Genomic DNA, 50,401 nt, shown 5'->3' with positions numbered 1-50,401 from the left:
ATCGGCGAGCGGATGTTCCTGGCGGAGAAGACGGTCAAGAACTACGTGTCCAACCTGCTGGCCAAGCTCAACATGCAGCGCCGCACCCAGGCGGCGGCCCTGGCGGCACGGTTGCGGGACGGCCGCCGCGAGTGACGCCCAGGCCGGCACCGTGGCGGCGGCGTGCCTACGGCCCCGAGGGGGCGGTCAGGAGATCGTCCTTGTCGAAGGTCACCACGGACCTCACGTCCACGACGCCCTCGACCGCCCGGATCCGCTCCGCCAAGGCGATGGCCTGCGATCTCCACTCCACCGCGCCACTGACCGTCACCACACCCTGGTCGATCTCGACGGCGAACGCCTCCGGATCCGGAAGCACCTGCCTGACCTCCGCCTCCAACTCACCCACCGGACGGGTGAAGACCCGCAGCACATCACGCTGGTGCAGCGTACCGACGATCCGCCCGGTGACCGCGTCGACCACCGGCAACTGCTTGATGCGCCTGACGTGCATCAACCGAGCCGCCTCCCGCACCAACGTGTCCGGCGTGACCGTGACCGCCGGCGAACTCATCAGCTCAGCCGCCGTCACACCCGCCGCCTTCTGATGCTCCTGCCGCTCCCTGCCCGACTCGTACATCGACACACAGTGCCGAACCGTATCGGTCTCCTTGAGCAGAAGATCATCCTCAGACACCACACCCACCGGCCGCCGATCCCCGTCGATCACCGTGACCGCACCCACCGCGAACTGCCCCATCGCCTCCACGATCTCCACGAACGAGGCATCCATCAGCACGGCGATGGCCACATGGCCCATGACATCTTTGACTTCGACCGACATGATCTGCCCTCCTCGGTCAGCTCTGCATCCCGCAGGGCAGGGCCCAGCCGCCGAACCGGTCGGCCAGGTCCCGCTGCATCCGGAAGATCTCGGCACGCTCGGCATCGCGCGCCCTGACGGCGAACGCGGCGACCTCGTGATGCCGGGCCCGCCCGGACGTCAGCAACTGCTGGGACATCACCACCCCCATCATCTGATGGTCGGTCATGTCACACAGAAACGCCTCGTCCAGCGCGTCGCCCGACAGCCTGGACAGATCCCGGATCATCGGGGGGTAGCCGGTCCCCGTGCCCGAACGCCCCGGATACCACGTGTCCAGCCAGGCCCTCATCGTGCCGAGCTCGGCGCTCTGCGTCGTCGCGATGGAAGCCCCGAGCGCACGCATCTTGGGCCGGTCCGAGCGCTGCAGCTGCCGGGCCGCCGCCACTGCTTCGTGATGGTTGGCCACCATACGGGCCAGGTAGTCGGCCTCATCGTTCACGTTCGCGTCGCGCATGGGCCGGTAAGGCGCCGCCATGCCCCGCTCGACCGGCGCGGCGCCCTGCTGCCCGGACGTGATCTGTGTGACCTGCTGCACCACGTCGGTGGCCGCGACGGTGGCGCCGGTCACCGCCACGGTCGCCAGCGCCGAGCCGGCCGCGACCTTCGCCACTGTCGACCGTTTCATGGCCGGCCCCCAACGCTCTTTCCCCGGATTGCACTTTCCACTGCCTTCAAGACTGAAGGGGGCCGCGGGGCGGGGACAGGGCCGCAGGACCCTCATGACCAGGACCAACGTCCTCAGCCGATAGGGCCGAACCGCCTGCCGCTCAGGTCGGATCGGCCCCGCGGCGCTCGCGCCCCAGGAACATCGAGCCGCAGATCCGCTTCAGCAGCCCCGTCCGCGACCGACTTTCCTCCGTGAACGCTCACCCGACCGGTTGATGATCCCTTAAAGTCCCGTTATGTCGAGAACGACCCACGGCTTCCGGATCCTGGGCGGCGTGAAGGTCATGATCGAGACAACGGAGATCCTGCTGCCGCCCCAGCAGCGGACGGTGCTGGCCGTGCTGCTGCTGAACGCCGGCGTCCCGGTGTCGGCCGACTATCTGGCGGACGTCTTGTGGGGCGAGGCCGTACCCGATACGTACCGCTCCAGGATCCGCATGCTGATCGCCAAGCTCCGGGCCGCGTGCGGCAGCGCGCTGATCACCACCAGCGATCGCGGCTACGTCCTCCACGTGGCACCTGGCGAGCTCGACTCCGACGTGTTCGCCGACCTCGTCGGCCAGGCGCGGCGCGCCACCGCGGAGGACGCCCTGCCCCTCTATGAGAGGGCACTCGCCCTGTGGGGCGGTCCACCACTGCCGGAGATCGACCACCCGTTCGCCCAGGCCGCGGTCGCGCGGCTCCGGGAGCTGCACGCCACCGCGGTCGAGGAGCGGGCGGAGCTGATGCTGGCCCAGGGGCGACCGGCCGAGGTCGTCACAGAACTGCGTGCCGTCGTCGTCGCGCACCCCTCCAGAGAGCTTCCGCACGCTCAGCTCATGCGGGCCCTGGCCACGACCGGCAGGACGGCCGAGGCCCTGGACGTCTACCACAGGCTCCGCGACCACCTGCGCGAGGAGCTCGGCACGGAGCCGGCTCCCTCGCTCCGCGAGCTGCACGGCCGGCTGCTGCGCGCTAAGTCGTCGGCGGCGCCGGCGCGGCCCCGCCAGCTGCCGTTCGCTCCCGGCCGGCTGCTCGACCGGCAGGCCGAGCTCGACCGGCTCACCCTGATCAGCGAGGGGTCGGCCAGAACGGTCGCCATCGTCGGTCCCGCGGGCATCGGCAAGACGAGCCTGGCGCTGCACTGGGCGCACGAACACGCGGACCTGTTCCCCGACGGGCAGCTCTTCCTCGACCTGCATGGCTTCGACCAGGGCCCGGCCACCGCCGATCCGCTCGCGCGGCTGCTCATCGCCCTCGGTCACCTGGCTCAGGACGTGCCGGTGGACCCGCAGGCGCAGCTCTCGCTCTACCGATCCTCGCTGGCCGGGCGCCGGATGCTCATCGTGCTGGACAATGCGGCCGGCTCCGCGCAGGTGCGGCCCCTGCTGCCTGGCGAGCCGAGCTGTCTGACACTCGTCACGAGCCGCGATCGGCTCACCGGCCTGGTGGCGCTGGAGGGGGCGCAGCGCGTCGCGCTGGACGGCCTGCCTCCTGAGTCCTCCCTGGAGCTCCTGGCGAGCACCGCAGGCCGCGGCAGGATCGACGCCGAACCGGACGCCGCCGCCGAGCTGGTCCGCCTGTGCGGGCAACTGCCGCTCGCGCTCCGGGTCGCCGGCGCCCGGCTGGCCGATCATCCGCACCTGACGATCGCCGGCTACGTGAAGCAGCTGACGGAGCACGGACGGCTGACGGGGCTGCACATCGAGGGGGACGAGGGCGCGGCCGTGCGCCAGGCGCTGTCCCTGTCGTACCAGGCGCTCGCCCCGGCGGCCCGCAGGATGTTCCGCCTGATGAACCTGGTCCCCGGTGACGGCATCACCACCCGCGCGGCGGCGGCCCTCGCCGACGTGGGCGTCGCCGAGGCGGAAGCCCTGCTGAACGCCCTCACCCGGGTCCACCTGGCCACCGAGACGGGCGCGGGCCGCTACACCTGCCACGACCTGGTGGCGGAGTTCGCCCGCGAGTCGGGCACCGCCGAGGACGACCGCGCCGCCGTCCTCCGTCTGCTGGAGTTCTACCTGCACAGCGTCGCCGCGGTGGCGGACGTGGCCTACTCCCGCCCGGTCGACCTGCTCGACGATCCGCCCGCCGTGTACTTCGACTCCCCCAAGGACGCGGACGCCTGGCTCACGAGCGAGTGGGTGAACGTCACCGCGGCCATCGAGCACGCCGCCGAGCTGCGGATGGACGGGATCGTCTGGCGGCTCGCGCATGCCATGCGTGCCGTGCTCTACCGCAAGCGCTGGCTGCCCGTCTGGCTGCGCCTGACCCGGCTCGGGCTCGCGAGCGCGCAGCGGGACCGCGACGTGCTCGGCGAGGCCGCCATGCGCCTGTCACTCGGCCTGGCGCACGTCTGCACCGGCGACTACCGGCTCTCGGCCGAGGAACTGGGCCGCGCGACAGCCTCTTGCCGCAAGGCCGGATGGCGAAGCGGCGAAGCGGACGCCCTCCGCGCCGAAGGCACGGCGCTCGCCTTGGTCGGCTCGTCCAGGCAGGCCGTCACCAAGACGCGCCACGCGTTGCGGATCTACGAGTCGATCGGCGACAGGGGGCGCCAGGCCTCCAGCGTCAACAACCTCGGCGTGATGCTGCGCCAGCTGGGGAAGCTGGCGGACGCGGAGGAGTCCCTGGAACGGGCGATCGTCATGGCCGAGGAGATCGGCCCCAAGGAGCTGCACGCCCTGACGCTGGTCGGACTCGGGATGGTCCGGCAGGAGCAGGGGCGGCTCGGCGAGGCCCTGCCCATTCTGCGGCGCGCGCTGAGGCTCGGCTCGTCGGCCGGGATGGTGTACGGGCAGGTGACGGCGCTGGACGGGATAGCCGCCGTGCACGCCGACGCCGAGCGGCACCTGCAGGCCCTGCTGGCCAGAAGGGAGATGCTCGCCCTGGCCAGGCAGATCGAGGACCACGGTCATGAGGTCCTCGCCCTCATCGGCGTGGCACGGGCGGAGCTCTGCCTCGGACAGCCGGCCGGTGACCGGCTATGGGCCGCCTGGCGCCAGGCCGAGGACCTCGGTCACCGCCAGGGCGGCGTCGAGGCCGCGCTCGCTCTGTCGGAGCTGGCCTCCCGCGAGGGCCGCTACGGGGAGGCCCGCGCCCACGCCGAGTCGGCGCTGAGCAGGGCGGCTCAGGGATGGGTCCTGAGCGCGGGCAGGGCGCGGATCGCGCTGGCCGTCGCCGATCTCGGCGAGCGCGAGTACGACCAGTGCGTCAGGCAGTGCGAGCGGGCGGTACGCACCTTCACCCGCACCGGTCAGCGGCTCGGCCTGGCCCGTGCGCTGGTCGTCCTGGGGCGGGCACGCGAGCGGACGGGCAACGCGCGCGGCGCCCGTTCCGCCCGGCGGCGGGCGCAGGCGGTGCTGGCCGAGCTCGGCGCGCCCGCGCAGCACGGCATACTCGCCGGACTGTGAGCGTCCCACAGCGACTGGCCGTGTCCGCATATCGGCCTTTCTGTGAGCATGCGCCCTTTATGCGGCTGTGCCGGAAGGTGGCCAACGGTCGCTGTTCGGGTTGATCACCAGCGGGAGCACGATTTGGCTGAGGTGACCTTCGGTATCTTGGGGCCGGTATGCGTCCGCGTGGGCGGAACGCACTCCATCGAGCTGAGCGGCAAGCAGAGCGTGGTCCTGGCCAGTCTGCTGCTCAACGTCAACACCACGGTGTCCAAGGACCGCCTGATCGCCGCGCTGTGGGACAAACCTCCCCATTCGGCGGTCTCCAACCTGCACACGTACGTCGGTCAGCTGCGGAAGTCGTTGCCCACCGGGACCCGCCTCCTCACCAAGGGCTCCGGCTACCTGCTGCAGGCCGGTACGGAGGAGGTCGATCTGCTCACGTTCGACCAGGAGGTACGGCTGGCCCGGCTGGAGGCCGGAAGGGGCGAGACCGAGTCCGCGGTCGAGCGGTTCAAGCGCGCGCTGGCGCTGTGGCGCGGGCGGCCCGCCGAGGGCACCCCGCTGAGGGACGACCTGCTCGCCGGCCTCGCCGAGGTGGAGGAGTGGCGCACGCAGGCGCGCCTCGACTACGCGGAGCTGCAACTCCGCCTGGGTCACTCACCAGAGGTCACCGGTGATCTCCGCCGCCTGCTGACCGAACAGCCGCTGCGGGAGAGAACGTGGTATCTCCTCATGCTGGCGTACGCACGCGCCGGACAGCGGGACAAGGCGCTGGACGCCTACCGGCAGGCCCGCGACGTGCTCGTGGAGGAGCTGGGCGTCGAACCCGGAGAGGACCTCAAACGCCTGCAGGCCATGATCCTCGGCGGCAACCTGCCGTCCGTCACGTCCGGGCCGCAGGGCGGGGGCATCTGCCAGTTGCCGCCGGACATCGCCGACTTCGTCGGCAGGAAAGCGGAGCTGTCGTCCGCGATCGAGGCGCTCTGCCCGAGCCGGCAGCAGGCGACGGCTTCCGAGGGCGCCGTGCGGACGACCCTGACGTTGCCCCTGTGCGTGATCTCCGGCCAGGCGGGAGTGGGCAAGACCGCCCTGGCCGTCCACGTCGCCCACCGCCTCCGGCGGGACTTCCCCGACGGGCAGCTGTACATCAACCTGCGCGGCGAGGACAACCGTCCCACAGACCCGGAAGAGGCGCTGGGCCGGCTCCTGCGCATGCTCGGGATCGACGGCGCCACCCTCCCGGCGGGGGTGGAGGAGCGGGCGGAGCTGTACCGCGGCAAGCTGGCCAACCGGCGCTACCTGGTGGTGCTCGACGACGCGGCGGACGAAGGGCAGCTCACCCCGCTGCTGCCGGGCACGCCGGGGTGCGCGGTCCTGATCACCAGCAGGCGCCGCCTGACCGCCCTGCCCGCCGCGCGGATGCTCGATCTGCCGGTGATGCCGCCCGGTGAGGCGTCCGAACTCCTGCGGCGCCTCATCGGCCCCGAGCGGGCGGCCGGAGCGCCGGGCGAGGCCGGCACGCTCGTACAGTTGTGCGGTGGCCTGCCGCTGGCGGTACGGATCGCCGGCGCCAAGCTCGCCGCCCGGCCGCATTGGAAGCTGGACCAGCTGGTCACCAGGCTGAGCGACGCCCGCGGCCGCCTACGCCGGCTCACCCACGGCTCGCTGTCGGTCCGGGACGGCCTCGCCGTGGGCCTCCAGGACCTGAACCCGCCGGCACGGAGGCTGTTCCGCCTGCTCGGCCTGCTGGAGGCCCCGGACTTCGCCGCCTGGACCGCCGCCGCCCTGCTCGACATGGCGCACACCGAGGCCGAGGACCTGGTCGAGCAGCTGGTGGACGTCCGCCTCCTCGACGTCGCCGGCCGCGACCGGACGGGGCAGGCGCGCTTCCGCTTCCACGACCTGACGCGCGCGTACGCGCGAGAACGCGCCGAGGCCGACGAGCCCGACGACGAACGTCTCGCCGCGGTGCGACGCGTCTTGAGCGCCTGGCTCGCCCTCACCCACCAGGCGCACCTGCGGTGGTGCGGCGGAGACCACCCCGTGCCGCGGGTCCGCAGCGTCCTCTGGTCGCCCGGCCCGGAGACGGCCGAACGCCTCGTACGGGACCCGCTCGCCTGGGTGGACGCCGAACGAGCGGGCATCGTGGCGGCGGTCAGCCAGAGCGCGGCGCTGGGATCGTACGAGCTGTGCTGGGAGCTCGCCTCCGCCGCCACGCACCTGTTCGAGACCCGCGGCCGCTACGACGAATGGCGCACCACGCACGAGATCGCCCTGCACAGCGCGCATGCGTCCGGCGACAGCCTCGGGCAGGCGATGATGCTCAACGGGCTCGCCCGCCTACGGCTCGCCCGCGGCGACGTGTCCCGCCGCGGCGACCACGCGCCGGCACGCTACGAGCCGGCGGCCGGCGGCCTGGCACCGGCCACCGGTCTGGGTACGGAGATCACCGTCAGGTGAGGCATCGGCCGGACGAGGCGCCCGTCAGCCGCCGCCCGCAGCCGCGGGTCAGCCGCCGCCCGCGGCCGACCGCCTGGTGTTCAGCTGGTCGAACCCGACCGCGACGAGGATGAGCACGCCGATGGCGATCTGGAGGTAGAAGGCGTTGATCGCCAGGAGGTTGCCGCCGTTGTTGAGCACGCCCATGATCAGTGCTCCGGTGGCGGCGCCGATCGCGCTGCCTTTCGCGCCGAAGAGGCTGGCGCCGCCGATGACGCAGGCGGCGATCGCGCTGAGCTCGAAGCCGGTGCCGGCGGTGGGGATGCCCGCTCCCAGGCGGGAGGCGAGCAGCACCCCGCCGAGGCCGGCGAGCAGGCCCGAGATCAGGTAGACCGAGATCGTCACCATGCGGACGGGGACGCCGGCGAGGCGGGCCGACTCCGGGTTGGAGCCGACGGCGTAGACGTAGCGGCCGAAGACCGTCCGGGTGAGCACGAACCACACCACGGCGGTGACCACGGCGGCGATGATGAGCAGGTTGGGGATGCCCAGGACCGTGCCGTTGGCGATGGTCTGGAACGCGTCCGGCACACCCTGGATGGTCTGCGCGTCGGTGCTGAGCAGGACCATTCCGCGGGCGATGCCGAGCATGCCCAGGGTCGCGATGAACGGCGGCAGCAGGGCCCGGGTCACCAGCAGGCCGTTGACGATCCCGAGCCCGGCGCCGATCCCCACTCCGAGCAGGATCGACGGCACGATCGGCACGCCGGCGACCAGGAACTGCGCGGTGGAGGCGCCTGACAGGCCGAGGACCGACCCGACCGACAGGTCGATCCCGGCCGTCAGGATGACCAGGAGCTGGCCGACCGCGATGATCGCGAAGATGGCGACCTGGCGGGCGAGGTTGGCCAGGTTGTTGCCGGTGAGGAATTCGTCGCTGGCGAGCGTGAGGGCGCCGATCGCCACGAGCAGCACGACCAGGCCGCCGCTCTCCCGTCCGGCGATGTCCCCGAGCGTGATGACCCGTCGCCTCGCGCCGGCTGCCTGCGCCACCGCGTCGTCCGCCGCGTCGTCCGCCGCGCCGCCGGGCGGCCTGCTGGTGATCGTCGTGGTCTCGATCGGCTCACGCCAGATCAGCTTAGGCATCTCGGCCCGTCCCTCCCTGGTCCTCGGCGGCCGGCCGGTCTCCGCCTCCGCTGCCGCTCGCCAGGCGCAGCACGTCCTCCTCGGTGGCGGACCCGGACAGCTCGCCCGCGACCGCCCCGTCACGCAGCACCAGGATGCGGTCGGCGAGTCCCAGCAGCTCGGGGAGGTACGACGAGACCACGATGATCCCCAGCCCGCTCGCCGCCAGGTCACCGATGACGGTGTAGAGCTCGCCCTTGGCCCCGACGTCGATGCCTTTCGTGGGCTCGTCGAACATCAGCACCTTCGGCTTGGTGAGCAGCCATCGGGCGAGCAGCACCTTCTGCTGGTTGCCGCCGGACAGCGTCGAGACCGGCTGGTCGTACGAACCGGCGCGCAGCCGCAGGCTGTCGAGCAGCCGGTCGGCCTCCTCGGCCTGTTCGCGGCCGGGCAGGAGACCACGGCGGGAGCCGCTGCGCAGGCTCGCGATGGTGACGTTCTCCCGGATCGACAGCTCCGGCAGCAGTCCCAGCACCTTGCGGTCCTCGGTGAGGAGCCCCACCCCGGCGTTCATCATCGCGCGCGGTCCTGACGGTTTCACCGGCCTGCCCGCGACCTCCAGCCGCCCGGCCACGATGGGAGCGGCGCCGAAGACGGACAGCAGCAGCCCGCTCCGTCCCGCCCCCAGCAGTCCCCCGATGCCGAGGATCTCCCCGGCCCCGACGTGCAGGTCGATGCTCGGCGAGCCGTCGAACCGGCGCAGCCCCCGGACCCGCAGCGCGGGCGTTCCCGCGTGCCGGTGGGTCTCCGGATACAGGGCGCTGATCTCCCGTCCGACCATGGCGGTGATCAGCCGGTCCTCGTCGTAGTCGCTGATCGGCCCGGCCTCGGACAGGCCCCCGTCCCGCAGGACGGTCACCCAGTCGCCGATCTCGAACATCTCCTCAAGCCGGTGGGTCACGTAGAGCATCGCCATGCCACGCTCGCGCAGCCGCAGGATGTGCTGGAGCAGCCGCTCCGACTCCGCCTCGGTGAGCGCCGTGGTGGGCTCGTCGAAGACGATCACTTTGAGGGACTCCGCGGTCAGCACCTTGGCGATCTCCACGAGCTGGCGCGTGGCCGCCGGGAGCCGTTCGACGATCGCCTGCGGGCTGAGCTCCGTCAGGCCGACCTCGTCGAGGGCCTTCCTGGCCTGGGACTGCAGCCGGCTCCTGGCGATGATCCCGGTGCGGGACGGAAGGCGGCCCATGAACAGGTTCTCCGCGACCGACAGGTGGGGCAGCAGGCTGAGCTCCTGGTAGACGGCCTGGACGCCGGCCGTACGCAGTGATGCCGGGGTCGGCGCGGTGACCGGCCGGCCGTCGATCTCGTAGCTGCCGCTGTCGCGGCGCAGCGCGCCCGTCAGCACCCGGATCAGGGTCGACTTGCCGGCGCCGTTCTCCCCGGCGAGGCAGTGCACCTGGCCGGGCAGCAGGCGGAGCGAGATGTCGCTGAGCGCCTGGACGGAGCCGAACGCCTTGGAGACGCCGTGCAGCTCGACGACCGGACGCGCCATCATCCCGCCTTCATCGTCGGCGGGTTGAGCAGCTGCTTCACATCGGGCGCCGTCATGTTCTCGGTGTCGGCCACAACCGCCCCTGGATCGATGTCACGCGGCGGGATGCGCTCGACCGTGGCCATCCCGGCCGCCAGCACGCCCTGGTAGCCGAAGAAGTAGGGGTTCTGCACCACGAGCGCGTCGATGGTGCCGGCGGCCAGCGCGGCGTTCTCCTGCGGGTCGGAGTCGAACGCCACGACGGGTACGGTCGCGGTGGCGTGGTTGTCCTGGATCGCTCGGGCCGCGCCGACACCCGAGGTGTTGTTGTCGGCGAACACCCCGGCCAGGCTCGGGTCGGCGGTCAGCGCGTCGTTGACCTGCGACGCCGCGGTGTTGATGTCGTTGTTGTTGTAGCGCTGCAGCGCCGGCTTGACCTGCGGGCAGTTGTTCGCGATGCCCTGCTTGAAGCCGGCGTCCCGATCGACGAGCGACTGGATGCCGGCCACGGACGACTCGATCATGACGCTGCCGCTCGTCTTGTTCTGCGCCTTGAGCAGCTCGCACATGCGCTTGCCCGCCTGCGTCCCGGCCTTGACGTTGTCGGTGCCGATGAACCCCTCCGAGGCGGTGGTCACGCGGCTGTCCACGGTGATGACCTTGAGACCCGCCTTGCGCGCCCGGTCGATCGCCGAGTTCAGGGCGCTGGAGGAGTTGGGCGCGATGACCAGCCCGTCGACGCCTCGGGAGATGGAGTTCTCCACCAGCTGCACCTGCTGGTCGATGTTGGTCTCGGACGTCGGGCCGAAGGTGCTCACGTTGAGACCGAAGTCCCCGCCCGCCTGCTTCGCACCGGCGATCATCGTCTGCCAGAACGAGGAGTCGCTCGCCTTGATGATCACGTCGATCTTCTTGCCGCTCGCCGCCCCTGCCGAGCCGCCACCCTCCGGCCGTCCGGCCGAGCTCGTCGCCCGGCCGCCCACCACGCCGAGCACGAGCGCCACCAGCGCGATGGCCGCGACCAGCGAGAGCGAGAAGACGATACGGGAACGGGCCATGACTCTTCATTCAGCAAGGACTCGAAACGGTTGGTCCCTTCAGCAAAGCCCCGGAAGTCACCGGTTGGAACTAATAACGGGAAAAGAACTCATTACCCGGGCCCGGGTGGCGGCTACAGCAGGATGCGCCGGTGCCTCACGCCCTGGTGCGGAACCTGGACCCTGGCGAGCTCCCGCAGCGCTCGCGACGCGCCGCTCTGCCTGGCCAGGGCGAGGGCCTGACGGGCTGTCTCGGCCCACCGCTCCCTTTCATGGGCGTCGGCGTACGCGTGGGCCATGCGGGCCATGGCGTAGGCGATGGCGTAAGTCGGCTGCGCCTTCGGCGGCTCGTGTTCCAGGATCTCGATCGCGCCGCCCGCCTGACCGAGGTCGATGAGGCATCCGGCGCAGAGCGCGTGGTGCGCTTCGGCGGAGCTGTCGAACCGGTAGGGCGTGTCGTCGCCCGGCTCCTCCAGCGACTGCGCCGACTCCTCCAGGCGGCGATGGCACATGTCCACGTCTCCGGCGAGGGCGTGACCCTGCGCTTCGTGATGCCGCGACAGGGCGTCCACCCGCGGCGGGAGTTCGGCGCGTTCGCGGGCGGCGACGGCGAGGTCGACGAGCCGGCCGGGAGCACCGGCGGTGTCGGACAGACCGCCCCGCTGGGCCAGCGTGTACGCCTCCAGCGACGCGTCCGCCGCCTCACGGGCGTCGCGGATGGCCTCGTCCGACCACGCCAGCGCCCCCTCCGGGTCGCCGGCCTCGTGGCGCATGCGGCTGATCAGCTCCGCGTTCTCCGCGGCGAGCCCCAGGAGTGCCCGCCTGACGGACGGACCGGCGTCGCGGTGGAACTCCTCGATCCCGGCGAAGACCGGCTGCAGCACGTTGACCAGGTCGGCGGGCCGCAGATCGGTACGGCTGTAGGCGTCGAGGACGGTCCTGAAGTAACGCACCGTTCCCTCGTCGGCCCGCTGGGGCGCCTCGATCGCCCGGCCGGTGCGCTCCTCCTCCTCGGCCGGGAACATGCCCGACCGCAGCGGAATGCCCGTGAGGTAGTGCCACAGCGTGGTGCCGGCCGCGTCCCCGACGAACAGGTCCGCCTCCCCCAGGCCGAACGCCCGGCAGAGCAGCTCCGCGTGCGACTCGTCCGGCCGCCGCTCTCCGCTCTCCCAGAGGCGGATCATCGAGCTCAGCGCCTCCGGCGTGGGCAGCTGATCACGCGACGTCTCGTCCGCCACGTCGGCCAGGCGCCTTCCCAGCTCCCGGCGGCTCCACAGGCGCGCGCGGCGCAGGACCCGCAGTCGGGCGGCCCAGATCGGAACATCGATGTCAACCATTGGCGCTCCCCTCACGTCCACGTGGTTTATCCCTATTGTCCGCTTTGTGGGGCCGTCTCGTCAGCCCCGCATCGGTAAATCAGCCGAACACGGGGGCCGGCCGCGTTGTCCGGCGTCCGCTGGGAGTTCACGGCCGGTTCATCGCCCGCGCCTATCCTTCTCAGTGACGCCGAGACAATGGGGACATCCCAATGGATCATGTGACGTTCATGGTCGTCGTGGTGATCATCACGGCACTGGCCTTCGACTTCACCAACGGCTTCCACGACACGGCCAACGCGATGGCCACCTCCATCGCGACCGGCGCGCTGCGGCCCAAGGTGGCGGTGGCGATCTCGGGCGTGCTGAACGTGATGGGCGCGTTCCTGTCGGTCGAGGTGGCCAAGACGATCTCAGGCGGGATCGTGGACGACCGCCTGGTGACGCCGCCCATGGTGTTCGCCGGGCTGATCGGCGCGATCCTGTGGAATCTGCTGACCTGGCTGCTGGGCTTGCCGTCCAGTTCCTCGCACGCCCTGTTCGGAGGGCTGGTCGGCGCGGTCTGGGTGGGCGCGGGCGTCGAGGGCGTGCACTTCGGCACGGTGCTGCAGAAGGTGCTCATCCCAGCGGTGGCCTCGCCGCTGATCGCCGGGTTCGTCGCGATGACCGCCACCTATCTGGCGTACACGATCACCGCCAGGACCCGGCACGAATCGGTGACCACCACGTTCCGGTTCGGGCAGATCGTCTCGGCGTCGCTGGTGTCGCTGGCGCACGGCACGAACGACGCGCAGAAGACCATGGGCGTCATCACGCTCACGCTGATCTCGACCGGCGCGCTGGCCTCGGGGGCCGGCCCGCCGTTCTGGGTGATCGCGGCGGCCGGGCTGGCCATCGGGGCGGGCACGTACCTGGGCGGGTGGCGGATCATTCGCACCATGGGTAAGGGCATCACCGAGATCGAGTCGCCACAGGGCTTCGCTGCGGAGGCGAGCGCGACCACCGTCATCCTGGCCTCCTCCCACCTGGGCTTCGCGCTGTCGACCACGCAGGTGGTCTCCGGCGCGATCCTCGGCACCGGGCTGGGACGGCGGCTGGCCAAGGTGCGCTGGAGCGTGGCGGGCCGGATGGCGCTGGCCTGGCTGCTGACCCTCCCGGCCGCCGGCGCGGTCGGCGCGGTCGTCGCCGCCGTGGCGACCACCGGCACCGCGGGGATCACCGTCACCGCGCTGGTGGCGATCGCCGCCGCAGCCGGACTGTACGCGGCCGGCCGCCGCCAGCCCGTCCACGCCGGCAACGTCAACGACGTCCCCGCCACAGTCTGAGGAGAACGCCGGTGGACATCAAATGGAGCGCCCTCGGCCAGGTCCTCGTCGTCAGCCTGGCCGTCAGCGTGGTCCTCGTACTGGTCTTCTCGCTCGGCGCGCTGGCCCTGGCGGCCCGCAAGTCAGCGCAGGAGAAGGGCGCCGGCGGTGGCACGGGCAGCCTGGCCGCGGCCGTCGCGTGCTTCACGGCCTGCGCGGCGGTGGTGCTGTACGGCATCTACCTGATCGTCCCGCAGTTCCACTGACGATCTGGCGGGTACGGGGTGCCGAAGCGCGAGAGAGGCGAGGCGGTTGACGTGAATCAGGTCTCACTGCTGGACTCGACCCCGGGCCTGCTGGTGGACGACAGCGACGACGACGATCCCGTGCTGCTGCGCCCCGACGGCACCCCGGTCGACACCTGGCGCGAGCACTACCCGTACCGGGAACGCCTGGGGCGGGAGCAGTACCAGAAGTACAAGCGGCTGCTGCAGATCGAGCTGCTCAAGCTGCAGTACTGGGTCAAGGCGAACGGCGAGCGGCTGGTCATCCTCTTCGAGGGCCGCGACGCGGCGGGCAAGGGCGGCACGATCAAGCGTTTCATGGAGCACCTCAACCCCCGCGGCGCCTCCGTGGTCGCGCTGGAGAAGCCGTCAGAGCGCGAACGTACCCAGTGGTACCTGCAGCGCTACATCGCCCATCTCCCCGCGGCCGGGGAGATCGTCCTGTTCGACCGCTCCTGGTACAACCGGGCCGGGGTGGAGCGGGTGATGGGCTTCTGCACCGAGGCCGAATGGCGGGAGTTCATGCTGCAGGCGCCGCAGTTCGAAAGGGCGCTGGTGCGCGACGGCATCCACCTGGTCAAGCTCTGGTTCTCGGTGACCCGCTCCGAACAGCGCACCCGCTTCATCATCCGCCAGGTCGACCCCGTACGGCAGTGGAAGCTGTCCCCGATGGACCTGGCCTCGCTCGACCGATGGGACGACTACACCGCCGCCAAGGAGGACATGTTCCTCAACACCGACATGCCTGAGGCGCCCTGGACCGTCATCAAGAGCAACGACAAGAAGCGCGGACGGCTCGAGGCGATGCGCCACGTGCTCAGCCTCTTCGAGTACGACAACAAGGACCACGAGGTGGTCGGCACGCCCGACCCGCTCATCGTCAGATCGGCCTCGGACATCTACGACGAGGACCACACCGCGCTGCCCGACTGACAGTGACCACAGCGCGAAAAGGCCCTTCGATCGCTGATCATCAGGAAACCCTGAAAACAGCGTGCCGCCGGCCCCGGATCGCCGGCGTTTCCCGCCCTGCCTAGGGGCAGGAATCACCCGGGCTGTCGTAGGCCCGGCGGGCTGCGGTGATCGCAGGGGCGGCGAGGCGGGCCCAGGCCGTGAGCGCTTCCAGGGGCTCGCGTATGTCTTCGATCAATGGTGTGGTGGCGTACTCGACCCGTGGCGGAGAATCCGGGTACACGGTGCGGGTGACGAGTCCGTTGCGCTCGAGATCTCGCAGGCTCACGGTCAGCATCCGGCGGCTGACACCCGTGATCGCGCGTTCCAACTGGGTGAAGCGGCGGGGGCCTTTCCCCAGTTCGACCAGCACTTGAGCGCTCCATTTGCCGCCGATCAGGGCCAGGACCTCAGGCAGTGGGCAATCGTCGAGGTCGGGTCCCGTCGTGTCCGCCATGAGCTGGTCTGTAACCGCGGTGTTCCGTTGTGACAAGAAAGTGCCTTCTTTCGAGCTTTCTAGTCATGCGCCACTATTGCTGCCGTTACCAATCGTAACGGTCCTGCGTACAGGCGCAGGGTCGTCGTGAAGAGAAGGAAACGACACGTGCCCATCGCGCGCAGCAACGGTTTCACCATGTCCTTCGAGGTCTCCGGTGACGGTCCCGCGGTAGTGCTTCATCCGGGCATGTTCCAGGACGGGGCGCACTGGGCTCACAGCGGATACACCTCCGCGCTGACGGCCGCCTACACGGTGATCGCCGTCGACCCGCTCGGGCTGGGTGCCAGCGATGCCCCGCATCACGTCGCGGCCTATTCGCTCGAGCGGCGTGTGGACTCTGTGACGGCGGTGCTGGACGAGGTAGGGGTCGATCGGGCCGCGTTCTGGGGATACTCGCTCGGCGCCATGACGGGTTACGCGGTCGCCGCCCACGCTCCCGACCGCCTGACCTGTCTGGTCGCCGGCGGTTTCGATCCCATCGACGGCTTCCGCTCCGCGGTCGGGCCCACGCTGCGCCAACTCGGCCTGCCCGCCGACACCGACGCCTACCACCTGATGAAGCAGGGCGCCGCCGCCGACCCCTATCAGGCCGCCCTGATCGAGGCGGGCGACCCTGCCGCCTTCCGCGCCAACTACGAGGCGTTCTCGCGCGAGCCAGGACTGCAGCGGGAACTCGCCGATTCGGGCGTGCCGATGCTGCTGTACGCGGGCACGACCGACCCTTGGCACGAGCCGATGCGGGCCTTCGCCGAACGGTCCGGTGCCGACTTCTTCTCCATCCCCGACGCAGACCACAAGGGCTGCTGGGACCGATCGGCCGAAGTGCTGCCCAGAGTGGTGTCATTCCTGGCCGCCGAGGGACGGCCGAGGTCGTCCTCAAGCTGAGGGGACGTTCAACCCCGGATGCGGGCCCCAGAGGAACAGCGTGACATGCGGGCGTCAGTGGTGGTAGGCGTGGACCACGGCGTGCCCCTTCCCCCGTCCGATGATCCACTTGTTGATCGGGGTCGTGACGAGGAACGCCACCAGCAGCGAGAGCGCCAGCGCGCCCCAGAACAGCACGGTCCCGAGACCGGCGTCCATGGCACCGGGGATGATCACCATGACGCCGTTGTCGACGATCTCCATGACGAGGATCGACAGCGTGTCGGCGGCCAGCGCCAACCGCAGCGCCGTACGCCAGTCCACGCCGGCGCGGAAGAGGCCGCGGAGCGTGAGCGCGTAGCCGAAGAAGAACGCCAGGACGATGGCCAGGATGATGCTGGGCCCGTTGCCCCAGCCGAGCGCCGTGGCGATCACCATGCCGAGCACCTCGCCGATGGCGCAACCCGTCAGGCAGTGCAACGTCGCGGACGCCGCCACTCCCCAGGTCGCCTTCATCGCATGCGCTTCATGCCCATGATCACCATGGTCGTCACCGGTACCAGGATCGTGTGGGTCGTGTCCAGCATGGTGCATCGATTCCGACATCGTTACCTTCTCGCTCCATCAGTCGCTCTCGCCCGCAGACCCTATACCCCTATGGCGTATAGGGCAATGGGGTATGGTGCCCTCAGTAACTCGTACATCCATGTACGAAATAATCGGAGGGTTGCATGACTGGCCATATCCCGGTCCACCTGCAGGTGAACGGGCAGGCGCACGAGCTGTCTCTCGATCCCCGCGTCAGCCTGCTCGACTGCCTGCGCGAGCACCTGCAGCTGACCGGCACGAAGAAGGGCTGCGACCAGGGCGCCTGCGGCGCCTGCACGGTTCTCGCCGACGGTGAGCGGATCAACTCCTGTCTGGCGCCCGCCGTCCAGTGCGACGGCATGGAGATCGTCACCATCGAGGCCATGGCGGGCCACGGGCTGGGCGCCAAGGTGCAGGAGGCGTTCCAGGCACACGACGGTTTCCAGTGCGGCTACTGCACGTCCGGACAGATCTGCTCGATCGTCGCCATGCTGGCCGAACACCGCGACGGCCGGCCGAGCGCCGAGACCGGGGACCTGACCGCGCCGGCGGTGCTCACCGATGCCGAGATCAGGGAGCGGATGGCGGGCAACCTGTGCCGGTGCGGCGCCTACAACGGCATCGTGGCCGCCGTCAGAGAGGTGGCCGGGGCATGAGGGAGTTCGCCTACGTCCGCGCGGCGGATGTGTCCGCAGCGGTCCGGCTGGCGGGACCCCAGGTGAGGTACCTGGCCGGCGCGACGAACCTGTTCGACCTCATGCGGGAGGAGGTGGAGACGCCGGAGCTGGTCGTGGACATCTCGCGTCTGCCGCTGTCCGCCGTCGAGGACCTGCCGGACGGCGGGCTCCGCCTGGGGGCGCTGGCCCGCAACTCGCAGGTCGCCGCCGACGACCGGATCCGCCGGCGCTACCCCGTACTCGCGCGGGCGCTGCTGAAGGGGGCCTCGCCGCAGCTGCGCAACCGGGCGACGGTTGGCGGGAACCTGCTGCAGCGGACGCGCTGCCGCTACTTCTACGATCTCGGCGCCGCCTGCAACAAGCGGGTCCCCGGCGCGGGGTGTGCTGCGCTCGACGGGTTCAACCGCGCGCATGCCGTCCTCGGGGCAAGCCAGAGTTGCGTCGCCGTGCATCCGTCCGACATGTGCGTGGCACTGGCAGCGCTCGACGCGACCGTCAACCTCACCGGCCAGGACGGCGAACGGAGCGTGCCGATCACCGACTTCCACCGCCTGCCCGGCGAGACACCGCACAAGGAGACGGTGCTGCGCGAAGGCGAACTCGTCACGAGCGTGGACCTGCCGCCGGAGCAGCCGGGCCCCGGCGACTACGTCAAGGTCAGGGACCGGGCCAGCTACGCGTTCGCGCTGGTGAGCGTCGCCGCGTCGCTGAGGGTCGAGAGCGGCCGGATCGCCGGCGCACGTATCGCGCTCGGCGGGGTGGCGCCCAAGCCGTGGCGCGCGTACGCGGCCGAGGAGCTCCTGGTCGGAGCGGTGACGGGCGAGGCGGCGGCGGGCGGGGCGGTGTTCGGACGGGCCGCCGAGGAGGCGGTCGCCGGAGCGGCCCCGCTGGAGCACAACGCGTTCAAGGTCGAACTGGCCAGGCGGCTGGTCCGGCGTACCCTCATCGAACTGGCAGGTCGCTCATGAACGTCGCCGCACGCGGTTTCAGCCTCGCCACGCGAGCCATGGGCAAGGTGGCCAGGCTCCTGCCCGACGGCCGCCACGACCCCCTGTCCACCCGGACCGGCGAGATCGGCCGTGACGTCGACCGGCTCGACGGTCCGGCGAAGGTGTCGGGCGGCATCCGCTACACCGCCGACCACGCCCTCGCACGGCTCGCCTACGCCGTCCCCGTCCCCAGCGCGATCGCCAGGGGCCGCATCATCGCCGTCGACTCCTCCCGGGCGCTCGCGGCACCCGGGGTGGTGCTGGTGATGACGCATGAGAACGCGCCGCCGATGAGGTCCACCGGCGCGTACGCCACACTCAAAGGCCCGGTCGCCGCTGCCGCCATGAGCCTGCCGATCATGAACACGGACCGGGTCTTCTGGCACGGCCAGCCGGTCGCCGTCGTCGTGGCCGACACGCAGGAGCAGGCGGAGCACGCGGCCAGGCTCGTCAAGGTCGAGTACGCCCACGAGCCCGCACGGCTGTCGATGACGGACGAGGGGGCCTACACGCCGGCCCACTCCGTACTGGAGGAGTCGAAGACCGTGGTCGGCGACGTGCGCGCGGGGCTGGCCGAGGTGGCCGTCACCGTGCGAGGCGTCTACACCACCCCGCTCGAGTACCACAACGCGCTGGAACCCCACGCCACCGTGGCCGCCTGGGACGGCGACGATCTCACCGTCCACGACACCGCGCAGTACCCCTACGGGGTCAAGGAGATGCTGGCCAAGAAGTTCGGCCTGCCACTGCGCCGGGTCCACGTGCTGGCGCCGTACATAGGCGGCGGCTTCGGCGGCAAGACTCCCGCCTGGCCGCACGTGGCGCTTACCGTGGCCGCCGCCAGACTGGCGGGCCGCCCGGTCAAGCTCGTGCTGTCACGTACGAACACGTTCCACATGACCGGCGGCCGGGCGCCCACCCGCAGCAGCATCGCGCTGGGGGCGGACGAGCGAGGGCACCTGACCGCCATCGTGCACGACGCCCTGGCCACCTGCACGACGGACGAGTTCGCCGAGGCCGCGATCGCCTCCTCCCGGCACCTGTACGCGTGCCCCAACATCGCCGCGCACCAGCAGGTCGTACGGGTGGACCGCATCCAGAACGCCTTCTTCCGCGGTCCGGGCGTGACCCCGGGGTCGTTCGCACTGGAGTCGGCCATGGACGAGCTCGCCTGGGGGCTCGGCCTCGACCCGCTCGAACTCCGCCTCCGCAACGAACCCGATCGCGACCCGATTTCCGGCCGCCGCTTCACCAGCCGTCACCTGCGCGAGGCGTACGCGCTCGGCGCGGAGGCGTTCCGCTGGGGCGAGCGCGCCCCCACGCCGGGCGCCACCCGCGACGGGCACTGGCTCGTCGGACAGGGCATGGCCGCCGCCATCAACCCCGACGCCGTACTCATCGCCGCGGTCAGGCTCCGGCTCTCCGCCGACGGCACGGTCACCATCCACAGCAGCACGAACGAGCTCGGCGCCGGCACCTCGACCGCCCAGACCCAGGCCGCGGGCCAGCGACTCGGCCTCCCCATGCACAGGATCCGCTTCCTGCAGGGCGACTCCGACGTCGCCAAGACCCGCATCCCCGGCGCCTCCGCCGCCACGACCACCCTTGCCTCGGCCATCTGGTCGGCCCGCGACGAGCTGGTCCGCGAACTGCTCAAGCTCGCCGAGGACACACCACTGGCCGGGCGAAGAGCCGAGGAGGTGGAGACGCGTGACGAGGGGCTCTTCACCCGGGACGGCCGCGGGGAGACGTACCGGCGGATTCTGGAGCGGGCCGGACGCGACCATGTGGAGGTGACGGGCAAGTCGGCGCTGCCGTACCAGACGATCAAGCGAGCCACCAGCACCTACGGCGCGCACTTCGCGGAGGTGCGGGTCGACGAGGACACCGGCGAGGTACGGGTCTCACGCTGGGTCGGCGCGTTCGACGGCGGTCGCATCGTCTCGCCGAAACAGGCCGTGAGCCAGATGCGCGGCGGCATCATCCAGGGCATCGGCATGGCGCTGATGGAAGAGACGCTGTTCGACGAGCGCTCGGGCCGGATCGTCAACGCCAGCCTGGCCGAGTATCACATCCCCACGCACGCCGACGTGCCGGACATCGAGGTCCGTTTCGTGGACCGGCCCGACCCGCAGACGCCGCTCGGCGCCAAGGGCATCGGCGAGCTCGGCATCGTGGGCGTGGCGGCGGCCATCGCCAACGCGATCTACCACGCCACCGGCAAGAGGGTGCGCGACCTGCCCATCACCCCGGACAAACTGCTCCAGATCTAACCCCCTCCTCGCATGTCGGAACCCTACGCCGGTATGGTTCCATTAACTCGTACATCAATGTTCAAGTTATGGAGGATGCATGAAGGACAAAGGCTGGGCCGTACTGGTCCTGCTCTGCCTGGCGCAGTTCATGTTGATCATCGACATCACCGTGGTCCAGGTCGCGCTGCCCACGATCGGCACCGACCTGGCGCTCACCCGCGAGGCGCTCACCTGGGTCGTGACCGCCTACACGCTCTGTTTCGGCGGGCTCATGGTGCTGGGCGGCAGGCTGGCCGACGCGGTCGGCGCACGGCGGACGATGCTGGCGGGGCTGGCCCTGTTCACCCTCTCATCGCTGCTGTGCGGGCTGGCCACGACCGGATCGCTGCTGGTGGCGGGCAGGGCACTGCAAGGCGTCGGCGCCGCGCTGCTCTCCCCCTCAGCGCTCGCCCTCATCACCACCACGTTCGAAGGCGAGCGTCGCAATCGCGCGCTGGGCGTGTGGGCGGCCATCGGCGGCACGGGGGCGGCACTCGGCGTGCTGCTGGGCGGCGTCCTCACCGCGGGCCCCGGCTGGATGTGGGTGTTCTTCGTGAACGTCCCCGTCGGCGTGATCCTGCTCGTGGCCATTCCGTCGCTCGTCACCGCCGGCAGCCCCCACGGGAAGCGGCAGCGGCTGGACGTGCCGGGCGCGCTCTCCATCACCCTGGCCACCGCCCTGCTCATCTACGGCCTGGTCACCGCGGGAGACGCCGGCTGGAGCGCCTGGGCCACGCTCGTCCCCCTGCTCGGGGCCGCGGTGATCTACGGAGGTTTCGTGCTGATCGAACGCACCGCCCGCAATCCCTTGATGAGCGCGGAGACCCTCGCCCGCCGCCCGGTGATCTCCGGCACCTTCGTCATGCTGCTGGCCACCGGTCTCATGCTGGGACTGTTCTTCCTCAGCTCGCTCTACCTCCAGCACGTCCTCGGCTTCAGCGCCCTGCGGACCGGGCTGACGTTCCTGCCGGTCGCCATCGCCATCACCCTCGGCGCCCACCTCGGCGGCCACTTGATCGGAAAGATCGGCGGCAGGCCGATCGCGGTCGCGGCCTTCGTGCTGACCGCCGTGGGGGCCGCGCTCATGACGCGCATCTCACCGGATACGAGCGCCTACACCACCTTGCTGCCCGGCTTCGTCATCGCGGCGTTCGGCATCGGCCCGGCGTTCGTCACCGCCACCACGACGACCATGGCCAACGTCCCGCACGGCGAGACCGGGGTCGCCTCCGGCGTGATCAACACCTTCCACGAACTGGGCGGCTCCATAGGGGTGGCCGTCGTCTCCACGGTGGCGGCCACCGGCCTGGCCCCCGATGTGGCAGCCGGTGCGGGAGGAATCGGCGGGTTCACCTCGGGGTTGACGCTCTGCGCGGTGGCGGCGGGCGTCGCGGCCGTCATCTCGCTCGTCCTGGTGCCGAAGGGCAGACCGGCGGCCGCCTTCGTGGGCCACGGCCACTGAGCCGTCATCCACCCGCATGGGCCAGGTCCGCCCGGGCGCCGGTCGCGCCCGGGCGGTCATGGCATCAGAGCCGGTCGAGGAGCTTCTGCAACTGCTCCACCTCGGTCCGCTGGGTGGACTCGATCGCCTTGGCCAGCTCCTTGGCCTGCGGGTTCGAGCCGTTGGCCTGCTCGGTCCCGGCCATCTCGATCGCGCCGTTGTGGTGGGCGATCATCTGCTCGGCGAACAGCTTGTCGAACGCCTTGCCCTTGGCGGCATCGAGCTTCTTCATGTCCTCCTCTGACATCAGGCCCGGCATGCCGTGCCCCATGCCCGCCTCAGCGGGCTTGCCCCACTCGGCCAGCCAGCCTTTCATGGTCTGGATCTCCGGGTCCTGAGCCGCCTTGATCTTCGCCGCGAGCTTCTTGATCTCCGGGTCGCTCGCGCGCGTCGGCGCCAGCTCGGCCATCTCGACCGCCTGCTCGTGGTGCGGGATCATCATCTGCGCGAACATGACGTCCGCGTCGTTGAAGGCAGCCGACGGCTGCGTGCTCGCCGTGGTGGCGGTAGGCGCGCTCGCGCTGCTCATCCCCTCATGCCCGGCCATGGAGTCGCCGTTGCCGCCGCAGGCGGTCAACAGGGCGAGCATGCCGGCGGCAACGGTGAAGGACATGGTGCGGTTGATACGCATGGTTGATCGTTCTCTCGATGTGTGGGAACTGTCGGCCTGCTCGCGGACCGTCGTCCGCGTGATCATCGGCCTATATCCGCAGCATCGAGAGACCGGCCAGCCTCAGAGACGTGGGCTTCGGCGGCGGCCTGGCCACCTGCCGCACGGGCGGGGCGCCTCCGACGCCGTCGTACGTCGGCCGCCCCGCTCTGGCCCAGGCCGCCGTCAGCAGCAGGACCAGGAACGACGTCAGTATCGCCAGGCATACGCTGGTCGGGTCGAGCCCCGGCATCTCATGCTCGGGAACGAACGCCCGAAGGCCCGCCGGAACGACAAGAGGGGGTTCCTGGGCGACGCTCATCCCGTGCGCATCGGACGAGGGGCCGCTGTGCCGGCCGTGGACGTGGCCCAGGGTGTGCATGCCGTACACGCCCATGGCGAGGACCACGAGCAGGAACCCGCGCGCGACTCGCAACGCGAGGCGTCGCCGCGCAACTCCCACCGGCCCTCCCTCAGCAATCAGCACGTCGCTACAGCAGTGTACTAACTAGCCTCGTAGCCTCCCGCCGAGGCCCGGCCGGAGTTCTGTGATTGCGGGGATCCCTCCACGCAAAGGCATAGTAGACAGCGCGGTGCCGCAGGAGCCTGCTCAGCCCGCCCCCTCGCACAGCTGGGTGTGCAGGGTTCCGTAAGCCCAGGCTTCCCACTCGACCGGCGACCAGCCGCGGTCGCGGACGAAGACGAGGTACAGGTCGGGGCTGAGCAGGCAGTACAGCAGGTCGGCCGCCATCGCGGCGGACAGCCCGGGGCGGGCGCCGGGCTTGGCGACCAGGGCCTGAGCGGCGGCCGACTGCACCGTGAACCGCGGATCCTCACCGGTCGGCCACATCGTGGCGATCTCGGGATCGTTGGCGGCGGCGGTCTCGAGGAGTTTCGCGATGGAGGCGACCCGGTCGAGGATCAGCCGAGTGCCGTGCACGTGCTGCCGCAGCTGGTCCGCAGCGGTCGCCGCCGCACGGGCCTCGCGGAACCAGGGACGGTCCATGGTGGCGATCGGCTCGTCGTCACCGGCGATGGTGGTGTCGACCAGCTCCTTCAGCAGCGCGCGCTTGTTGCGGAAGACGAAATAGATCGTCTGCACGGCGACGCCGGCCCGGTCTGCGACGTCCTGGAGGTTCGTGGCCCCATATCCGTGCTCGAGGAACAGCTCCCGCGCCGCCGCGACGATCTTCGCGCGGGTCTGTCGAGATCGTTCGGTCCGCTTGTCCAGCCGCTTGACAGTGCTCACGGCTCAAGTCTATATCTAGAGTCGTTATCTAGAGATGAGCTCTAAATAGTTCTGGAGGACAAGATGAAGCTGGCTCAGATGGCATGGCGGCTCAGCAGCCTGGGGAGGCGCTCCGAACGCAGCCGCGAGCTCGCCGTCAAGCGAACGCTGCAGGCGTACTACCTGTCCGGCAAGCCGCCGTGGGACAGCGGCATCCCGGCCCCCGAGCTGGTCGACGCGGTGGAGGGGGCGCACGCGTTGCCTCCCGGGCGCGCGCTCGACCTCGGCTGCGGCACCGGGACCAACGCCGTCTACCTCGCGGGCAACGGCTGGGACGTCGTCGGCGTCGACCTCGTCGGCCGCGCCGTCCGGCAGGCCAAGGAGAAGGCCGACGCCGCGGGCGTACGGCCCCTGCTGCTGCGCGGCGACGTCACCCGGCTGGACGAACTCGCCGTCGGCGACGGCTTCAGCCTCTTCTTCGACCTGAGCTGCTACTGCGGCGTCCCCACGCACCGCCGCGACGCCTACGCCGCCGGCGTCACCGCCCGGGCCGCTCCCGGCGCCCGGCTGCTGATGTTCGGGTACGGCCCGGAAGCGTTCGACGACGGCTTCACCGGCGTCACCGCCGACGAACTCCGCAGCCGCTTCACCGGCTGGGAACTCGCCGACGTCACCCCTGGCACCAATCGCGTACCCACGTACTGGTTCACGCTGCATCGACGGTGACCCACCATGGCGAATGGCTCCGAGCCGATCGGCTCGGAGCCATTCGCATGGAACAGCCGGCAGAAGTCCGCTTGACAGCTGTTCGGCGCCCGCCGGCTGTTCGCGGCCGGATGGCTGATCCTGCTGGCCGGCTCCCTGGTCGCGGGCATCGCCCTGTACGGCGCCGCCGCACCGGCGGGCGGCACCGCGGGCACTCTTAGCCCCGGCTCCTGGACTTCCGGAGAGCCGGGGCACACGGCTGAACGCCCTGGCGTCACCGCGCCGTGCGGATCACGCTTCGGCTGGGGAGAGCAGCGAGAGCATGGTCTTGATCAGCACCGGCTCGACCTCCTCGGGCGCCAGCCGCCCCGACTCGCGCTCCTGCGCGGCACTGTGGATGATCGAGAAGAACGTCGTCACCAGCCAGGCCAGCGGCAGGTCGGTGCGGAAGTCGCCGTCGCGCTGCCCGCGCGCGATGAGCCGCTCCACCCGCCGCAACGGCCGGTCATGGTGCTCCCGAATCCGCTCCGTGGCCAGGACCCGGTCGGCGGCCAGGAACAGGCGGCGGTGCCGGTCGAGCACCTCCCAGGACGACCGCAGCAGTCCCGCCATGGCCTCCGGCGCGGGTGCCGTGTCGATCGACTCGTCCGCCAGCACCGCGTCCGCCACGTCGACCGCGTGATCGAGCACCGCGTCCACCAGCGCCTCCCGCGACGGGAAGTGACCGTACAGCGTCACCCTCCCCACCCCCGCGGCCTTGGCGATGTCGGCCACGCTCGCCGCGGCGTCAGCGCTGAGCAGCCGGGTCGCCGCGTCGAGGATCGCGGCGATGTTGCGCTCGGCGTCCGCACGCCGAGCGGGTACGGGCTGTCGTGCCGCTGTCCTCACCATGCGATCCACCCTACGACGGCGGCCCCTGTGCCACGGGAACCCCCTAAGGGACGCGGCCGGGTCAGTCCTCGCCCACCACGCTCAGGTCGTCGCCCAGCGCGGCGGCGATCTCCGCGGCGCGCGAGTGATCGTCCAGTCGTCGCGTCACATAGGCACAGCCGTGGTGGTGCTTCAGTGACCACCAGGCTGCCGAACCGCCGATCCCGCCCTTGGCGATCTTGCCGCGGTCCCGGACGAAGCCCAGCGTCCAAGTGATCCTGGTGCCGAAGACCTCGTCGAAATCCGTGACCTGGGAGGCGAGGAGTTCGGCGTGCAGCTCCGGTCCGAGCAGGGCGCGCACCGGGCTGTCCGCTCCGGTCAGCTGGGAGAAGAACCGCGCCATGGCGGTCGCCGTCGTGTGCAGGTTGACCGCGCCGAACACCGCCTGCCGCCAGGCCCTGGAGTTCGCACGCTCGACGTCCAAGGTCCCGTCGGGAATCTGCAGCCACGGCGCGGCATGCAGCCGGCGCGGCCATTCCGGGTCGGCGTACTCCAGATCGGCGACGCGCTCGAGCGCGTCGTCCGGCACCCCGAACCAGGCGTCGAGCCCCAGCGCGGGCCGCACCACCCCGTTGAACGACTCCCCCAGTGTGGTGCCGGCGCCCGCGCGCAGGATCCCGTCCACCAGGTGCCCGTAGGTCAGCGCGTGCTCCCCGAGCGACGTTCCTGGAGCGTACTCCGGCGCCGCCTGCGCCAGGCTTTCGCGCAGCCCGGCATCGTCGAGCAGGTCCAGGCCCGCGGCTTCGCCAGGGAAGCGCGGCTGCCCTGCCCGGTGGGTGAGCACCTGGCGCAGCGTGGTGTGCTCCTTGCCCCTGATCCCGTACGCGGGCCAGTATCGGGCTATCGGCTCGTCCAGCGTCAGTGCGCCGTCGCGCACCGCCACCAGGGCGGCGAGCGTCACGAAGGCCTTCGACAGCGAGTACGGCTGGACGAGAGTGTCGGTGCGCCAGGTGCGGTGCCGCGCGGCGTCGGCCCATCCCCCGTTCAGCCGGACGACCTCCCGGCCGTCCCGCCAGACCGACACTCCGGCCCCGGTCTCCCGTCCGTCGTGCACCAGCCTCTGGAACGCTTCGAGCACCTTGTCGTACCCGTCCGCGACGAACCCTTCGACCGGCGCCGCAGCGGATTCTTCCCTCACTTCGCATACCCCCTATATGTATGATCCCATCTGGAATATACCTAGGGTGGGTATACAGGACAATCCTCCGGAAGCCGGGCGTACCGGCTTCCGGAGGATGGTCCGCGTCCGTCAGGAGTTCAGGACATCGCATCCGGCGGCCGCGATCGCGTCCTTGACTCGGCCGTCGTCGACGGGGCCGTCGGTCAGGATGCTGACCTTCGACTCCTCGAGGTTCAGGTCCACGCCGACGACGCCGGGCACCAGGATGAGCTCGGACCGGATGCTCGCCAGGCAGTGCTCACAGCTCTCCGTGGACAGCCCGCTGACGTGGTAGGTGACCAGGCTGTAGGCGACAGTGATCATCCATGCTCCCAGTGTTGAAACGGTTGGAAACGGCGCGCCTGGTGAAGATCCTGCCCGCAGCGGGAGTCCCGTGACAGGCTTCGGGGCCTTCCGAGTCACGCCATGGCGAGAAACAGACAGGCCGGCTTGGAGAAGCGCATGGCGCTATGTCATGGTTTCCGCGTTTGTTCGGCAACGACAGGGACCGCCACATGACCGACGCCTCGCCCACCGAGGAAGACCGTCTCGCCCAGGCCGTGTACGAACGCGTCCACACCAGAGGCGAGACCGTCGCCGACGCGTCCGCCGCTCTGGGCCTCACCGAAGCCCAGCAGAACACCGTGCAGGACCGCCTGATCCACCTCGGCCTGCTCAGCCCCGGATCCCAGCTCAGCGTCGAGGCGTCCGCGGCCCTGACACTGAGCCTGCAACGCAGCCATCGGGCCCTGGACAAGCTGGTCGAACAGCACGTCCTGACCGCCTCGCTGGCCAGGAACTACCTTGGACTCGGCCGGCAGGCCGACGACGGCACCTCGGTGCAGTTCTATCCGCGGCAGGAGCGCGCCACCCGCCTCAACCAGCGGCTCAACGAGCTGGCGGAGATGGCGCAGCACGAGATCGCGGAGCTGCACCCGGCTGCGAACTGGACCCCGCAGAGGCTGGACGGCGGCGTCGAGCGCAACAAGGTCTCGCTGAGCAGAGGCATCCGCATCCGCAGCATCCACGCGCAGATCTCGCTGTCCGATCCGCTCATGCGCGATCATCTGCGCGCACGGGCGTCGGAGGGCATCGAGATCCGGGTCGCGCCCATCGTCCCGACACGCATGCTCGTGTACGACCGGCGCATCGCGATCATCCAGGCCGATCCCGAGGACGTCGAAGCCGGCGCCGTGCTGATCCGCGGCGGCAACGTGGTCAGATCTCTGGCCGCGATCTACGACTACCTCTGGCTGACGGCCTCGGAGCCGCAGGACGTACCGCGCTCGGTGCACGGCATGGCGTTGAGCGAGCAGCAGCACGCGGTCCTGCGCCTGCTGGCGACCGGCGCCAAGGACGACGCGATCGCCCGCAAGCTGGGCGTGTCGAATCGCACCGTGACCCGGGTCGTCGCCGAGTTGACGGCGATCCTGGGGGCGGACAGCCGATTCCAGGCCGGCGTACGCGCCGCCAAGCTCGGCTGGCTGGACTGAACCAGGGGCGTCGCGCGGGGTCAGTCGCCGTGCAGGCCGTCCGGGTCGCAGTAGTCGACCTCGTTCGTCGGCCTGAAGCTGGCGACGATGAGCTCCCGCTTGAACGGGCCGCCCTTCGGCACGTCCTCGGCCGACACCTCCAGCGCGAACTGCTGCATCGCCCGCAGCGCGCGGCCGGCGACGACGACCGGACGGCGCACCAGGTAGATCGCGGAGAAGGGGCAGCAGTAGTAGCTGCCGAGCGGCTTCCCCTGGGCGTCGGTGGCAAAGGTGATCGCGCCGTTGTGCCGGGCGGCGTCGATCTCGGCCTGGATGCGCAAGGTGAGGGCGGGGGCCGGGTCGAAGTCCCACATCTCCTTGATCGCCTGGTGCGCCCGCGGGTCGGCCTGCCAGTAGCTCCGCTTCTGCGGATCGGTCAGGCACCACGGGTCGAAGTTGCGGGCGTCGGCGATCCTCAGGTTGGCGGGCGGGACGGCCTGCCGTACATCCGGTCCCTTGTAGCCGGCGATCAGACCGGGCATCGCGATGAGCTGGCCGAGGTGGTAGTAGATCTCCAGAGCTCGCTGCAGGCGCTGCTCGATGGCCTCGTGCATGCGCGGTGCCGGGTCGGCGTCGAGCAGACCTTCGGCGTAGTCGGCGGTCGTCGCCGCCTCGGCGGCGAGCTGGCGTAGCCGTTCCAATGCGGGGCGGTGCCTGTCAGCGTCGGCGACGGTCTGTTCGAAGACACCGAGCGCGACCTCGGCGTGCTGACGGATCGCGCGTGCGGCGGCGAGCATGCCCTTCAGGTGCGGCAGCGGACACGGGCTGGCCTCGGCCCATTCGGGCAGGTCAGCGGGGAGCAGCAGCTCGTTCTCCACCAGGTAACGGGAGTTCCCCGCGGCCTGGCGGGCCCGTGACACCCAGTTCTCCACCTGGGCGAAGCAGGCGTCGACCTGCAGAGCGGTGACCTGCGGCACGTAGCCGACGGTGCTCGGGTCGGCGGCGTAGTCCGCGTCGAGCAGGTGCTCCCCGATGGCCTGCAGAACGAACGCGTTCCACGTGCACAGCAGCTGCCCGGCGGCGGCCTGCGGGCCGTGCCACAGGTTCACCCCCTCGGCGGCTAACCGAGCGCGCAGCGCCTCGGCCCGCTCCAGCTCGGTGTAGACGAGCCCGCCCGCCCGGCGATAGGCCTCGAGCTCGTCGGCTCGGACCTCTCCCTTGAACGCCGCCGTCATCCGCGTCATGAACGACATGCATGCCTCCCCGTTGTTCCCCTTTCGTCGTAGCGTACGGGCGGGCATGATCCCCCAGGCGGAACATTTGGATCACGACTTGTGAACGCCGCCGTGGCCGCGTTCACGTACTCGGTTCACGTGACCGGGCCAGCCGTACGGCAAGCAGCGCGAGCGGCAGCAGCGCGACCAGCAGGTAGGCGAGCGCGGCCAGCCGCTGATCGCTGAGCGGGTCCGGCGCGCCGGGCGGGGCCGCCAGCAGGAACCAGTCGGGCGCGACCGGCGGCCCGAACAGCAGTAAGGCGCCCACGGCCAGCTGCACCACCCCGACGGCGGCCAGCAGCCCGGCGCGGACGGTCCAGGAGATCCGGGGCGGCAGCGGGTCCACGCCCGCCAGCATCCAGAACACCACTGACCCGGCGCCGAAGAACCCCAGCTCGGTGGCCAGGTGCGCGGCGTGCTCCGGCAGGGCCCACGCCAGCCAGCCGGTGCGGTACAGGAGCGGGAAGGCCAGCATGTAGGCGATCGGCAGGCAGGCGAGGACGGTCAGCCGGCCGGGGCGGCGCGTCCCGATGCGGAGATCTGCGCCGGCCTGGGCGGCCAGGGTGAGCGGGGCGCCGAGGCAGAGCAGCAGCGGGGCGAGGACCGCGAGGACGGTCTGCTGCAGGGCGTGGACCGACAGCATCATCCGCGCGTACCCGTCGACGCCGCCGAGCAGCACCAGCCCCATCAGCGCCAGGCCGGTGTACCAGGCGAGCGTGCGGCCGAGCGGCCAGGAGGCGACCCGCCGCACGCCGGCCAGGTAGCCGATCGCGGGCAGCGCCAGCAGCAGAACGACCATCGGATCCAGGCGGATCTCGGTGAGCAACGCGGTGGGCGTGAAGGGGGCCAGGTCGTACTCGAGCACGCGGAAGAGGTGCCCGCCGTCGATCTGCGGGGTCGGCGGCGGAGTCCGGGACAGGCCGACGGCCAGCGCCATGGCCGCCACCATCACGATCATCTCGCCCGCGGCCAGCCGGATGAAGACCTGGCGCACGCTCCGGTCGGCGACGTACGCGACCGTACGGCGACGATGGATCCAGCCGAACACGGCGAGGATCGCCAGCGCGGTGGTCTTGGCCAGCAGGAACCCGCCATAGGCGCTCTCCCACAGGTCCGAGACCGCGTTCAGCCGGACCCATGCGGCGGCCAGGCCGGAGACGGCCACGCCCGCGAAACACCACAGGGCGATCGTGCTGAACCGGGACAGCACGCCGGGTAGATCGCCGGAGTGACGCAAATGCAGAAGCACCGCGCCCAGGCCGCCGACCCAGAGCGACACCGCGAGCAGGTGCGTCATCAGGGCCGACACCGCGATGTCGTGGCCGGCGGCGGAGGCCGCGTGGCCGACGTAGGTGGGCGGCAGGATCGCGAACGCCGTGATCGCCAGCGGGATCCACGCGGGCAGGCGCCGCAGCCGCGTGGCCGCGCCCGCCACGACGACCACGGCCGCCACCAGGAGCAGCACGCGGGCCTGCGGGATGGACAGGCTGAGACCCAGCAGCTCCGGGGAGGCGAGCAGGTCCGGGACGGGCAGCGCGGTGATCTCCGACAGGGTCAGCAGGTAGCTCAGCAGGCCGGTGGCCACCCAGCCGAGCGCCCACCGGCCGGCCGCGCGCAAGCAGGCCGCTTTCTGGGTCGAGGCGGGCGGGGCGAGAACGGCGGCGGCAAGGAGCGTTCCCACGGTGGCGACCGAGCACAGGTGGTAGCAGAAGCGGACCAGCGGCAGTCCCCATGCGGTGAGCGGCCCCGCGGTGGGCAGCCCGGCGATGGCCGGCTCCCCTGCGCCGTGGCCCAGGCCCAGAGCCAGCACCACGAGGCCCGCGGCGATCGCCGCGGCACCGGCGTAGATCCGCTGACGCCGCCCGCCGAGGCGGGACGGCGTCCAGGCGCGTTCACGCGTCGGACCGACCCTTGAGTCCGCTGTCAGGCTCCAGCGCATATATGGGGATACGCGGCATCCGGCGGGTCGGTTCGCGCGGCTGGGTTCACCAGTCGCGGGCCTGGTCCGGCACGGGCGTCAGGTGCTCCCGTCGCGTTCGGGGTGAATGGCGTCGGTGTGCTCGGTGTGGGCGAGCGCCAGGTCGAGCAGCATCCGTACGTGCGGGTCCTCCAGGCGGTAGTAGGCCATCCGCCCGGAGCGGCGCGCGGCGACGATGCGGTGCGCGCGCAGCAGCCGCAGGGCGTGGGAGACGGCCGACTCGCTCTGGCCGGTGACCGCGGCCAGATCGCATACGCACAGCTCGCCGTCGAGCAGGGCGACCAGCAGCCGCAGCCGGTTCGGGTCCGACAGCAGGCCGAAGATGTCCGCGGTGTCGGTCAGGTCCTCGGCGGCCGGCATCCGTTCGCACACGGCGGCCACCCGGTCGGCATCCACCACTTTGACGGCGCAGCCGTCCACCGCCAAAACGCGCCCGTCTGAAGAACCATTCATATGGGCAAGATAGGGCGATGCCCGGATGCCGTGTCAAGAGCGCCCGACCTGGCGGCAGACATCGCGGAGGGCGGCCGCGAACCGATCGATGTCCTCCGCAGAGGTGAACAGGGCGGGCGTGACGCGGACGGCGCCGCCGCCGGCCATGCCCGTCCGGGCGACGGTGAAGATCCGGTGTTCGTTCATCAGGCGGTCGGCGATGGCGGTGTTGTCGGCCTCGGTGGTACGGCCGCGGAGCCGGAACGCGGTGATGGCGCCGTACATGCCGGGTTCGTCCGGGGTGAGGATCTCCAGATTCTCGACCTCGCGGAGCGGCTGAACCCAGCGGTCGCGCAGGAACCGCAGGCGGGCTTGTTTGACCGCGGCGCCGAGGCTGTCGTGGAAGTCCAGGGCGGCGTCCACGGTGAGGACGGGGGCGACGTTCATGGTGCCGGAGTGCACGCGGGAGCGGATGTCGGTGGCGGGGTAGGTCTCGTCGGCGTACAGGAGGTCGATGTCGGCCAGGCGGTCGGCGCGGATGTAGAGGAATCCGGCGCCCAGCGGCACGCCCATCCACTTGTGCAGGGAGAAGACGGCGAAGTCGGCGTCGAGGTCGGCGAGGGTGAAGTCGAGCTGTCCCCAGGAGTGGGCGGCGTCCACGATCACGTCGACTCCCCGCCCGCGGGCCATGGACACGATCTGGCCGACCGGCGTGACCAGCCCGGTGCGGTTGTTCATGTGGCTGAGCAGGAGCAGCCTGACCTTCGGGTGCTCGCGCAGCGCGCGCTCGTAGGTGTCCAGCACTGCCTGGCGCGTGGCCGGTTCGGGGATGACGACGCGCACGACCTCGACGCCGCGCCGGTCCCGTAGCCAGTTCATGGCGTACTGGCCGCTGTGGTAATCCAGGTCGGCGTACATGACGGCGTCGCCGGGGCGCAGGCGGCGGTAGCCGGAGACGAGGTTCTGCAGGGCTTCGGTGCCGCCCCGGGTGAGCGCGATCTCGTTCCGCGACACGCCGAGCAGCCCGGCGATGCGGTCGCGGATCTTGTCGGCGCCGGCCTTGTACGTGGTGCGCAGCAGGTGAGAGCTCTGCTCGTTGAGCAGGTCGACATTGCGGTGGTACGCCCGGCGGACGGGCTCGGACATGATGCCGTAGTAGCCGTTCTCCAGGTTGACGAAGTCGGGGCTCACCCGGAACTGACGGGCGACGCCGGCCCAGAAGCGCTCATCGCGGGCCACCTGCTCCGGGGTGGTGCCGCGCGGCGCGACGAGCACGTCCGCGGTCGCCGGGCCCGCGGCGATCGCGCCGAGCCCGGCGAAGACCCGGCGTCTCGACAGGGTCACGGAAAACACCACCTGTAAGTCAGCGGATACGCGAATGTCCAGTGTCACCTGAATCGCAGCACGGTACGGCCTTCATTTACTCGTGTACACGATGAATGGCGGCGGGAGCTTTACCGGAATCTTTGATTTCGCCGGGCGCGTCCGGTGGGCTCCCGGGCATCATCACCAGTGATGCTCTCGATGCGAACGACCCGTTCTCGCCGCCCGGCCGGTCGGCTGACGGCGCGTGCGGCGGTCATGCTCGTGCTGCTCGTCGGCGTGGTGTTCGCCCATGGCGGCGCGTGCGCGGCCATGGAGTTGTCGGAGCCGGCCATCCATGCCGTGGACCCTGCCGTGGACACCGCCGTCGACACCGCCATGGACCCTGCCGTCGACGCTGCCGTGGACGGCGCGCGGTGCCTGCATCGCGAGTTGCCGGCGCGTCACCGGCACGGCACCGAACCGGACTGTTCGGCGATCAGCCTGGACGACACGCCCCTCTCCGTGGCCACGCCGGCGACCCGGTCGGTCGCCACGGCGGACGGCGTCGCCGAGCTCCCGATCGCCCCGGCGCGTGCGGTCCGCCTTGCCGCGCCCTATCTGGAGAATCTCTGTGTGATGCGCATATAGGAGCTACGACATCCTTAAGTCGTCCTATATCCACTCAGATTCGCGGCCGTTTCGTCATGCCCGCGAATTGCGTCATTCATTTCCGGGAATTCACCCATGCCATCACAAGCTGCTTTCGCGCGCCCGCAAGAGGCGCCCGCCACCGGTTCTTCGTCGCTTTCGCTGACCGTCGGCAACACCCCGCTGGCGTTCATCTCGGAGCCCTTCGTACCGGGAGGAGGATTCTGGGCCAAACTGGAAGGCTTCAACCCGGGCGGCATCAAGGACCGTCCCGCCCTGCACATGGTGCGCCGGGCGCGGGCCCGGGGAGATCTCCGGCCGGGCGCGACGATCGTCGAGTCCACCAGCGGGACTCTGGGACTGGGCCTGGCCCTGGCCGGGATCGTCTTCGGCCATCCGGTCGTGCTGGTGGGCGACCCCGGGATGGAGCCGCTGATGTGCCGGCTGCTCGCCTCCTACGGCGTACGGCTGGAGATCGTCACCGAACCGCACCCGGTCGGCGGCTGGCAGCAGGCCCGCCGCGAGCGGGTCCAGCGCCTGCTCGCCGAGACTCCCGGCGCCTACTGCCCCGACCAGTACAACAACCCGGACAACGTGGACGCCTACGCCGGGCTGGCCCACGAACTGCTGGCCCGCCTTCCGCACATCGACACGCTGGTGTGCTCGGTCGGCACCGGCGGGCACAGCGCCGGCATCCACAACGTCCTGCGCCACCACTTCCCCGGTCTGAAGCTGATCGGGGTCGACACCATCGGCTCGACCATCTTCGGCCAGCCCGCCAGGGCCCGGCTGATGCGCGGACTCGGCTCCAGCATCCATCCCCGCAACGTGGCCTACGACGCCTTCAGCGAGGTGCACTGGGTCGGCCCGGCCGAAGCGGTCTGGGCCTGCCGCGCACTGGCCGCCCGGCACTACGTCTCGGGCGGCTGGAGCACCGGCGCGGTCACCCTGGTGGCCCGCTGGCTGGCGCGCACCACCCCCGGACAGACCATCGTCGCGATCTTCCCGGACGGGCCGTGGCGGTACTGGAACACCGTCTTCGACGACGACTACTGCCGCGCCCACGGGCTGCTCGGCACGGTACCGGCCGAGGAGCCGGATCTGCTGGACGTACCGACCGGGCGGGAGGTGCGCCGCTGGACGCGCTGCACCACCGTGACAGACCCACTGGCAGGCACGAGATGAGCGGCGTGCTGCGGGAGTTCCGCTCCTTCGACCGGCCGATCCAGCTTCTGCAGGTCAACCAGGCGGGCATCAACCTCGGCTTCTACATGCTCATGCCCTACCTCGCCCAGCACCTGTCGAGCGGCGCGGGCCTGGCGGCCTGGACGATCGGGCTGGTCCTCGGCCTGCGGAACCTGAGCCAGCAGGGCATGTTCCTGATCGGCGGCACCCTGGCCGACCGGCTCGGCTACAAACCGCTGATCATGCTCGGCTGTGCGCTGCGGACCGTCGGGTTCGCGCTGTTCGGGCTGACCACGTCGCTGCCGCTGCTGGTCGTGGCCGCCGTCGTGACGGGTTTCGCGGGTGCGCTGTTCAATCCGGCGGCCCGCGCTTACCTGGCGGTCGCGGCCGGGGAGCGCAAGGTCGCGGCCTTCGCCGTGTTCAACGTCTTCTACCAGGGCGGCATCCTGCTGGGCCCGCTGGTCGGCATCGTCCTGCTGAGGACCGGCTTCACCGCCGTGTGCCTCTCCGCCGCGGCGATCTTCGCGGTGCTGACCGTCCTGCAGGGCTGGTGCCTGCCGGCCCGGCGCGGCTCGGCGCGGAAGGAGCAGCCGGTGCTGCGCGACTGGCGGCTGGCGTTCAGGGACCGGGCGTTCGTCTCCTTCGCCGCGGCGATGATCGCTTCGTACGCGCTGTCGTACCAGATGTATCTGGCCCTGCCGCTCGAAGTGCAGCGCCTCGGCGGAGGTGAGAGCGGCGTGACGGCCCTCTACGCCCTCTCGGCGCTGCTCGGCATCGCCGGTCAGGTGCGCCTGACCGGCTGGTGCTCGGCCCGGTGGACCCGCGGGCAGGCGATCAGCCGCGGCCTGGCGCTCATGGGGATCGCCTTCCTGCCACCCGCCGCGGCCGCCCACCTGCCCCTCCCGCCGGGGTGGGCGTTGGCGCCCGTCGTGCTCTGCACCCTCCTGCTCACCCTCGGCACGCTGGTCGCCTTCCCGTTCGAGATGGCCACCATCGCCGACATGGCGGGAGACCGGCTGATCGGCACCTACTACGGGCTGTACAACCTGCTGTCCGGCGTCGGCATCCTGGCCGGGAACCTGCTGTCCGGCGCCCTGCTCGACTCGGCCCGCGCCACCGGCCTGGCCGGTCTGCCGTGGCTGCTGCTGGCCGTCACGGGAGCGGTCTCGGCGGCGGCCGTCAGGCGATTGGACCGGCGTCACCGGCTCTCCCCCACCGGCCGGGTGACTCTCGCCGGACTTGACTCTGGATAGTCAGCTTTTCGTCCGCTTTATGTGGCGTCTACTAGCGTGTGATCATCCGGCGGCGCCGGTAAGGGGACGAGACATCGGGGGAACGCAAGGGTGACGAGGCTGGCCCAGAGCGCGCTGGCGGCGCTGGCCATGGCCATGCTCGCCGTCCTGCTCCTCTCACACGGAGCGCCCTCGGCGGGTGAGCCGTACGCCTCCGCGGCGCCGGTGGCCGTGGGCGAGACGCGCCACTGCGAGCACTTTCCGCAGCTGGAGGAGCCGTTCAGCCACGTCTGGTCCCGTGACCGCCAGCAGACAGGCCGGGCCCTTGGAGCCAAGAGCTCATCGGGCGCCGTGACGACGCTGCCCGTGGTGCCGGCGATCACCGTCACCACGGAGGCCGAAGACCCGCCGTACGGACTGCGCCGCCAACGTAGCGGCGCGCTGCCCGCCGTGTTCCAGGTGTTCCGCTGCTGACAGGGTCAACCGAGCGAATCGGCCGGCCCGCTGAGGCCGACCCCGTCTGAGACGGGTCGCTTCATGCTGCCTTCGCCCGGTCCAGGACCGTACGAATGACGGCTTCGACGCGCCGACACCGGCGCACAGGAGACACCTGACATGCAGTCTTTGATCGATCATGCGCGTACCTTCCACGCCCTGGCCGCCGAGCGCGGGGTGGAGCTCGACCGGCTGGCCGCCGGTCAGTCGCCGCAGGCCCTCTTCATCACCTGCTCCGATTCCCGCGTGATCCCCTCGCTGTTCACCGGGGCCCGGCCGGGCGAGCTGTTCGAGCTGCGCACGGCCGGCAACATCATTCCTCGTCACCTTCCTGATCGCTCGTCCGGTGAGGCCGCCACCATCGAGTACGCGGTGGAGGTGCTCCGCGTCTCCGACATCGTGGTGTGCGGGCACTCGCATTGCGGTGCCGTGGGCGCGCTGGTACGGGGAGAGGACCTGGGCGCCGTTCCGGCCGTCCGCGAATGGCTGCGGAACGCCGACGCGCCGCCCGCGGCCGACCACGGGCCGGACGTCGCCCGAGCCGTGCAGGCCCACGTGCTCGCGCAACTGGAGCGGCTACGCGAGTATCCGGCCGTCGCCGCGCGCCTCGCGGAGGGACGGGTCTCGCTGCGGGGCTGGTTCTATGAGGTCCACACCGGCTCCGTGCTGGCCCATCGGCCGGGCACCGACGACTTCCTGCCGCTGTGAGCGCCATGAAACCCGTATGGCGCAAGGACTTCGCCGCCTCCCTCGTGGTCTTCCTCGTCGCGCTGCCGCTGTGTGTGGGCGTCGCCGTCGCCTCGGGGGTGCCCGCCGAGCTCGGACTGATCACCGGCATCGTCGGCGGTATCGTGACGGGCCTGCTGCCCGGCAGCAGTCTGCAGGTGAGCGGCCCGGCAGCCGGGCTGACCGTGCTCGTCTACGAGGCCGTGCAGGCGTACGGGCTCGCCACCCTCGGTGTGATCGTCCTGGTCGCGGGCGTGCTCCAGGTGACGCTGGGCGCGCTGCGGCTGGGACGGTGGTTCCGCGCGATCTCCGTGGCGGTGGTGGAGGGCATGCTGGCCGGCATCGGCCTGGTCATCATCGCCGGTCAGCTGTACGCGATGGCCGACCTGCCGGCGCCCGCCGGCGGACTCGGCAAGCTCGCGGGCCTGCCGGGGCTGATCGGGGACGCGACCGGCTCCGCACAGGCGCTGTCGGCGCTCGGCGTCGGGATCGGCACGATCGTGGTCATGGTGCTGTGGCAGCGCCTGCCCGCCAGAGCGCGGGTGGTGCCGGGCGCGCTGGCCGCGGTGCTGCTGGCCACCGCCGCGTCCGCCCTGCTGGGCCTGCCGGTCAACAAGATCGAGGTCACCGGCCTGTTCGGGGCGGTCCAGTTGCCTTCACTCGATGCGTTCGGGCAGCTGGCCGAGGTGGGCGTGCTCGGCACCGTGCTGGCGTTCGCGCTCATCGCCTCCGCTGAGAGCCTGTTCAGCGCGGCGGCGGTGGACCGCCTGCACGACGGGCCGCGTACCGACTATGACAGGGAGCTGATGGCCCAGGGCGTGGGCAACACCGTCTCGGGACTGCTCGGCGCGCTGCCGATGACCGCGGTCATCGTGCGCAGCTCGGCCAACGTGCAGGCGGGCGCCCGGACCAAGGCCTCGCGGGTGCTGCACGGCGTGTGGCTGCTGCTGTTCTCGGCGTTGCTGCCGTTCGCGCTGGCCGCCATCCCGGTCGCCGCGCTCGCCGGAGTGCTCGTCCACGCGGGCTGGAAGCTCCTTCCCGCCAAGCACCTCGCCGTACTGTGGCGAGAGCACCGCGGGGAGGCGGTGATCCTGGTCGTCACGGCGGTGGCGATCGTGGCGGTCAACATGTTCGAGGGCGTGCTCATCGGCCTGGCCTTGTCGATCGTCAAGTCCGCGTGGGAGACCTCGCACACGCAGATCAAGGTCGCCGACGGCGGCGGCGGGCCGATCCGGGTGGCGGTCAGCGGCAACGCGACCTTCCTGCGCCTGCCGAAGATGCTGGAGGCACTGGAGGCGCTGCCCAAGGATCGGCCCATCGAGCTCGACCTCGCCGGGCTGCGCCACCTCGATCACGCCTGCCGTACCGCACTCACCACCTGGGCGGAGCGGCACAACGAGCAGGGCATCGAACCGGTGCGGATCCTCACGCCCGCGTGACACCCGGCTGTCGCCGCCGCACGCTCGTGTGCGGCGGCGACAGCTCACGACTGAGGCGTGTCAGTGGCCGCGTGGCAGTCCCCGATCTCCGTCTCGTCGGGCCGGATGCCGTGGTGGGTGGGGCCGTGGGGGTCGGCGCAGTGCTGCAGGATGTCGTTCACGATGTGGCCGTCGGGCGCGGCGTGGTCGACCTGCAAGGTGGTGTGGGTGATGCCGTACCCCTCGTGCAGCAGCTCCTCGACGGCCAGGCGCGCGGCGTGGCAGTCGGCGCCGGGCGCGACCAGCACGTGTGCCGACAGAGCGGCGTATCCGGAGGTGACCTCCCAGATGTGCAGGTCGTGCACCTCGACCACGGTGTCCAGGGCGGCGATCCGGCCACCGACCTCGGCGGGGTTCACCCCCGCCGGGGCGGCCTCCATGAACACCCGGCCGGCGTCGCGGACCAGCGCCCAGCCGGCTTTGAGCATCAGCGCCGCGACGACGAGCGCGGCGACGGCGTCGGCGCGGGTCCAGCCGGTCAGCCAGACCACCAGGCCGGCCAGCGTGGTGGCGATGAAGGCGTACAGGTCGTTGAGTATGTGCTGGAAGGCGCCCTCGACGTTGAGGCTTGAGCGGTTGGCCTTGGACAGCAGCCAGGTGGCGGCCACGTTGACGGCGATGCCGGCCAGCCCGGTGACCACCACGTACAGGCCCTCGACCTCGGGTGGCTCGATCAGGCGGCGGATGCCCTCATAGCTGAAGTAGACCGCGAGCAGCAGCAGGGTGATGCCGTTGGCCTGGGCGGAGATGATCTCCGCGCGCTTGAGCCCGTAGGTGAAGCCACCGCGCGGCGGGCGGGCCGCGATGCGCATCGCGACCAGCGCCAGCACGATCGCTATCGCGTCGGTGAGCATATGGCCGGCATCGGAGATCAGCGCCAGCGACCCCGCGATCAGGCCGACCACTACCTCGATGGCCATGAAACCGACGATCAGGGCGAGCGCGCCGCTGAGGTAGCGCCGGTCCGCCTGCGCGCTGACGCCGTGCCCGTGTCCGTGACCATGCCCATGGTCGTCACCGCGCGTGTGGCTCTGGTCGTGCCCGTGTTGATCAGACATGCACTGAGCTCCTTCAACGGCTGGAGGTACGCAAGCAGTGCCCCCTTGCGGGCCTTCGCTCCCTCATCACGATATCTGTGTGAGTGTTCATATGTGCATATGATCGCGATCGAGGCGCGCTTGGTCAAGGCCCTTGCCGGCAACCGTGCGACGTGCCGGCTCCTGCCTCTTCAGGCGGCCCGCAGCAGCGCGGCCAGATCCTCGGGGATGGGCATGGGCTGGGTCAGGCCGACGGTGGCGCGCCCGGTGTTGCCCTCGGGGTAGCGGCCCAGGGCGGAGCCCGGTGCGGCCACAATGATCCGGACGACCTGGCCGATCGCCTCGCGCCGGTCGCGCTGGGCGACGGCCAGGGCGAACATGGCGATGTGGTTGCGGGTGTGCGGCCAGGGCCAGGGCTGGGAGATGATGTGGGCCCGCTCCAGATGTCGCCAGCGGGCATCGGCGTCGACGGTGGCACGGGCGGCGCGCATCTCGCCGCGGTAGGCGGCCCGTACGCGGGCGGGCATCGGGCGGCCGATCATCGGGAGTCCTCCTGATCGGGAGAGCAGCATCCGTCCGCGCAACCGTCACGCTCGGCGGATGGGGAGACCGATGCGGCGGGGACGGCGCAGCAGGCATCGCCGCGCCAGGCTTCGCGACCTTCCTTGACTGCGACGGCGGCGATGACCAGCGCGGCGATCGGGTCGGCCCAGGACCAGCCGAACAGGCTGTTGAGCGCCAGCCCGACCAGCAGCACCGCCGACAGGTACGTGCACAGCAACGTCTGCTTGGAGTCGGCGACAGCCGAGGCCGAGCCGAGCTCACGGCCTGCGCGGCGCTGGGCGGACGACAGGAACGGCATGACCACCAGCGAGAGCGCGGCCAGGACCAGACCGGGGGTGGAGTGCTCGGCCTCCCCCGCTCCGAGCAGGGCGCGTACGGCGTCGAAGGTGACGTACGCGGCCAGCGCGAAGAAGGACAGGGCGATGACGCGCAGCGCGGCCTTCTCGCGGCGTTCGTGGTCGGTGGTGGAGAACTGCCAGGCCACCGCGGCGGCGGAGGCGACCTCGACGATCGAGTCGAGGCCGAAGCCGATCAGCGCCGAGGAGGAGGCGAGGGTGCCGGCGGTGAGGGCGACGACGGCTTCGATCACGTTGTAGGTGATGGTCGCGGCGACCAGCAGGCGGATGCGGCGCTGCAGCGCGGTGCGGCGGGCCGGTGCCGGGCCCAGGTTCAGCGCGGTCATGACACCGCCTCTCCCACGAGCCCTGTCCGGCCGGAGCCGGGGCAGAGAGTGACCGCGTGGCCGGTGGCGGCCAGCAACTGCTCGGCGGAGGCGAGCAGGTCCATCAGCTCCGGGCGGGTCAAGGAGTAGAACGACTGACGCCCTTGGGCCCGGTAGTCGACCAGGTGGCAGTCGCGCAGGCAGGCCAGATGCTTGGACACGGTGGACTGGGCCAGCCCGAGCTCGGCGGTCAGGTCCACCACCCGCGCCTCTCCCCTGGCCAGGCGCTGCACGATGCGCAGCCGGGTCTCGTCGGCCAGAGAGTGGAACAGTGCCGCCGCCGGAGAGAACCCGGCGGCGATGTCGGCGCTCACACAACGGCCACCGTTGCTATCAATCGTCATGTGGCGATGATAGCCCGATCCTGGCATGTCATCACAGTAGCTGGGCGCGATTCGGGCCTTCCCGAGGTTGATATGTCGTTCTACGTTCTCGTACGCCGCCCATTCGGGGAGAATGCACCAATTCGCGCAAGCCAGAGGAGCCTGTATGCGCATCACTTCGCGCCAAGGTGTGTTCCGCGTCCTTACCGTGGCCGCGGCACTCGCCTTACCCCTCACGCTCGTCCCCGCCGCGGCATACGCGGACCCGGCACCGAACCCGGCCCAGAAGAAGCTGATCGACTCCATCACCGCGCCTGCCGTCAAGAAGCACCTGCAGGCCCTGCAGTCGATCGCCGACGCCAACGACGGCATCCGGGCAGCGGGCACCAGCGGGCACGCGGCCTCCCGCGACTATGTCGTCGGCAAGCTGAAGAAAGCGGGCTACACGGTCACCGTGCAGCCGTTCAAGTTCGCCTATTTCGAGGAACTGTCCACCGCGTCCATGGAGCGGGTCTCGCCCAACCCGCGGACCTTCACCCCGACCCCGCCGGACGGCTCATCCGTCGGAGAGTTCGCCACCATGAGCTACTCCGGCTCGGGCAATGTCACCGCGACCCTGCAGAACGTCGACCTCACCCTGCCACCGGGCCCGACACCGAGCAGCTCGAGCTCCGGCTGCGAGGCCTCGGACTTCGCCGGCTTCACCCCGGGCAACATCGCCCTGCTGCAGCGCGGCACCTGCAACTTCGTCGTCAAGGCACAGAACGCCCAGGCCGCGGGAGCCGTCGCCGCGATCATCTTCAACGAAGGCCAGCCCGGCCGGACCGAAACCCTGCGCGGCAACCTCGGCGAGCCCGTCTCGATCCCCGTCGTGGGCGCCAGCTTCGCCGTCGGCGAGGAACTGGCCGCGGCCACGACCGTCGTCCATCTCAAGACCGACACCGTCAGCGAGTTCCGTACCACCTACAACGTGATCGCCGACTCCAAGTGGGGCGACCCGAACAAGGTCGTCATGGCCGGCGCCCATCTCGACTCCGTGACCGCGGGACCGGGCATCAACGACAACGGCTCGGGCAGCGCCGCCACGCTCGCGGTGGCCGAGGCACTCGGCAAGATCCCCACCAAGAACAGGCTCCGCTTCGCCTGGTGGAGCGCCGAGGAACTGGGCCTGCTCGGCTCGGACTTCTACGTGGCGTCCCTGCCGGCCGCCGAAGCCGCGAAGATCAAGCTGTACCTCAACTACGACATGGTCGCCTCGCCCAACTACGCCTTCAAGATCTACGACGGTGACGACTCCGACGCCACCGGCGCTCCCGCCGGTCCGCCAGGATCCGACGAGATCGAGAAGCTCTTCGAGAAGTACTTCGACGCCCTGCGCCAGGGCCACAACGGCACCGACTTCGACGGCCGCTCCGACTACGGGCCGTTCATCGCCGTCGGCATCCCCGCGGGCGGGCTGTTCACCGGAGCCGAAGGCGTCAAGACCGCCGAAGAGGCCGCGCTGTTCGGCGGCACCGCCGGCCAGCCCTACGACTCCTGCTACCACCAGGCCTGCGACACCATCGCCAACATCAACGACAAGGCACTCGCGCTGAACACCGGCGCCATCGCCACGGCCGCCGTGGTCTACGCCTTCAGCTCCGACCTGCCCGGACCCGACACGCGCGCAGCGGCCGCCACCCGGCGCGCCGCCGCCGGCACCGGAGCCGACATCCACGGCCGAGCCAAGAACTGAACGATCGGGAGATGTGCCCGGTGTGCGCCCCGCTTCGGCGGGCGCACACCGGCCGCCCCCTTTACAAAGTAGATTCGCAGCGGGGGCACGCCCTCCCTGCTATTACGATCGTTATATGGCAAGTTCACGGGACCGGATCGTCATGGGGGCGGCCGATCTGATCCGGCGGCGGGGGCTGGCCGGCAGCACCGTCCGCGACCTGGCCGCGCACTCCGGGGCTCCGCTGGGCTCGACCTACCACTACTTCCCCCGCGGCAAGCAGCAACTGGCCGCCGAGGCCGTACAGCATGCCGGTGACCTCGTGTCCACGGCACTGGCGCGCGAGCTGGCGGCGGGTCCTGTGGCCGGGTTGCGGGCATTCCTGGCCTTGTGGCGGCAGACGGTGCTCGACAGCGGCTTCCGCGCGGGCTGCCCGGTGCTGGCCGTGGCGGTCGAGGAGCCGCCCGCCGAGGGCGAGGCCGAGGCGATCGCCGCCGCTGCCGCCGTCTTCGCCGCCTGGGAGAGGCTGCTGGCCGAGGCGCTGCGCGAACACGGTGTCGCGGACGCCGGCCCGTTGGCCACCCTGATCGTCGCCTCGGTGGAGGGCACGGTGGCCATGTGCCGGGCCAAGCGCGACATCCAGCCGCTGGACGACGTCGCGGCCCAGCTAGAGCAGCTTCTTACGGATCGCCTCGGCTCGCTCGGCTGAGAAGACGCCGCTGTCGAGCAGGTCCAGGATCGACAGCACGCCGCCCCTTGAGCCCCAGCTGCCCTCCTCGATCACCCGGAAGTTCACCCACCACCCCGGCGGCGCCTGTTCCAGTCCGCACGCCTCGGCCATCGCCGCCAGAACCCGCGTGATCACCTCCGCGCGGACGTCCGGGGTCCAGTCGGCCTCCATGACGGCCACGTCGACGTGCATGGCGTCGGCTCCCGAGTCGCTGAGCAGGACGCCGCCGATGGCCATCATGTCCGGCGGGGGCTCGACGAAGTGCACCTGGAAGCCCACCCGGGCGGCCTCGACGAACCGGCCGATCTCGGGCACCAGGACAGCGTCCGTGAGCGTGCGGGCCAGCCTGCGGCGTTGCTCGCCGGTGAGCCGTCCGGCGGGTGCGGTAACGGTGATGACAGTCATCGATCTGCTCCTTCTATGACGCTCGTCATAGCCGTACTATAACGAGCGTCATAGAGGGCTCTACGCCGACGTCAGGGGCTGGAGCAGCCGATCCCGGTGGGCGCGGTGGCACCGTTCCCGGTGGCGACGTATCCGAACGTCGTGGTGCCGCCGGCCGCGAGCGCGCCGTTGTAAGAGGCGTTGTGAACGCTGACCGCACCACTGGCGCCGGTGGCGACGCCGCCCCACAGGTTGGTGACGGCCTGCCCTGAGGCCAGGGTCATGCCCACGGTCCACCCGTTCAGCGACGCCGACTGGTCGTTGCGTACGGTCACCTCCGCCTGGAAGCCGCCGCTCCAGGTGTTGACCGTCCGGTAGGTCGCGCTACAGGCGCCGCCCTGCCCCGGAGGCGTCGGCGTCGGCGTGGGGGTGGGCGTGGGGGTCGTCCCCTCCAGGCTGCCGGGAACCGAGCGGAGCGCGTTGTACCAGACGTTCGCCATCTTGCTGTAGCCGCCGGCGTTGGGGTGGACGCCGTCCGCCAGGTCCGCGGTGGTCAGGGCGCTGTACATGTCGACCAGGTGGACGTGGCGGCCGGCCGCGGCCCTGGTCTGGACGATGCCGGGGATCGCCGCGTTGTAGCTCCTGACGGTCGGGTCCGCGCCGTTGAGAGGGATGATCGTGGCCACGAACACCTCGGCGTCAGGTGCGGTGCCGGTGATGTGGTCGATGAGCGTGCCCAGCCGGGAGGACGCGCCGTTGGGGTTCTGGTACATGTCGTTGGTGCCGATGTGCAGCAGGATCGTGCGCGGCTGGTAGGTGCGCAGCCAGCTCACGATGTTGGCGTCGATCTGGTCGATGCGCCACCCCGAGTGGCCTTCGTGGTCGTGGTCACCCAGGTTCGACGGACCGTTGAACAGGGATCCGACGAAGTCGACCCGGTAGCCGGCGCTCACCAGCTTCTGCCACAGGTCGATGCGGTAACCACCCGGTACGGTGAGCCCGTCGGTGATCGAGTCGCCGAGCGGCATCACCCGCACGCCGCCGTTCGACTCCGCGCCGGCCTGACCCGTGGCGTACACCGTGGCCGCCAGCAGCGCCAGCACGGCGGCCAGGCCGCTCATCAGGCGCGTCATCCTCACCATGGATGTCTCCGTTTCCTTCTCCGCTCTTGCCTGGTCATGAAGGTGGCCATCCTCGAGGGAGGCGGAAATGTCACGCCCGCGGCCCATTGAGGAGGGCTCGAAAGGCTGGTCAGGGGCTGGTGCAGGTGGCGGCCGGGGTGGCCGCGGCGCCGCCTGCGGTGAAGCCGAACGTGGCGGTGGAGCCCGCCGGGATGGAGCCGTTGTACGAGGCGTTGCGCACGGTCACGCTGGAGCCGGACGTGGTCGCCACGCCGTTCCACAGACTGCTGATGCTCTGCCCGCCCGGCCAGGTCCACCGCACGGTCCAGCCGTTGACCGGGGAGCTGCCCGCGCGCACGGTCACCGTCGACTGGAATCCGCCCTGCCAGCTGCTGGTCGTTTCGATCGTCGCCGAGCACGCGCCCGCGTCGGGAGGTGGCGTCGGAGTCGGCGTGGGGGTCGGAGTCGGAGTCGGGGTCGGGGTCGGGGTGGGGTTCGGGCCGGCGCCGTTGAGTGCGGCCAGGACGGCGTCGTAGGCCGGCTTCTTGTTGTAGTTGCCGTCGAACAGCAGTGGAGTGCTGGCGCTGCGCCAGGAGTACTTGTCCGTGACACCCCAGACGGTGATGCCGGTGCAGCGCGAGACCGCCAGGCAAGCCTGGGCGACGCGGCGGTAGGCATCGGCCTGGGCGGATCCGGAGCCGGCGATGTCGAGCTCGGTGATCTGGACGTCCACGCCGAGGGCGGCGAACTGAGCGATGTTCTGCTGGTAATTGCCCGGCACCTGCCCGAAGTGCGACTGCAGGCCGACACAGTCGATCGGCACGCCCCGCGCCTTGAAGTCGCGGATCATGTTGTAGACGCCGCGGGTCTTGGTGGCGTTGGCGTCGTCGATGTTGTAGTCGTTGTAGCACAGCCGGGCGTTCGGGTCGGCCGCGCGCGCCGTGCGGAAGGCCTCCTCGATGAATCCGTTGCCGAGCTTCTGCTGGAAGACCGAGCTGCGCAACGTGCCGACCGCGCCGCCGTCGGCGAAGGCCTCGTTGACCACGTCCCAGGCGTACACCTTGCCCTTGTAGTGGTTCATCAGGGTGGTGATGTGGTTGTTCATCGCCGTACGGACATCGCTCGCCGACGCCAGGTTCTGCACCCAGCCCGCCAGCTGGGAGTGCCACACCAGGGTGTGTCCCCGGATCTTCATGCCTCTGCCCATGGCATGGTTGACGATCTGATCGGCCGCGCCGAAGGTGAACGAGCCGCGGGACGGTTCGGTGGCGTCCCACTTCATCTCGTTCTCGGGCGTGACCGAGTTGAACTCCCTGTCCAGGGTCGTCGCGTACGCCGACTCGCCGAGCCTGCCGGCCGCCACGGCGGCACCGAAGTAGCGGCCGCTCTGGGCGGCCGCGGCGCCAAGGGTGCCGGCGGCGTCGGCGGGAGCCGACATCACCAGCGCCGCCACGACCCCGAGGGCGCCGGCCGCCAACGCCTTGCGCGAACGGTGTAGTGGTCGCCGAGTTCGACCTGCGGATATGACTGTTTCGCCCACGTCCGGGCCTCCCCTGCTGAACCGATGACGGGTATGCGGGGGCGCCGCCGCGTCGAACGTGGTCCGCCGCCGGACCGCATCACAGACGGCGGCACCTGCCGCCCACCACCACCCCGGTAGAAGGAGGCCAGTCGGAAACCCAGTGTGGAAATCGCCACGACAACTGTCAAGATATTCGCCGGCGGTTCTGTCGATCAGCCCCTGGCTGCACGCCGAATTTCCCTGATCAAGAGCCGTTCTCCGCCCCGCAACTTTCGGGAAAGTTGCGTCTCTCCGACCTCCTCGGCTAAATGCTGAAAGTTTCAGCACGGCGCATTGCGCAGCATCAGATTGCTCTTCCGTAGGAGCAGCTCAGGCGCGTTTCCTCAGCGAGAAAGGGCCGAGCGGGGAGGCCGGAGCCTTGACCGGGATTCGCCGTTTCGTATTTGCTCCGCCGTACCACCACCCCTACGCAGAAAGAGGCCGGTCCGCGAATCAGGCGTTAGCGCTAACAGCGGGCTCGGCCGCCCCTCCCGAAGCAGAAAGGACAGCCGTGAAACAGAGGCTGAAAGCCGTTGTCGCGGCCGCTGCCATACCGTTGCTCGCCGCGAGCGTCCTGCTGGGAATCCGGCCCGCCGACGCCGCGTCGCTGACCCAGGTGACCAACTTCGGCACCAATCCCACGAACCTGAACATGTACATCTACGTCCCGGACAAGGTCGCGGCGCAGCCGGCGATGCTGGTCCTGGTCCACTACTGCGGCGGTTCGGCGAGTGGAATCTTCAACTGGAACGGCCACGACTACGTCACCGCGGCCGACCGGTACGGGTACATCATCGTGCTGCCCGAAGCCACCCGGGACGGCCACTGCTTCGACGTGTCCACGGCGGGCGCGCTCAAGCGCAACGGCGGCAGCGACTCGACCGGCATCATGTCGATGGTGGCCTACGCCCGGCAGCGCTACAACGTCGACCCCGCGCGGATCGTGGTCAGCGGCTTCTCCTCCGGCGCGATGATGACCAATGTGCTCGCTGCCGAATACCCGGACGTGTTCGCGGCCGGCGCGGCGTTCTCCGGCGTACCCGCCGGGTGTTTCGCCACCACGAACGGCTCCCTGTGGAACAGCCAGTGCTCCGGCGGGAACCTCATCAAGACCGCGCAGCAGTGGGGCGACCAGGCCCGTTCGATGTATCCGGGATACACGGGCCGCTACCCACGGATGCAGTTGTGGCACGGCACCACGGACACCACCCTCGCCTACCCGAACTTCGGGGAAGAGATCAAACAGTGGACCAACCTGCACGGGTTGAGCCAGACCCCGGCGTTCACCGACCACCCGCAGTCGTCCTGGACCCGGACCAGGTACGGCGACACCGGGACCCGGGCGACCGTCGAGGGAATCAGCGTCAGCGGCGTCGGCCATGACCTGCCGATGAGCGGCATGCTGGCCTACGCCGTCTCCTTCCTCGGCCTCGACGGGAGCACCCCGCCGCCGACCGACCCGCCGCCCGGCGGTGGAACCGGCGCCTGCCGCGTCAGTGACACGATCAGCGCCTGGAACACCGGGCTGACCGAGAACATCACGATCACCAACACCGGTTCCACCGCCATCAGCGCATGGTCCCTGGTCTTCACCCTCCCCAGCGGACAGACGATCACCTCCGGGTGGAGCGCCACGTACACGCCTACCAGTGGCCAGGTCACCGCGAAGAACGTCAGCTACAACGGATCGCTGGCACCGGGCGGCTCCACCACCATCGGGTTCCAGGCCAACCACACCGGCAACACCGCCGCGCCCGCTGCGTTCACCTTGAACGGAGCCGCTTGCACCGTCGCCTGACGAGTTGGTCCAGCCGGTAGGACGGCACCCGCTGCGGCGGATGCCGTCCGCTTGGCCGGGCCTACGAGACCTTCAGCGGGAAGGTGCCGGGACCGACGTTGTCGAGCGTGGTGGTGTTCGCCGCGAGGAACTCGTCCAGGTACGGCGAGCGGTCACCCTGAGTCGGCACGTCGAACCTGGGGTTCAGCACGTTCAGGCTCAGCCGCGCGCCGGAAACCTTGATCGTGTTGCCCGAGGGCACGTCCAGCCAGCCCCAGCCGTCGGTTTCGATGATGGTCCCGAGCTGCACCCCCAGCCGGTGCCCCCGCTGGAAGGTCCAGTCGGTCGACTTCAGGTCGAACGAGATCGGCCCGCCCTTCTCCAGCAGGGCGACGTTCTCGTCGAACATCGTCGCCGTGCCGTCCGGAGCGACGTCCCACAGGCGGACCATCACGTTCCCGCTCGTACTCGCGTTCAGCCTGACCGTCGGCGTGGCGGTGAGCCGGAGGGGCCGGGTCGCGGGCGTGGACCAGGTCCAGAAGCTGTTGGCGGCGGCGTCGCCCCGCTTGGCCACGTTCTTCTCGGCGTCGGACAGCGGCTTCATCGGCGGCGCGTGCTCCATGTCCCAGCGGCCCTCCGGGGCGGCCTTCGCCGAGACGCCGCCGCCGTCGTCGACGTACCGGCCGGCGGAGAGCCGCGCGTCGTACGACGTCGTGGCCACCGGCCAGGTCGGCTGGGCGCGCCAGTGGCCGAGGCTGTCCTCGATGGCGTACGGCGGGTCGATCACCGACGGCCTGGTGCCGAGGAGGTACAGGTCGTAGAAGCGCATCACCTCGTCGAACCAGTCGGCACGACCCATCTGCAGCCGGCCGTTCCCGTCGGTGTCGTTGCCCCGCACGTGCGGCCACTGGCCGAGCCAACCGCGTTCCCGGCCCCGGTGGTTGCCCAGGTACTCGTCCATGTCCTCAGGCTTGGTGTTGGGTTCGATGAGCCCCTGGGTCACGAACAGCGGCGTGGTGGTGCCGGCCGCGTGGGCGGCCAGGTTGCGGGCCCTCCAGTACGCCGACTCCGGATCGGGGTTGTTGTTGTTGGTGAGGTTGTCGCTCAGGCACTGCGGATGGCTCGCCTCGTACGCCGCGTTCGCCTTGTACCGGTCGCTGTCGTCGGCCATCGAAGGCAGCGTCGCGATCGAGTTGTACGCCTCCGGCGTGCCCGTCACGTTGGGCCGCGGGATCTTGTTGCTGAACAGGTAGTTGTACATGT

48 protein-coding genes (1 of these 48 running past the window's edge) are annotated in these 50,401 nt (G+C 70.5%); 22 read left to right on the top strand and 26 right to left on the bottom strand.

Annotation, left to right across the window (positions count from 1 at the left end; genetic code table 11):
- On the top strand, positions 1-135 hold a 135-nt coding region (locus AB0J64_RS28275; RefSeq protein WP_364032983.1), incomplete at its 5' end, for a LuxR C-terminal-related transcriptional regulator.
- 31 nt (positions 136-166) lie between these two features.
- Here AB0J64_RS28275 and AB0J64_RS28270 read toward each other — a convergent pair.
- Together AB0J64_RS28270 and AB0J64_RS28265 are read right to left on the bottom strand one after the other, a co-directional pair.
- Positions 167-823 carry a CBS domain-containing protein gene (locus tag AB0J64_RS28270; RefSeq protein ID WP_364032974.1) on the bottom strand — a complete coding sequence of 219 codons (657 nt, stop codon included), beginning with the start codon at positions 821-823 and terminating at the stop codon, positions 167-169.
- Positions 824-839: 16 nt separating this feature from the next.
- Positions 840-1,490 carry a DUF305 domain-containing protein gene (locus AB0J64_RS28265; protein WP_364032971.1) on the bottom strand — a complete coding sequence of 217 codons (651 nt, stop codon included), beginning with the start codon at positions 1,488-1,490 and terminating at the stop codon, positions 840-842.
- Between the two features lie 277 nt (positions 1,491-1,767).
- Between AB0J64_RS28265 and AB0J64_RS28260 the strand changes: the two genes are divergently transcribed.
- Complete coding sequence (locus AB0J64_RS28260; protein ID WP_364032968.1) at positions 1,768-4,923, top strand: BTAD domain-containing putative transcriptional regulator; 3,156 nt, start codon at positions 1,768-1,770, stop codon at positions 4,921-4,923.
- Between the two features lie 168 nt (positions 4,924-5,091).
- The gene (locus AB0J64_RS28255; protein ID WP_364032965.1) at positions 5,092-7,368 is read left to right on the top strand and encodes a BTAD domain-containing putative transcriptional regulator; all 2,277 of its coding nucleotides are present in this window, start codon (positions 5,092-5,094) and stop codon (positions 7,366-7,368) included.
- Between the two features lie 48 nt (positions 7,369-7,416).
- Here AB0J64_RS28255 and AB0J64_RS28250 read toward each other — a convergent pair whose 3' ends face one another.
- The 4 genes from AB0J64_RS28250 to AB0J64_RS28235 form a co-directional block, all read right to left on the bottom strand.
- The gene (locus AB0J64_RS28250) at positions 7,417-8,493 is read right to left on the bottom strand and encodes an ABC transporter permease (RefSeq protein WP_364032962.1); all 1,077 of its coding nucleotides are present in this window, start codon (positions 8,491-8,493) and stop codon (positions 7,417-7,419) included.
- Entirely contained in the window at positions 8,486-10,030 is a 1,545-nt protein-coding gene (locus AB0J64_RS28245; protein ID WP_364032959.1) for a sugar ABC transporter ATP-binding protein, read from the bottom strand. The genes AB0J64_RS28250 and AB0J64_RS28245 overlap by 8 nt, the downstream gene beginning before the upstream one ends.
- A complete protein-coding gene (locus AB0J64_RS28240; protein ID WP_364032956.1) occupies positions 10,027-11,064 on the bottom strand; it encodes an ABC transporter substrate-binding protein in 1,038 nt (345 codons plus the stop codon). The genes AB0J64_RS28245 and AB0J64_RS28240 overlap by 4 nt, the downstream gene beginning before the upstream one ends.
- A gap of 113 nt (positions 11,065-11,177) precedes the next feature.
- Positions 11,178-12,380 carry a helix-turn-helix transcriptional regulator gene (locus tag AB0J64_RS28235; RefSeq protein ID WP_364032953.1) on the bottom strand — a complete coding sequence of 401 codons (1,203 nt, stop codon included), beginning with the start codon at positions 12,378-12,380 and terminating at the stop codon, positions 11,178-11,180.
- 191 nt (positions 12,381-12,571) lie between these two features.
- Between AB0J64_RS28235 and AB0J64_RS28230 the strand changes: the two genes are divergently transcribed.
- The 3 genes from AB0J64_RS28230 to ppk2 are packed head-to-tail and all read left to right on the top strand — an operon-like array spanning position 12,572 to position 14,880.
- Positions 12,572-13,684, top strand: coding sequence for an inorganic phosphate transporter (locus AB0J64_RS28230; RefSeq protein ID WP_364032950.1), 1,113 nt, complete (start codon positions 12,572-12,574; stop codon positions 13,682-13,684).
- 11 nt (positions 13,685-13,695) lie between these two features.
- Complete coding sequence (locus tag AB0J64_RS28225; protein WP_364032947.1) at positions 13,696-13,929, top strand: hypothetical protein; 234 nt, start codon at positions 13,696-13,698, stop codon at positions 13,927-13,929.
- Between the two features lie 51 nt (positions 13,930-13,980).
- On the top strand, positions 13,981-14,880 hold the full coding sequence (gene ppk2 / locus AB0J64_RS28220; protein WP_364032944.1) for a polyphosphate kinase 2: 900 nt from the start codon (positions 13,981-13,983) through the stop codon (positions 14,878-14,880).
- A 100-nt stretch (positions 14,881-14,980) separates the two neighbouring features.
- Here the strand turns inward: ppk2 and AB0J64_RS28215 are convergent, their stop codons facing one another.
- Positions 14,981-15,355: a helix-turn-helix domain-containing protein gene (locus tag AB0J64_RS28215; protein WP_364032941.1), complete on the bottom strand. Its 375-nt coding sequence runs from the start codon at positions 15,353-15,355 to the stop codon at positions 14,981-14,983.
- A gap of 147 nt (positions 15,356-15,502) precedes the next feature.
- Here AB0J64_RS28215 and AB0J64_RS28210 point away from each other — a divergent pair, with 147 nt between their 5' ends.
- Complete coding sequence (locus AB0J64_RS28210) at positions 15,503-16,282, top strand: alpha/beta hydrolase (protein WP_364032938.1); 780 nt, start codon at positions 15,503-15,505, stop codon at positions 16,280-16,282.
- A gap of 54 nt (positions 16,283-16,336) precedes the next feature.
- On the opposite strand, the gene AB0J64_RS28205 is transcribed toward AB0J64_RS28210, so the two are convergent.
- Complete coding sequence (locus tag AB0J64_RS28205) at positions 16,337-16,777, bottom strand: DUF4396 domain-containing protein (RefSeq protein WP_364032935.1); 441 nt, start codon at positions 16,775-16,777, stop codon at positions 16,337-16,339.
- Positions 16,778-16,992: 215 nt separating this feature from the next.
- Here AB0J64_RS28205 and AB0J64_RS28200 point away from each other — a divergent pair, with 215 nt between their 5' ends.
- From AB0J64_RS28200 to AB0J64_RS28185, 4 genes are all read left to right on the top strand, one after another.
- Positions 16,993-17,505 carry a 2Fe-2S iron-sulfur cluster-binding protein gene (locus tag AB0J64_RS28200; protein ID WP_364032932.1) on the top strand — a complete coding sequence of 171 codons (513 nt, stop codon included), beginning with the start codon at positions 16,993-16,995 and terminating at the stop codon, positions 17,503-17,505.
- Positions 17,502-18,494: a xanthine dehydrogenase family protein subunit M gene (locus AB0J64_RS28195; RefSeq protein WP_364032929.1), complete on the top strand. Its 993-nt coding sequence runs from the start codon at positions 17,502-17,504 to the stop codon at positions 18,492-18,494. Before AB0J64_RS28200 ends, AB0J64_RS28195 begins: the two co-directional genes overlap by 4 nt.
- A complete protein-coding gene (locus AB0J64_RS28190) occupies positions 18,491-20,788 on the top strand; it encodes a xanthine dehydrogenase family protein molybdopterin-binding subunit (protein ID WP_364032926.1) in 2,298 nt (765 codons plus the stop codon). Before AB0J64_RS28195 ends, AB0J64_RS28190 begins: the two co-directional genes overlap by 4 nt.
- Before the next feature lie 79 nt (positions 20,789-20,867).
- Positions 20,868-22,271, top strand: a complete 1,404-nt coding sequence (locus AB0J64_RS28185; protein ID WP_364032923.1) for an MFS transporter — start codon at positions 20,868-20,870, stop codon at positions 22,269-22,271.
- Between the two features lie 64 nt (positions 22,272-22,335).
- On the opposite strand, the gene AB0J64_RS28180 is transcribed toward AB0J64_RS28185, so the two are convergent.
- The 3 genes from AB0J64_RS28180 to AB0J64_RS28170 form a co-directional block, all read right to left on the bottom strand.
- Positions 22,336-22,923, bottom strand: coding sequence for a DUF305 domain-containing protein (locus tag AB0J64_RS28180; RefSeq protein WP_364032921.1), 588 nt, complete (start codon positions 22,921-22,923; stop codon positions 22,336-22,338).
- Positions 22,924-23,011: 88 nt separating this feature from the next.
- Positions 23,012-23,422 carry a DUF6153 family protein gene (locus tag AB0J64_RS28175; protein WP_364032918.1) on the bottom strand — a complete coding sequence of 137 codons (411 nt, stop codon included), beginning with the start codon at positions 23,420-23,422 and terminating at the stop codon, positions 23,012-23,014.
- Between the two features lie 147 nt (positions 23,423-23,569).
- The gene (locus AB0J64_RS28170) at positions 23,570-24,208 is read right to left on the bottom strand and encodes a helix-turn-helix domain-containing protein (protein ID WP_364032915.1); all 639 of its coding nucleotides are present in this window, start codon (positions 24,206-24,208) and stop codon (positions 23,570-23,572) included.
- Between the two features lie 63 nt (positions 24,209-24,271).
- On the opposite strand from AB0J64_RS28170, the gene AB0J64_RS28165 reads away from it, so the two are divergent.
- A complete protein-coding gene (locus tag AB0J64_RS28165; protein WP_364032912.1) occupies positions 24,272-24,913 on the top strand; it encodes a methyltransferase domain-containing protein in 642 nt (213 codons plus the stop codon).
- A 270-nt stretch (positions 24,914-25,183) separates the two neighbouring features.
- Here AB0J64_RS28165 and AB0J64_RS28160 read toward each other — a convergent pair whose 3' ends face one another.
- From AB0J64_RS28160 to AB0J64_RS28150, 3 genes are all read right to left on the bottom strand, one after another.
- On the bottom strand, positions 25,184-25,783 hold the full coding sequence (locus AB0J64_RS28160) for a TetR/AcrR family transcriptional regulator (RefSeq protein ID WP_364032909.1): 600 nt from the start codon (positions 25,781-25,783) through the stop codon (positions 25,184-25,186).
- 61 nt (positions 25,784-25,844) lie between these two features.
- On the bottom strand, positions 25,845-26,960 hold the full coding sequence (locus AB0J64_RS28155; protein WP_364032906.1) for a serine hydrolase domain-containing protein: 1,116 nt from the start codon (positions 26,958-26,960) through the stop codon (positions 25,845-25,847).
- A gap of 111 nt (positions 26,961-27,071) precedes the next feature.
- Positions 27,072-27,305, bottom strand: a complete 234-nt coding sequence (locus AB0J64_RS28150) for a heavy-metal-associated domain-containing protein (RefSeq protein WP_364032903.1) — start codon at positions 27,303-27,305, stop codon at positions 27,072-27,074.
- 191 nt (positions 27,306-27,496) lie between these two features.
- On the opposite strand from AB0J64_RS28150, the gene AB0J64_RS28145 reads away from it, so the two are divergent.
- Entirely contained in the window at positions 27,497-28,474 is a 978-nt protein-coding gene (locus tag AB0J64_RS28145; protein WP_364032900.1) for a helix-turn-helix transcriptional regulator, read from the top strand.
- 20 nt (positions 28,475-28,494) lie between these two features.
- On the opposite strand, the gene AB0J64_RS28140 is transcribed toward AB0J64_RS28145, so the two are convergent.
- From AB0J64_RS28140 to AB0J64_RS28125, 4 genes are all read right to left on the bottom strand, one after another.
- Positions 28,495-29,706, bottom strand: a complete 1,212-nt coding sequence (locus AB0J64_RS28140) for a hypothetical protein (protein ID WP_364032897.1) — start codon at positions 29,704-29,706, stop codon at positions 28,495-28,497.
- A gap of 103 nt (positions 29,707-29,809) precedes the next feature.
- A complete protein-coding gene (locus AB0J64_RS28135; protein ID WP_364032894.1) occupies positions 29,810-31,666 on the bottom strand; it encodes a cytochrome c oxidase assembly protein in 1,857 nt (618 codons plus the stop codon).
- 78 nt (positions 31,667-31,744) lie between these two features.
- Positions 31,745-32,158 carry a metalloregulator ArsR/SmtB family transcription factor gene (locus AB0J64_RS28130; protein WP_364032891.1) on the bottom strand — a complete coding sequence of 138 codons (414 nt, stop codon included), beginning with the start codon at positions 32,156-32,158 and terminating at the stop codon, positions 31,745-31,747.
- A gap of 33 nt (positions 32,159-32,191) precedes the next feature.
- Positions 32,192-33,481: an aminotransferase class V-fold PLP-dependent enzyme gene (locus AB0J64_RS28125; protein WP_364032888.1), complete on the bottom strand. Its 1,290-nt coding sequence runs from the start codon at positions 33,479-33,481 to the stop codon at positions 32,192-32,194.
- Positions 33,482-33,718: 237 nt separating this feature from the next.
- Between AB0J64_RS28125 and AB0J64_RS28120 the strand changes: the two genes are divergently transcribed.
- The 6 genes from AB0J64_RS28120 (at position 33,719) to AB0J64_RS28095 (ending at position 39,167) form a co-directional block, all read left to right on the top strand.
- Positions 33,719-34,090 (top strand): hypothetical protein, encoded by a 372-nt coding sequence (locus AB0J64_RS28120; RefSeq protein WP_364032885.1) that lies wholly within the window; start codon positions 33,719-33,721, stop codon positions 34,088-34,090.
- A gap of 96 nt (positions 34,091-34,186) precedes the next feature.
- Complete coding sequence (locus tag AB0J64_RS28115; RefSeq protein ID WP_364032882.1) at positions 34,187-35,275, top strand: PLP-dependent cysteine synthase family protein; 1,089 nt, start codon at positions 34,187-34,189, stop codon at positions 35,273-35,275.
- Positions 35,272-36,528: an MFS transporter gene (locus AB0J64_RS28110; RefSeq protein ID WP_364032879.1), complete on the top strand. Its 1,257-nt coding sequence runs from the start codon at positions 35,272-35,274 to the stop codon at positions 36,526-36,528. Before AB0J64_RS28115 ends, AB0J64_RS28110 begins: the two co-directional genes overlap by 4 nt.
- Positions 36,529-36,618: 90 nt before the next feature.
- Positions 36,619-36,981 (top strand): hypothetical protein, encoded by a 363-nt coding sequence (locus AB0J64_RS28105; RefSeq protein ID WP_364032876.1) that lies wholly within the window; start codon positions 36,619-36,621, stop codon positions 36,979-36,981.
- 141 nt (positions 36,982-37,122) lie between these two features.
- Positions 37,123-37,710 (top strand): carbonic anhydrase, encoded by a 588-nt coding sequence (locus AB0J64_RS28100; protein WP_364032873.1) that lies wholly within the window; start codon positions 37,123-37,125, stop codon positions 37,708-37,710.
- A gap of 5 nt (positions 37,711-37,715) precedes the next feature.
- Positions 37,716-39,167 carry a SulP family inorganic anion transporter gene (locus tag AB0J64_RS28095; protein WP_364032870.1) on the top strand — a complete coding sequence of 484 codons (1,452 nt, stop codon included), beginning with the start codon at positions 37,716-37,718 and terminating at the stop codon, positions 39,165-39,167.
- A gap of 44 nt (positions 39,168-39,211) precedes the next feature.
- Here AB0J64_RS28095 and AB0J64_RS28090 read toward each other — a convergent pair whose 3' ends face one another.
- The 4 genes from AB0J64_RS28090 to AB0J64_RS28075 all read right to left on the bottom strand — a co-directional run bounded on the left by AB0J64_RS28090 (position 39,212) and on the right by AB0J64_RS28075 (position 41,872).
- Positions 39,212-40,264 (bottom strand): cation diffusion facilitator family transporter, encoded by a 1,053-nt coding sequence (locus tag AB0J64_RS28090; protein ID WP_364032867.1) that lies wholly within the window; start codon positions 40,262-40,264, stop codon positions 39,212-39,214.
- Between the two features lie 170 nt (positions 40,265-40,434).
- Positions 40,435-40,785 carry a DUF3703 domain-containing protein gene (locus AB0J64_RS28085; protein WP_364032864.1) on the bottom strand — a complete coding sequence of 117 codons (351 nt, stop codon included), beginning with the start codon at positions 40,783-40,785 and terminating at the stop codon, positions 40,435-40,437.
- Positions 40,782-41,489: a cation transporter gene (locus AB0J64_RS28080; RefSeq protein ID WP_364032861.1), complete on the bottom strand. Its 708-nt coding sequence runs from the start codon at positions 41,487-41,489 to the stop codon at positions 40,782-40,784. The genes AB0J64_RS28085 and AB0J64_RS28080 overlap by 4 nt, the downstream gene beginning before the upstream one ends.
- Positions 41,486-41,872, bottom strand: a complete 387-nt coding sequence (locus AB0J64_RS28075; RefSeq protein WP_364032858.1) for a metalloregulator ArsR/SmtB family transcription factor — start codon at positions 41,870-41,872, stop codon at positions 41,486-41,488. The genes AB0J64_RS28080 and AB0J64_RS28075 overlap by 4 nt, the downstream gene beginning before the upstream one ends.
- Positions 41,873-42,017: 145 nt before the next feature.
- Here AB0J64_RS28075 and AB0J64_RS28070 point away from each other — a divergent pair, with 145 nt between their 5' ends.
- Entirely contained in the window at positions 42,018-43,586 is a 1,569-nt protein-coding gene (locus AB0J64_RS28070; RefSeq protein ID WP_364032855.1) for a M28 family metallopeptidase, read from the top strand.
- Positions 43,587-43,701: 115 nt separating this feature from the next.
- Positions 43,702-44,274: a helix-turn-helix domain-containing protein gene (locus tag AB0J64_RS28065; protein ID WP_364032852.1), complete on the top strand. Its 573-nt coding sequence runs from the start codon at positions 43,702-43,704 to the stop codon at positions 44,272-44,274.
- On the opposite strand, the gene AB0J64_RS28060 is transcribed toward AB0J64_RS28065, so the two are convergent.
- The 3 genes from AB0J64_RS28060 to AB0J64_RS28050 form a co-directional block, all read right to left on the bottom strand.
- Positions 44,233-44,700, bottom strand: a complete 468-nt coding sequence (locus AB0J64_RS28060) for a hypothetical protein (RefSeq protein ID WP_364032849.1) — start codon at positions 44,698-44,700, stop codon at positions 44,233-44,235. The genes AB0J64_RS28065 and AB0J64_RS28060 overlap by 42 nt on opposite strands.
- Positions 44,701-44,771: 71 nt before the next feature.
- Complete coding sequence (locus AB0J64_RS28055; RefSeq protein ID WP_364032846.1) at positions 44,772-45,821, bottom strand: cellulose binding domain-containing protein; 1,050 nt, start codon at positions 45,819-45,821, stop codon at positions 44,772-44,774.
- A 109-nt stretch (positions 45,822-45,930) separates the two neighbouring features.
- Positions 45,931-47,277 carry an endo-1,4-beta-xylanase gene (locus AB0J64_RS28050; protein ID WP_364032843.1) on the bottom strand — a complete coding sequence of 449 codons (1,347 nt, stop codon included), beginning with the start codon at positions 47,275-47,277 and terminating at the stop codon, positions 45,931-45,933.
- A 595-nt stretch (positions 47,278-47,872) separates the two neighbouring features.
- Here AB0J64_RS28050 and AB0J64_RS28045 point away from each other — a divergent pair.
- The gene (locus tag AB0J64_RS28045) at positions 47,873-49,159 is read left to right on the top strand and encodes a PHB depolymerase family esterase (protein WP_364032840.1); all 1,287 of its coding nucleotides are present in this window, start codon (positions 47,873-47,875) and stop codon (positions 49,157-49,159) included.
- A 61-nt stretch (positions 49,160-49,220) separates the two neighbouring features.
- On the opposite strand, the gene AB0J64_RS28040 is transcribed toward AB0J64_RS28045, so the two are convergent.
- Positions 49,221-50,401, bottom strand: the 3' portion of a protein-coding gene (locus AB0J64_RS28040) for a CocE/NonD family hydrolase (RefSeq protein ID WP_364032837.1). It continues 580 nt past the right edge of the window; only the last 1,181 of its 1,761 coding nucleotides appear in the window; its start codon lies off the right edge, out of view; it ends in the stop codon at positions 49,221-49,223.

The organism is Nonomuraea sp. NPDC049695, assembly GCF_040674955.1.
In the GTDB taxonomy this organism is placed as follows: Bacteria; Actinomycetota; Actinomycetes; order Streptosporangiales; family Streptosporangiaceae; genus Nonomuraea; species Nonomuraea helvata.
The sequence above is the reverse complement of the archived record's forward strand: the minus strand, read 5'-3'. Positions and strand labels throughout refer to the sequence as shown.

Bases quoted from the DNA above. Each gene is read 5' to 3' on its own strand.
- AB0J64_RS28270 (WP_364032974.1), bottom strand. From the start codon at position 823: ATGTCGGTCGAAGTCAAAGATGTCATGGGCCATGTGGCCATCGCCGTG.
- AB0J64_RS28265 (WP_364032971.1), bottom strand. From the start codon at position 1,490: ATGAAACGGTCGACAGTGGCGAAGGTCGCGGCCGGCTCGGCGCTGGCG.
- AB0J64_RS28260 (WP_364032968.1), top strand. From the start codon at position 1,768: ATGTCGAGAACGACCCACGGCTTCCGGATCCTGGGCGGCGTGAAGGTC.
- AB0J64_RS28250 (WP_364032962.1), bottom strand. From the start codon at position 8,493: ATGCCTAAGCTGATCTGGCGTGAGCCGATCGAGACCACGACGATCACC.
- AB0J64_RS28245 (WP_364032959.1), bottom strand. From the start codon at position 10,030: ATGATGGCGCGTCCGGTCGTCGAGCTGCACGGCGTCTCCAAGGCGTTC.
- AB0J64_RS28240 (WP_364032956.1), bottom strand. From the start codon at position 11,064: ATGGCCCGTTCCCGTATCGTCTTCTCGCTCTCGCTGGTCGCGGCCATC.
- AB0J64_RS28235 (WP_364032953.1), bottom strand. From the start codon at position 12,380: ATGGTTGACATCGATGTTCCGATCTGGGCCGCCCGACTGCGGGTCCTG.
- AB0J64_RS28230 (WP_364032950.1), top strand. From the start codon at position 12,572: ATGGATCATGTGACGTTCATGGTCGTCGTGGTGATCATCACGGCACTG.
- AB0J64_RS28215 (WP_364032941.1), bottom strand. From the start codon at position 15,355: ATGGCGGACACGACGGGACCCGACCTCGACGATTGCCCACTGCCTGAG.
- AB0J64_RS28205 (WP_364032935.1), bottom strand. From the start codon at position 16,777: ATGAAGGCGACCTGGGGAGTGGCGGCGTCCGCGACGTTGCACTGCCTG.
- AB0J64_RS28200 (WP_364032932.1), top strand. From the start codon at position 16,993: ATGACTGGCCATATCCCGGTCCACCTGCAGGTGAACGGGCAGGCGCAC.
- AB0J64_RS28195 (WP_364032929.1), top strand. From the start codon at position 17,502: ATGAGGGAGTTCGCCTACGTCCGCGCGGCGGATGTGTCCGCAGCGGTC.
- AB0J64_RS28190 (WP_364032926.1), top strand. From the start codon at position 18,491: ATGAACGTCGCCGCACGCGGTTTCAGCCTCGCCACGCGAGCCATGGGC.
- AB0J64_RS28185 (WP_364032923.1), top strand. From the start codon at position 20,868: ATGAAGGACAAAGGCTGGGCCGTACTGGTCCTGCTCTGCCTGGCGCAG.
- AB0J64_RS28180 (WP_364032921.1), bottom strand. From the start codon at position 22,923: ATGTCCTTCACCGTTGCCGCCGGCATGCTCGCCCTGTTGACCGCCTGC.
- AB0J64_RS28165 (WP_364032912.1), top strand. From the start codon at position 24,272: ATGAAGCTGGCTCAGATGGCATGGCGGCTCAGCAGCCTGGGGAGGCGC.
- AB0J64_RS28160 (WP_364032909.1), bottom strand. From the start codon at position 25,783: ATGGTGAGGACAGCGGCACGACAGCCCGTACCCGCTCGGCGTGCGGAC.
- AB0J64_RS28150 (WP_364032903.1), bottom strand. From the start codon at position 27,305: ATGATCACTGTCGCCTACAGCCTGGTCACCTACCACGTCAGCGGGCTG.
- AB0J64_RS28145 (WP_364032900.1), top strand. From the start codon at position 27,497: ATGACCGACGCCTCGCCCACCGAGGAAGACCGTCTCGCCCAGGCCGTG.
- AB0J64_RS28140 (WP_364032897.1), bottom strand. From the start codon at position 29,706: ATGTCGTTCATGACGCGGATGACGGCGGCGTTCAAGGGAGAGGTCCGA.
- AB0J64_RS28135 (WP_364032894.1), bottom strand. From the start codon at position 31,666: ATGCGCTGGAGCCTGACAGCGGACTCAAGGGTCGGTCCGACGCGTGAA.
- AB0J64_RS28130 (WP_364032891.1), bottom strand. From the start codon at position 32,158: ATGAATGGTTCTTCAGACGGGCGCGTTTTGGCGGTGGACGGCTGCGCC.
- AB0J64_RS28120 (WP_364032885.1), top strand. From the start codon at position 33,719: ATGCTCGTGCTGCTCGTCGGCGTGGTGTTCGCCCATGGCGGCGCGTGC.
- AB0J64_RS28115 (WP_364032882.1), top strand. From the start codon at position 34,187: ATGCCATCACAAGCTGCTTTCGCGCGCCCGCAAGAGGCGCCCGCCACC.
- AB0J64_RS28110 (WP_364032879.1), top strand. From the start codon at position 35,272: ATGAGCGGCGTGCTGCGGGAGTTCCGCTCCTTCGACCGGCCGATCCAG.
- AB0J64_RS28100 (WP_364032873.1), top strand. From the start codon at position 37,123: ATGCAGTCTTTGATCGATCATGCGCGTACCTTCCACGCCCTGGCCGCC.
- AB0J64_RS28095 (WP_364032870.1), top strand. From the start codon at position 37,716: ATGAAACCCGTATGGCGCAAGGACTTCGCCGCCTCCCTCGTGGTCTTC.
- AB0J64_RS28090 (WP_364032867.1), bottom strand. From the start codon at position 40,264: ATGTCTGATCAACACGGGCACGACCAGAGCCACACGCGCGGTGACGAC.
- AB0J64_RS28085 (WP_364032864.1), bottom strand. From the start codon at position 40,785: ATGATCGGCCGCCCGATGCCCGCCCGCGTACGGGCCGCCTACCGCGGC.
- AB0J64_RS28080 (WP_364032861.1), bottom strand. From the start codon at position 41,489: ATGACCGCGCTGAACCTGGGCCCGGCACCGGCCCGCCGCACCGCGCTG.
- AB0J64_RS28075 (WP_364032858.1), bottom strand. From the start codon at position 41,872: ATGACGATTGATAGCAACGGTGGCCGTTGTGTGAGCGCCGACATCGCC.
- AB0J64_RS28070 (WP_364032855.1), top strand. From the start codon at position 42,018: ATGCGCATCACTTCGCGCCAAGGTGTGTTCCGCGTCCTTACCGTGGCC.
- AB0J64_RS28065 (WP_364032852.1), top strand. From the start codon at position 43,702: ATGGCAAGTTCACGGGACCGGATCGTCATGGGGGCGGCCGATCTGATC.
- AB0J64_RS28060 (WP_364032849.1), bottom strand. From the start codon at position 44,700: ATGACTGTCATCACCGTTACCGCACCCGCCGGACGGCTCACCGGCGAG.
- AB0J64_RS28055 (WP_364032846.1), bottom strand. From the start codon at position 45,821: ATGGTGAGGATGACGCGCCTGATGAGCGGCCTGGCCGCCGTGCTGGCG.